The 57,671-nt window shown below is 64.3% G+C and carries 51 protein-coding genes (2 of these 51 cut by a window edge); 19 read left to right on the top strand and 32 right to left on the bottom strand.

Going from position 1 to position 57,671, the window contains the following annotated elements; translation table 11 throughout:
• Both RRF64_RS02555 and RRF64_RS02550 read left to right on the top strand, forming a co-directional pair.
• Nucleotides 1-856: the 3' portion of an ATP-dependent DNA helicase gene (locus tag RRF64_RS02555; RefSeq protein ID WP_323844255.1), read on the top strand. Its footprint begins 1,748 nt before the window's first position; only the last 856 of its 2,604 coding nucleotides appear in the window; its start codon lies beyond the left edge, outside the window; it ends in the stop codon at nt 854-856.
• A 10-nt stretch (nt 857-866) separates the two neighbouring features.
• The gene (locus RRF64_RS02550; RefSeq protein ID WP_323844254.1) at nt 867-1,679 is read left to right on the top strand and encodes a CLCA_X family protein; all 813 of its coding nucleotides are present in this window, start codon (nt 867-869) and stop codon (nt 1,677-1,679) included.
• 89 nt (nt 1,680-1,768) lie between these two features.
• Here the strand turns inward: RRF64_RS02550 and RRF64_RS02545 are convergent, their stop codons facing one another.
• Nucleotides 1,769-3,175 carry an aminotransferase-like domain-containing protein gene (locus RRF64_RS02545; RefSeq protein ID WP_323844253.1) on the bottom strand — a complete coding sequence of 469 codons (1,407 nt, stop codon included), beginning with the start codon at nt 3,173-3,175 and terminating at the stop codon, nt 1,769-1,771.
• Nucleotides 3,176-3,322: 147 nt separating this feature from the next.
• Between RRF64_RS02545 and ccoG the strand changes: the two genes are divergently transcribed.
• From ccoG to RRF64_RS02530, 3 genes are all read left to right on the top strand, one after another.
• The gene (gene ccoG / locus RRF64_RS02540; RefSeq protein WP_323844252.1) at nt 3,323-4,687 is read left to right on the top strand and encodes a cytochrome c oxidase accessory protein CcoG; all 1,365 of its coding nucleotides are present in this window, start codon (nt 3,323-3,325) and stop codon (nt 4,685-4,687) included.
• Between the two features lie 165 nt (nt 4,688-4,852).
• Nucleotides 4,853-5,677, top strand: coding sequence for an alpha/beta fold hydrolase (locus tag RRF64_RS02535; RefSeq protein ID WP_323844251.1), 825 nt, complete (start codon nt 4,853-4,855; stop codon nt 5,675-5,677).
• A gap of 220 nt (nt 5,678-5,897) precedes the next feature.
• A complete protein-coding gene (locus RRF64_RS02530; RefSeq protein WP_323844250.1) occupies nt 5,898-6,227 on the top strand; it encodes a hypothetical protein in 330 nt (109 codons plus the stop codon).
• A 52-nt stretch (nt 6,228-6,279) separates the two neighbouring features.
• Here the strand turns inward: RRF64_RS02530 and RRF64_RS02525 are convergent, their stop codons facing one another.
• Both RRF64_RS02525 and RRF64_RS02520 read right to left on the bottom strand, forming a co-directional pair.
• Complete coding sequence (locus RRF64_RS02525) at nt 6,280-6,771, bottom strand: AIR synthase-related protein (RefSeq protein WP_323844249.1); 492 nt, start codon at nt 6,769-6,771, stop codon at nt 6,280-6,282.
• 32 nt (nt 6,772-6,803) lie between these two features.
• Nucleotides 6,804-6,983, bottom strand: a complete 180-nt coding sequence (locus tag RRF64_RS02520; protein WP_323844248.1) for an AIR synthase related protein — start codon at nt 6,981-6,983, stop codon at nt 6,804-6,806.
• A 221-nt stretch (nt 6,984-7,204) separates the two neighbouring features.
• Here RRF64_RS02520 and RRF64_RS02515 point away from each other — a divergent pair, with 221 nt between their 5' ends.
• The gene (locus RRF64_RS02515) at nt 7,205-7,474 is read left to right on the top strand and encodes a 4Fe-4S dicluster domain-containing protein (RefSeq protein WP_323844247.1); all 270 of its coding nucleotides are present in this window, start codon (nt 7,205-7,207) and stop codon (nt 7,472-7,474) included.
• A gap of 102 nt (nt 7,475-7,576) precedes the next feature.
• A complete protein-coding gene (locus RRF64_RS02510) occupies nt 7,577-7,909 on the top strand; it encodes a hypothetical protein (RefSeq protein ID WP_323844246.1) in 333 nt (110 codons plus the stop codon).
• A 59-nt stretch (nt 7,910-7,968) separates the two neighbouring features.
• Here the strand turns inward: RRF64_RS02510 and RRF64_RS02505 are convergent, their stop codons facing one another.
• Nucleotides 7,969-8,877, bottom strand: a complete 909-nt coding sequence (locus RRF64_RS02505) for a LysR family transcriptional regulator (protein ID WP_323844245.1) — start codon at nt 8,875-8,877, stop codon at nt 7,969-7,971.
• A 123-nt stretch (nt 8,878-9,000) separates the two neighbouring features.
• Between RRF64_RS02505 and RRF64_RS02500 the strand changes: the two genes are divergently transcribed.
• Nucleotides 9,001-9,549, top strand: a complete 549-nt coding sequence (locus tag RRF64_RS02500; RefSeq protein WP_323844244.1) for a carboxymuconolactone decarboxylase family protein — start codon at nt 9,001-9,003, stop codon at nt 9,547-9,549.
• 60 nt (nt 9,550-9,609) lie between these two features.
• A complete protein-coding gene (locus RRF64_RS02495; protein ID WP_323844243.1) occupies nt 9,610-10,077 on the top strand; it encodes a nuclear transport factor 2 family protein in 468 nt (155 codons plus the stop codon).
• Between the two features lie 55 nt (nt 10,078-10,132).
• On the opposite strand, the gene hypE is transcribed toward RRF64_RS02495, so the two are convergent.
• The 11 genes from hypE to RRF64_RS02440 are packed head-to-tail and all read right to left on the bottom strand — an operon-like array spanning nt 10,133 to nt 20,142.
• Nucleotides 10,133-11,170 carry a hydrogenase expression/formation protein HypE gene (hypE, locus tag RRF64_RS02490; RefSeq protein WP_323844242.1) on the bottom strand — a complete coding sequence of 346 codons (1,038 nt, stop codon included), beginning with the start codon at nt 11,168-11,170 and terminating at the stop codon, nt 10,133-10,135.
• Nucleotides 11,160-12,275, bottom strand: coding sequence for a hydrogenase formation protein HypD (gene hypD / locus RRF64_RS02485; RefSeq protein WP_323844241.1), 1,116 nt, complete (start codon nt 12,273-12,275; stop codon nt 11,160-11,162). The genes hypE and hypD overlap by 11 nt, the downstream gene beginning before the upstream one ends.
• Before the next feature lie 9 nt (nt 12,276-12,284).
• On the bottom strand, nt 12,285-12,536 hold the full coding sequence (locus tag RRF64_RS02480) for a HypC/HybG/HupF family hydrogenase formation chaperone (protein WP_323844240.1): 252 nt from the start codon (nt 12,534-12,536) through the stop codon (nt 12,285-12,287).
• On the bottom strand, nt 12,527-14,842 hold the full coding sequence (hypF, locus tag RRF64_RS02475) for a carbamoyltransferase HypF (protein WP_323844238.1): 2,316 nt from the start codon (nt 14,840-14,842) through the stop codon (nt 12,527-12,529). The genes RRF64_RS02480 and hypF overlap by 10 nt, the downstream gene beginning before the upstream one ends.
• Entirely contained in the window at nt 14,832-15,104 is a 273-nt protein-coding gene (locus tag RRF64_RS02470; RefSeq protein WP_323844237.1) for a hydrogenase/urease maturation nickel metallochaperone HypA, read from the bottom strand. Before RRF64_RS02470 ends, hypF begins: the two co-directional genes overlap by 11 nt.
• Nucleotides 15,086-15,571: a hydrogenase maturation protease gene (locus RRF64_RS02465; protein ID WP_323844236.1), complete on the bottom strand. Its 486-nt coding sequence runs from the start codon at nt 15,569-15,571 to the stop codon at nt 15,086-15,088. Before RRF64_RS02465 ends, RRF64_RS02470 begins: the two co-directional genes overlap by 19 nt.
• Nucleotides 15,568-16,887, bottom strand: a complete 1,320-nt coding sequence (locus RRF64_RS02460; protein ID WP_323844235.1) for a Ni/Fe hydrogenase subunit alpha — start codon at nt 16,885-16,887, stop codon at nt 15,568-15,570. The genes RRF64_RS02465 and RRF64_RS02460 overlap by 4 nt, the downstream gene beginning before the upstream one ends.
• Nucleotides 16,880-17,674 (bottom strand): NADH-quinone oxidoreductase subunit B family protein, encoded by a 795-nt coding sequence (locus RRF64_RS02455; RefSeq protein ID WP_323844234.1) that lies wholly within the window; start codon nt 17,672-17,674, stop codon nt 16,880-16,882. The genes RRF64_RS02460 and RRF64_RS02455 overlap by 8 nt, the downstream gene beginning before the upstream one ends.
• Before the next feature lie 22 nt (nt 17,675-17,696).
• A complete protein-coding gene (locus tag RRF64_RS02450; protein ID WP_323844233.1) occupies nt 17,697-18,515 on the bottom strand; it encodes an FAD/NAD(P)-binding protein in 819 nt (272 codons plus the stop codon).
• Complete coding sequence (locus tag RRF64_RS02445) at nt 18,512-18,994, bottom strand: cyclic nucleotide-binding domain-containing protein (RefSeq protein WP_323844232.1); 483 nt, start codon at nt 18,992-18,994, stop codon at nt 18,512-18,514. Before RRF64_RS02445 ends, RRF64_RS02450 begins: the two co-directional genes overlap by 4 nt.
• A complete protein-coding gene (locus RRF64_RS02440; protein ID WP_323844231.1) occupies nt 18,991-20,142 on the bottom strand; it encodes a 4Fe-4S dicluster domain-containing protein in 1,152 nt (383 codons plus the stop codon). Before RRF64_RS02440 ends, RRF64_RS02445 begins: the two co-directional genes overlap by 4 nt.
• Before the next feature lie 132 nt (nt 20,143-20,274).
• Between RRF64_RS02440 and RRF64_RS02435 the strand changes: the two genes are divergently transcribed.
• A complete protein-coding gene (locus tag RRF64_RS02435; protein ID WP_323844230.1) occupies nt 20,275-20,823 on the top strand; it encodes a GNAT family N-acetyltransferase in 549 nt (182 codons plus the stop codon).
• A gap of 131 nt (nt 20,824-20,954) precedes the next feature.
• Nucleotides 20,955-21,503: a GNAT family N-acetyltransferase gene (locus RRF64_RS02430; protein ID WP_323844229.1), complete on the top strand. Its 549-nt coding sequence runs from the start codon at nt 20,955-20,957 to the stop codon at nt 21,501-21,503.
• Between the two features lie 42 nt (nt 21,504-21,545).
• Here the strand turns inward: RRF64_RS02430 and groL are convergent, their stop codons facing one another.
• From groL to RRF64_RS02410, 4 genes are all read right to left on the bottom strand, one after another.
• Nucleotides 21,546-23,168 (bottom strand): chaperonin GroEL, encoded by a 1,623-nt coding sequence (groL, locus tag RRF64_RS02425; RefSeq protein ID WP_323844228.1) that lies wholly within the window; start codon nt 23,166-23,168, stop codon nt 21,546-21,548.
• 93 nt (nt 23,169-23,261) lie between these two features.
• Complete coding sequence (locus RRF64_RS02420; RefSeq protein ID WP_323844227.1) at nt 23,262-23,708, bottom strand: Hsp20/alpha crystallin family protein; 447 nt, start codon at nt 23,706-23,708, stop codon at nt 23,262-23,264.
• 116 nt (nt 23,709-23,824) lie between these two features.
• Nucleotides 23,825-32,500: a GH36-type glycosyl hydrolase domain-containing protein gene (locus RRF64_RS02415; protein WP_323844226.1), complete on the bottom strand. Its 8,676-nt coding sequence runs from the start codon at nt 32,498-32,500 to the stop codon at nt 23,825-23,827.
• Between the two features lie 50 nt (nt 32,501-32,550).
• Nucleotides 32,551-33,540 (bottom strand): universal stress protein, encoded by a 990-nt coding sequence (locus tag RRF64_RS02410; RefSeq protein ID WP_323844225.1) that lies wholly within the window; start codon nt 33,538-33,540, stop codon nt 32,551-32,553.
• Nucleotides 33,541-33,760: 220 nt separating this feature from the next.
• Between RRF64_RS02410 and ppsA the strand changes: the two genes are divergently transcribed.
• Nucleotides 33,761-36,202, top strand: a complete 2,442-nt coding sequence (gene ppsA, locus RRF64_RS02405) for a phosphoenolpyruvate synthase (RefSeq protein ID WP_323844224.1) — start codon at nt 33,761-33,763, stop codon at nt 36,200-36,202.
• Between the two features lie 284 nt (nt 36,203-36,486).
• Here ppsA and RRF64_RS02400 read toward each other — a convergent pair whose 3' ends face one another.
• Together RRF64_RS02400 and RRF64_RS02395 are read right to left on the bottom strand one after the other, a co-directional pair.
• Nucleotides 36,487-37,035: a cytochrome b gene (locus tag RRF64_RS02400; protein ID WP_323844223.1), complete on the bottom strand. Its 549-nt coding sequence runs from the start codon at nt 37,033-37,035 to the stop codon at nt 36,487-36,489.
• Nucleotides 37,036-37,038: 3 nt separating this feature from the next.
• Complete coding sequence (locus RRF64_RS02395; RefSeq protein ID WP_323844222.1) at nt 37,039-39,747, bottom strand: cation-translocating P-type ATPase; 2,709 nt, start codon at nt 39,745-39,747, stop codon at nt 37,039-37,041.
• A gap of 73 nt (nt 39,748-39,820) precedes the next feature.
• On the opposite strand from RRF64_RS02395, the gene RRF64_RS02390 reads away from it, so the two are divergent.
• The 7 genes from RRF64_RS02390 to RRF64_RS02360 all read left to right on the top strand — a co-directional run bounded on the left by RRF64_RS02390 (nt 39,821) and on the right by RRF64_RS02360 (nt 47,048).
• Nucleotides 39,821-40,447 carry a Crp/Fnr family transcriptional regulator gene (locus RRF64_RS02390; protein ID WP_323844221.1) on the top strand — a complete coding sequence of 209 codons (627 nt, stop codon included), beginning with the start codon at nt 39,821-39,823 and terminating at the stop codon, nt 40,445-40,447.
• 49 nt (nt 40,448-40,496) lie between these two features.
• Complete coding sequence (acsA, locus tag RRF64_RS02385; RefSeq protein ID WP_323844220.1) at nt 40,497-42,266, top strand: acetate--CoA ligase; 1,770 nt, start codon at nt 40,497-40,499, stop codon at nt 42,264-42,266.
• Nucleotides 42,267-43,250 carry a pyruvate dehydrogenase (acetyl-transferring) E1 component subunit alpha gene (pdhA, locus tag RRF64_RS02380; RefSeq protein WP_323844219.1) on the top strand — a complete coding sequence of 328 codons (984 nt, stop codon included), beginning with the start codon at nt 42,267-42,269 and terminating at the stop codon, nt 43,248-43,250.
• A gap of 126 nt (nt 43,251-43,376) precedes the next feature.
• Nucleotides 43,377-44,357, top strand: a complete 981-nt coding sequence (locus tag RRF64_RS02375) for an alpha-ketoacid dehydrogenase subunit beta (RefSeq protein WP_323844218.1) — start codon at nt 43,377-43,379, stop codon at nt 44,355-44,357.
• A complete protein-coding gene (locus tag RRF64_RS02370) occupies nt 44,350-45,543 on the top strand; it encodes a dihydrolipoamide acetyltransferase family protein (RefSeq protein ID WP_323844217.1) in 1,194 nt (397 codons plus the stop codon). The genes RRF64_RS02375 and RRF64_RS02370 overlap by 8 nt, the downstream gene beginning before the upstream one ends.
• The gene (locus tag RRF64_RS02365) at nt 45,540-45,815 is read left to right on the top strand and encodes an acyl carrier protein (protein ID WP_323844216.1); all 276 of its coding nucleotides are present in this window, start codon (nt 45,540-45,542) and stop codon (nt 45,813-45,815) included. The genes RRF64_RS02370 and RRF64_RS02365 overlap by 4 nt, the downstream gene beginning before the upstream one ends.
• Nucleotides 45,816-45,929: 114 nt before the next feature.
• Entirely contained in the window at nt 45,930-47,048 is a 1,119-nt protein-coding gene (locus RRF64_RS02360; protein WP_323844215.1) for a glutaredoxin domain-containing protein, read from the top strand.
• A 30-nt stretch (nt 47,049-47,078) separates the two neighbouring features.
• Here the strand turns inward: RRF64_RS02360 and RRF64_RS02355 are convergent, their stop codons facing one another.
• The 11 genes from RRF64_RS02355 to gap all read right to left on the bottom strand — a co-directional run.
• On the bottom strand, nt 47,079-47,828 hold the full coding sequence (locus RRF64_RS02355; RefSeq protein ID WP_323844214.1) for a ZIP family metal transporter: 750 nt from the start codon (nt 47,826-47,828) through the stop codon (nt 47,079-47,081).
• A complete protein-coding gene (locus RRF64_RS02350; protein ID WP_323844213.1) occupies nt 47,825-48,712 on the bottom strand; it encodes a F0F1 ATP synthase subunit gamma in 888 nt (295 codons plus the stop codon). Before RRF64_RS02350 ends, RRF64_RS02355 begins: the two co-directional genes overlap by 4 nt.
• Nucleotides 48,713-48,722: 10 nt before the next feature.
• Entirely contained in the window at nt 48,723-50,210 is a 1,488-nt protein-coding gene (locus RRF64_RS02345) for a F0F1 ATP synthase subunit alpha (RefSeq protein ID WP_323844212.1), read from the bottom strand.
• Entirely contained in the window at nt 50,207-50,971 is a 765-nt protein-coding gene (locus tag RRF64_RS02340; protein ID WP_323844211.1) for a F0F1 ATP synthase subunit delta, read from the bottom strand. Before RRF64_RS02340 ends, RRF64_RS02345 begins: the two co-directional genes overlap by 4 nt.
• Nucleotides 50,972-50,984: 13 nt before the next feature.
• A complete protein-coding gene (locus RRF64_RS02335; protein WP_323844210.1) occupies nt 50,985-51,269 on the bottom strand; it encodes an ATP synthase subunit c family protein in 285 nt (94 codons plus the stop codon).
• 82 nt (nt 51,270-51,351) lie between these two features.
• Nucleotides 51,352-53,823, bottom strand: coding sequence for an arylsulfatase (locus tag RRF64_RS02330; protein ID WP_323844209.1), 2,472 nt, complete (start codon nt 53,821-53,823; stop codon nt 51,352-51,354).
• 230 nt (nt 53,824-54,053) lie between these two features.
• The gene (locus RRF64_RS02325) at nt 54,054-54,743 is read right to left on the bottom strand and encodes a F0F1 ATP synthase subunit A (RefSeq protein ID WP_323844208.1); all 690 of its coding nucleotides are present in this window, start codon (nt 54,741-54,743) and stop codon (nt 54,054-54,056) included.
• Nucleotides 54,744-54,746: 3 nt separating this feature from the next.
• Nucleotides 54,747-55,022: an AtpZ/AtpI family protein gene (locus tag RRF64_RS02320; protein WP_323844207.1), complete on the bottom strand. Its 276-nt coding sequence runs from the start codon at nt 55,020-55,022 to the stop codon at nt 54,747-54,749.
• A gap of 5 nt (nt 55,023-55,027) precedes the next feature.
• The gene (locus tag RRF64_RS02315) at nt 55,028-55,438 is read right to left on the bottom strand and encodes a F0F1 ATP synthase subunit delta/epsilon (protein ID WP_323844206.1); all 411 of its coding nucleotides are present in this window, start codon (nt 55,436-55,438) and stop codon (nt 55,028-55,030) included.
• 105 nt (nt 55,439-55,543) lie between these two features.
• Complete coding sequence (atpD, locus tag RRF64_RS02310; protein ID WP_479691293.1) at nt 55,544-56,917, bottom strand: F0F1 ATP synthase subunit beta; 1,374 nt, start codon at nt 56,915-56,917, stop codon at nt 55,544-55,546.
• Nucleotides 56,918-57,126: 209 nt separating this feature from the next.
• Nucleotides 57,127-57,671: the 3' portion of a type I glyceraldehyde-3-phosphate dehydrogenase gene (gene gap, locus RRF64_RS02305; protein WP_323844204.1), read on the bottom strand. It continues 454 nt past the right edge of the window; only the last 545 of its 999 coding nucleotides appear in the window; its start codon lies off the right edge, out of view; the stop codon is at nt 57,127-57,129.

Here is a 57,671-nt window from a genome sequence, read left to right as displayed (position 1 = left end):
GTTTTCCGCCACGCTGCGGCCCGCCGCCTACATCTATCGGCAGCTGGGACTGCGGGCAGAATCCCCCTACCTGGTGCTGCCCTCGCCCTTTCGGCCGGAACAGCTCGGCGTCTACCTCTGCCCCTATGTGGATACCCGCTACCAGGCCAGGCACCGGGCGACCGATGCACTGGTGGATATGGTGTCGCGCGTGTACCGCAGCCGCCCGGGCAATTATCTGGTGTTCTTCCCATCCTACCGCTTCCTGCAGCAGGTGGCCGGACGCTTTGCCGCGCGCTTTCCGGAAATTGCCCTGGTACAGCAGGCCCCCGGCGCGGGAGAACGCGAGCGCGCCGGCTTTCTCGAACATTTCGCCGCGGGCCGCCAGAGCCTGGGCTTCGCCATTATGGGCGGCGTGTTCGGCGAAGGGGTCGACTATGTCGGCGAGCGGCTGGTGGGCACTATCGTTGTTGGCGTCGGTCTGCCGCAGGTAAACGCGGAGCAGGAGCTGCTGCGCCGGGCCTGCGATACCAGCGATGCCCACACGGGCGGCAACGGCTTCGATACGGCCTATCGCTACCCGGGCCTGACCCGGGTGCTGCAGACCGCCGGGCGGGTGATCCGCACCGAGTCAGACCGGGGTGTGGTGATCCTGGCGGATTACCGTTTCGCCGATCCGTTTTACCGGGCGCTGTATCCGGAACACTGGCAGGTGCAGACCTGCGACAGCGGCGCGGCGCTGTCGAGCGGGCTCAGCCGTTTCTGGGGGTTGGAATTTTCTGTTCTTGCGCAGGGTGCGCCGTCCGCACCAGCGAGTTCCGATGCAGGATTCGCTGATATCGGTGCGCACGGCGAACCCTACAAAACCGATTTTTAGAGGTGCCCTTGTGTCATCCCGACAGTTTTTTCGCCGCGGACCCAATCACCGGGATCAGCAGCCGGTCACCTTTGCCGATGTCAGAAGAAAGTTTGGTTTCAGGTCCATCAGTATCGGTCGCTGGGTCACGCAGGCGGAGCGCGATCGTGCGGCCGCTCTTTTCTATGACGCGCTCGCCGACCTGATGTCGATACTGCAGGGGCCTGAACTGCTGATCTCCCTGCGGCAGACACTGTCCTTTCAATACGGCATCGGCGGGCGCCCCGGGATGCTGGCTTTCTATGAACCGGCGACCAGAACCTTCTCCCTGGCAAAGAATGCCGGTCCCGGCTCTATTGCCCATGAGTGGTTTCATGCACTGGACCACTACCTCGCCGACAAGGCCTTCAGCGATGCATCCGGGACCATGTACGCCTCGGAGGCCTGGCTGCGCGACGCCACCCCGGTACCGCACCCCCTCAATGATCGACTCTTTGCCTGCTTCAAGAGCATCATGCTCGACGAGATGGGTGAGAACCCCAGTGAGCTCTTCCGAATCTCCTGCCGGGCGGACGAGGCCAATGGCTGCGTCTATTACAGTGATCCCGCGGAACTGTGCGCACGCGCCTTCGAGGCGTTCGTCCAGGATGCCAGCATCAACAACAATTTTCTCGTCTCCGGCACCAAGGCCACTGACGAAGCGCGCATGGGGCTCTACCCTTGCGGGCGGCATCGCGAGCGCATAAATTCCGCATTCAGGGAGTACTTCAGTTGTCTGGGCAGGGCCCTGCAGCAGAGCGCGCAGCCTTCCGAACATAAAAGCGGAGCGCATTTAATATCCTAGATACTGTCTTGATGCGCCAACCGCTACGCATATGGCACGCGCCGTCCGGTGCACGGAAGTCCAGTTACGGCGCAACGCGCCGGTATTTTTCAGCGCTGCTGCAACAGTTCTGGCAGTAGCTTGAGCGCCGTCGCGCGCGCCTTGTCCCAGGGATGCGCGAAGCTGATACGCAGACAATTCTTGAACTGTCCGGATACGGAGAACAGCGGACCCGGCGTAATCACGACGCCCGCCTGCAGCGCCCGGGGGTAGACCGCCAGGCTGTCCACTGCTTCCGGCAATTCGACCCAGACTGCCAGCCCGCCTTGCGGCGCACTCACCCGGACATCGCCGGGCCAGGCGTGTAACAGACTTACCAGCTGGTCCCGCCGCTCCCGCAGCTCGTTGCGCAGGCGGCGCAGGTGAGAGGTGAAGCTGCCATCCGCCATAAACTCGGCGACGCCCTGTTGGAGAAAACGGCTGCTGGCCAGCTGGGTCACCAGTTTGAGGTGGAGAATGCGCGCATGCCAGCGCGCGCCGGATATCCAACCGAGTCTCAGGTCGCGGGACAGGCACTTGGAGAAGGAACTGCAGAGTATCACCCGATCATCTGTGTCGAGCGCCTTGAGCGGATCCGGTACCGGCCCGAAGGCGGTGTCCGCATAGATATCATCCTCGATGACGGCGAGGTCATGCTGGTCGGCCAGCGCCAGCAATCGCCGCTTGGCCGAATCCGGCATCAATGCGCCGCCCGGTGTGGCGAATGCCGGTGAAACGACACATGCCCTGACCTGCCAGCGCCGCAGCACCTCTTCCAGTGCATCGATATCCATGCCGGTTGCGCTGGAAGCCGGGACCTCGACCACCTGCAGGTCGAATTGCTCGATAAGCTGCAAGACCCCGTAAAATCCGGGTGACTCGACCGCAACCACGTCCCCCGGCTTGCAACACGCCATCAGTGCGAGAAAGAGCGCGTGCTGGCAGCCGGACGTGATGCACAACCGGTCCGGCCCAACCCGCCAGCCGCGCCGGGACAGGTGCAGTGCCAGCTGTTGCCGCAGTCCGCTGTCCCCCGCCGGGTCGTCGTAGTACTGATAGTCGTCACCTCTCTGCCTTCTGAGTGACCGACCGATGGAACGGTTCAAGGCGACAATGCCGGGCGGGAGATCGCCGGCTTGCCCGTCCGGCAGCAGATCGAAGGCGGCACTCCTGCGCATGATATCGAGCAGCAGGTCGCTGACCGTGACCGGCCTCGGCGCCTCGATGCGCGCCCGACTGAGTGGCTGTTGCACCGCGGGCGCTTGCAGCGATACGAAATGGCCCGCCTTGGGGCGGGCCTCCACCAGCCCCTTTGCCTCCAGTCTTTGCAGTGCGTGCTGTACGGTGGCTTTCGCCACAGCGTGTTCCCGGCACAGGCTCCGGATCGACGGCAATCGCTCCCCCGGGCGCCAGCGCCCTTCCTTTATGCCCTGTAACAGCCAGGCCTCCAGCTGCAGATAACGATACTCTCGCGTCACCGCTTTACCTCTCAAGCACCTCTCAAGCACCTCTCAAGCACCTCTCAAGCGCAATCTGTACCCATTATAGTTATTTTTTTTGGGCCTGACCCTATCGCCGCTGCCGGCGTAATCTGCCCGCCATCAGACTTAGCGCGGATTAGCCCCATGGAAATAATTCCCGTTGTACAGGATTTCACGCCCCCGCCCCCCCTCGCACACGACGGCAAGTTTCACGTGCGGCTGACCAGTGGTCGTTTCCAGAATCTGCGGCGCCTGACCAGCTGGCCGCTGATTGCCCTGTTCTTCGGCTTGGTGTGGGTGCAGTTTGATGGCCAGCCCTGGCTGCTGTTCTCCTTCGAGCAGCGCCGCATCATCCTGTTTGGCAGCGCCCTCTCCTGGCGTGACCTGCCATTGCTGGCGGGGCTGCTGATTGCCGCAGCCTGCCTGCTGTTCTTCCTCGCCGTCGCCTGGGGGCGGGTCTGGTGTGGCTTCGCCTGTCCGCAGAGCATCTGGACCTGGCTGTTCATCCGCATCGAAGACCTGGTCGAGGGCAGCGCAGTAAAAAGGGCCCGGCAGAGCGGCGAGCCGCTGGCGGGGCTGCGGCTGCTGCGCCGCGTCACCAAGCACCTGCTCTGGATGCTGCTCGCACTGGCAACTGCAGCCACCTTCACGGGCTACTTCGTCCCGATTCGGGAGATCCTGTCGGACAGTCTGCAGCTGCAACTATCGGCGGCCGTTGCCGGTTGGCTGGCGATTATGGCCGGGCTGACCTACATCAACGCTGGCCTTGTGCGGGAAAAGATCTGCCTGCACGCCTGCCCCTACGCGCGCTTCCAGAGCGTTATGTTCGACAACGATACGCAGACCGTCAGCTACGATGCCCGCCGCGGCGAACCACGCGCGAGTCTGCGCAGAGGTGCTTCGAACAGCGGCGATTGCGTCGATTGCGGGCTGTGCGTGCAGGTCTGCCCGGTCGGCATCGATATCCGCGACGGTTTGCAGGCCGCCTGTATCGACTGCGCGGCCTGCATCGATGCCTGCGACGGCGTGATGCTCAAACTCGAGCGGCCCAAAGGGCTGATCCGCTTCGCCTCCGAAGTCCAGCTGCGGGGCGACAAGGGCCGCTTTCTCCGCCCGCGGCTGGCCGGCTATGGCGCCGTCATGCTCTGCGCCTTCAGCGCAGTGCTCTACGGCTTCACCGGCACCACTGACCTGCTGGTGGAGATCAGGCGCGACCGCGGTGCCATGTTCAGGCAGCTGGATGCGCACACGGTATGCAACGTCTACCAGGTCAAGGTGGAGGGGTTCAGCGAGGCGCATCGCTTTATCGATGTGTCGATAGCCGGTGAGGGTCACTACGATCTGTACGGCCCCGGGCGAATCGACCTGGCCGAAGAAAGCGCCAGCTGGCTACCCTACCGGGTTTGCACCCGCGACCCGAAGCTGCCGAGGGCGGTGCTGACCTTCAACTTCGATGGCGGTTCTGTGCAGACCTCGAAGCAGACGACATTTCTGAGCAGATCCTTCTGAGTGAGCCAGACATGTCACGGGCTGTGTGTTTACGCGCACACCATTTACAGCTGCCAGCCGGCTCTCGCGGCAACCGATCGCCCGCGTCCCACCCCCGGGTTTGCGTCTAGGCTTTAGAAAACTGGCGATTCGCAAATTCAGTCTGAATTTACCGGGGAACATGTCATGGCCGTGATCAGCACTAAAGACGGAGCCGAGATCTTTTACAAGGACTGGGGCTCCGGCCAGCCCATTATGTTTCACCACGGTTGGCCACTCTGCAGTGACGACTGGGACGCACAGCTGCTCTACTTCGTCCGCAAGGGCTACCGTGTTATCGCACACGATCGCCGCGGCCACGGGCGCTCGAGCCAGATAAGCAGCGGTCACGATATGGATCACTATGCGAGGGACGCGGCAGCGGTGGCCGAACATCTCGACCTGGCCGATGCGATTCATGTGGGCCACTCAACCGGTGGGGGCGAAGCGGCGCGCTATGTCGCCCAGTACGGAAAACACCGCGTGGCGAAGCTCGTACTGATCGGTGCAGTTCCCCCGCTCATGCTGAAGACGCCGGAAAATCCGGGCGGCCTGCCAATCGAGGTTTTTGACGACTTCCGCCAGCAACTGGCCGCCAATCGCTCCCAGTTCTATCTCGATGTCGCCGGCGGACCATTCTATGGATACAACCGCTCCGGGGCTAAAGCGTCCCCGGGTATTGTCAACAATTGGTGGCGCCAGGGCATGATGGGCAGCGCCAAGGCGCATTACGAAGGCATCAAGGCCTTTTCTGAAACGGATTTCACCGCGGACCTGAAGAAAATTGAAGTGCCAACACTCGTCATGCACGGTGACGACGATCAGGTTGTCCCCATCGATGATTCGGCCCGCTTGTCGGTCAAGCTTCTGAAGCATGGCACCCTCAAAGTCTATGCGGGCTATCCGCACGGCATGGCCACCACACATGCGGATGTAATCAACGCAGACCTTCTCGAGTTTTTTGAAGGCTGAATTCGGCGGCAACTTCCCCGCGTGGCGGCGCCATAGAATTTATTGGCCGCTGAATCAGTGCGGCCAATAAATCTGTCAACTACCAAGGCGCAAATGCCGGCATAAATTTCCACGCGAAAAAATTGTCATCAGATTCATGCAGTTGTCTGGCAAAGCTATTTTTCCCAACTACGCGGTCCAGTAGTATGCCCCGCTCAATCTTCTCGGGGGAGAAACGACCATGACTACCGGACAGAAAATCTACCAGACCATTGAATTTTTCAGCACCGAAGAACCGCACTTCGACCGCTTCAAAACCGCCTTCCGCGACACGCTGATCGACATCGGCGCTCCGGCCGCGAACGCCGGCGAAATGGCGGCGATTGCCGCGGAGACACTGCGCGACCATAGCGACGGCGATTACCATCTCGGCATGGCCTCCATCATCACCTTCCACCCGGAATTCGAACGAGCGATCGGCGGCGATATCGCAGTGATTCAGGCCATGCACAAGTACATGTCCTACTACCTGGATTTCGCAGAAATGCAGCAGACAAGGGCGGCCAGTTGATGAGCCCCCGGGCGAGTGCGCAGCGCCGCGCCGTGCGCTCGCCGGGGTTTTCCTAACAGATCCTCGGCAGCTGCTCGCCGGGCAGCTGGTGCAGCAGGCGCTCGCAGCCGAGCGATGTCTGCATGATGACTTGCGCTGACGCGCTGCCCGCAACGCTGCCCCCAACGCTGCCGACAATGCGACTGCCGGCGGCGACCGGGTTGCGCGCCAGTGCCGCCAGTGCGCGGTCGGCGTCCGCCGCGGGGATAAAGGCGACGAAGCGCCCCTCGTTCGCCACATAGAGCGGATCCAGCCCCAATATCTCACAGGCGCCCTGCACCGCGTCGCAGACCGCAATGTCGTCCTCGCGCACGGTGAGGTTCTTACCGCTGTTCTCGGCCAGCTCTACCAGTGCCGTCGCCAGGCCCCCGCGGGTCAGGTCGCGCAGGCAGTGCAGTGCAATTCCAGCGTTCAACAGTGCCTGCACGGCCGAGTGTAACGGCGCGCAGTCGCTGTGCAGCGGGCTGTCGAATTCCAGTCCCTCGCGCCTGGCCATCACCGCCATGCCGTGGCGCCCGATATCACCGGACAGCAGGATCAGGTCGCCCGCCCCATGGAGGCCATGAGCCGGGACAGGGTCGCCATCGTCAGCCCCTCTTCCAGGAGCAGGCTGCAGCTCAGGTAGCGCGGTCTGGCGCCGCTCATGGCCAGATCGTTGACGGTACCGCAGACCGCCAGCCTGCCGATATCGCCGCCGCTGCCGTGGCCCAAGCGCACACTGTCATCGGCGGGGCTGGTCAGAATCTGCCCCCCATCAGACTTAGGGCGGATTCGCCCGATGGAAAAATTGCCGTTGTACAGGATTTCACGGCCCCGCCCCCTCGCGCACACGACGGCAAGTTTGACGTCAGGATGACCAGAGGCCGTTTCCAGGATCTGCGACGCCTGACCAGCTGGCTGTTGATTATGGCCGGCCTGACCTGTCCCAATACGGGCTGATGCGCGAAAAGATCTGCGTGCACACCTGTCCCTACTCGCGCCTCCAGAGCGTAATGTTCGACGCAGATACCCGCACCGTCAGCTACGATGCCCGCTGCGGCGAACCCCGCGCTAACCGGCGCAAAGGCAGTGCCAACAGCGGTGACCGCATCGACTGCGGTATCTGCGTACAGGTGTGCCCCGTCGGTATCGATATCCGCGATGGATTGCAGGCAGCCTGTATCGATTGCGGCGCCTGCATCAATGCCTGCGACAGCGTGATGAAATGAGTGGACAGGCTCACCGGGCTTATCCGCTTCGCCTCCGAAACCGAACTGCAGGGAAACAGGGTCCGCTTACTACGGCTGCGATTGGCCGGCTATGGTGCCGTTATGCTCGTCACCTTCAGCGCCCTGCTCTACGGCTTTACCGACACCACCAGATTGCTGGTCGAGATCCGACGCGACCGCGGCGCCCTGTTCACACGACTGGACGAACACACCGCGTGCAACAATTACCGGATCACGGTCGAGGGGTTAGTTGATGAGCAGCGCTTTGTCGACGTATTGATCGCCGGCGACGGCGACTTCCAGCTGTTCGGCCCCAACCGGATCGACCTGGCGGAAAACAACGCTAACTGGGTTCCCTATCGGGTCTGCGCCCGCGACCTGAAGCGGCCGAGCGCAGGACTGACATTCGACTTCAGCGCAGGCTCAGTGAAGTGATCCAGGGAGTCGACCTTTCTGGCCCGCTCCCTGTAAAGTCGCCAGGCAGGTGCAGCACACTAGTGCTTGCCGGCAGATGCGATGATCTCCAGGGCCTCAGCTAGGTCGCGTGTCAGGTCATCGACCAGAAGCCGCACCTTGGCCGCCGTGGTGCGGCCCTCGGTGTGGAGTACCTGGACGGGTATCGGATCCACTTCGTAGTCCTCGAGTACCACTTCCAGCTCCCCTGACACTTGCTCTGATCCGATCTGGTAGCCGAAGACCTGCGTGAATCCGCCACCCGCCCTGCACACAGCAATAGCGTCCGCGATATTGCTCGTGGTGCGGCGGGATTGGACTTCCACGGCCAGGCCCTGTGCGAATTTCCACTGCGGCGTCGGGGTAATCGGCCTGGCGCTGATGGTCTCCGCAGCGGCGAGCTCGGAAGGATGTTTCGGTATCCCGTGCCGCTTTAGATAGGCAGGGCTGGCACATACCACGCGCCGCACCGAGCCGACGCGGCGCGCGAGCAGGCTCGAGTCCTGCAAGTGGCCGATGCGCACACCGATGTCGAACCCTTCGTCCACCAGTTGCACCGGGCGATCGACATAGACGGTGTCGATTTCTACTTCCGGGTACTTCTCCATGAACCGGTTCAGTGTCGGCGAAACGTAGTAGCGGCCGAACAGCACCGGCGCGGTCAGCCTGACCTTACCGCGGGGAATGACTCGCGCACCCCTCGCCGTATCAAAGACCTCATCGCAGCTCTGCAGCACCTGTTCTGCCTGAAGCTGGAATTCCCGCCCTATTTCCGTGATATGGATCGCCCGCGTGGTGCGGTGCAGCAGTGTCACGCCCAGATCGCCTTCCAGCTCATTGACGATGCGGGTCACACTAGGCGGACTGATACCGAGTCGCCTGGCCGCCCCCGCGAAGCCGCCCGCTCTGCAAACCTCCACGTAAACCCGCATCGCCTTGAATTTGTCCACAGCATTATTCCGAAATATAAAATAATAAATTGCAAGATTATCTCATTGTTCAGACGTGTGCGCGCAATTACTGTAGCAGCCACCGGAGCAACCCTGCCCGGCCAACCCTTTCCGGAGGAAACCATGTCCCGTATCCCAACTCCCACCACTATCGACAATGCGCCGGCCGAGTCCCGCGAGCTGCTGAACGCGGTCAATGCCAAACTCGGCGTGGTACCGAATATGTTTCGCCTGATCGGCAACAGCCCGGCGGCGCTGGAAGCCTATCTGTCATTCGGCGGCGCGCTGGACAACAGCTCGATTGATCTGGCCACCCGCGAGCGCATTGCCCTCACTGTCGCCCAGGTAAACGGCTGCGATTACTGTCTCGCGGCGCATTCCTATATCGGTGCGAATATGGCAAAGCTGTCCGCCGAGGAAATTGACGCGAACCGCAGGGGCGACTCCACCGATGCGAAAGCAGCCGCGGCAGTCAGTTTTGCGCGCAAGGTTGCCAGCAACCGCGGTCAGGTAAGCGAGGGCGATATTGCGGCGGTGAAAAGCGCGGGTTATTCCGATGGCGCAGTGGTCGAAATCATTGCTCTGGTCGCCCTCAACCTGCTGACCAACTATATCAACACGGCGCTGGAGACCGAGGTGGACTTCCCCGAAGCGGTAGCACTGACTGCCTGATCCCGACAGGGGCGGCCCTCCGGGTCGCCCCGCCACTCACCGGACCAACGAGGTATCATCATGACTACACGACCGCCCCTGCCGCCTTTCACGGAAGAAACTGCAGCAACCAAGGTCCGCGCCGCCGAGGATGGATGGAATTCCCGCGATCCCGCCAGGGTTGCGCTCGCCTACACCGAGGACACTATCTGGCGCAATCGCAGCGAGTTTCCCAGGGGGCGCGCGCAAGTCGAGGCCTTTCTCACCCGCAAGTGGCAACGGGAAATGGACTATCGGCTGATCAAGGAACTGTGGGCGTATAGCGCAAACCGCATCGCCGTGCGCTTCGCCTATGAATATCGCGATGACGCCGGTCAGTGGTACCGCGCCTACGGTAACGAGAACTGGGAATTCCGTAAGGACGGACTGATGCACCGGCGCCATGCCAGCATCAACGATATGCGCATTGCCGCCGCTGATCGCCTGTTTCACTGGACGCTAGGCCCGAGACCGGAAGGGCACCCCAACCTGAGCGAGCTGGGCCTTTGAGTAGCAAACAATAGATTCCGCGAGGCTGTTCAGCCATCGACTGCCGGCCCCGGCACTAGCAGATTCGCGGTAGCTGCTCGCCGGGCAGCCGATCCAGCAGGCGCTCACAGCCAAGGGCGTTCTGCAGGATCACCTGGGGGCTGCTGCAGCTGGCGACGGTGCCTATGATGCGGCTGTCTGCCGAGACCGGGTTTCTGGCCAGGACCGCCAGTGCCAGCTCGGCCTGCTGCGACGGCACAAAGGCGACAAAGCGCCCCTCATTGGCGACATAGAACGGATCCATGCCCAGCACTTCGCAGGCGCCCTGTACCGGGTCGCAGATGGGGATTTCCGTTTCCCGCACAGTCATTTTCCGGCCGGCACTTTCTGCCAGCTCCACCAGTGCCGTGGCCAGGCCGCCGCGGGTCAAGTCGCGCAGGCAGTGCACGGCGATTCCCGCATTGAGTAAATCCTGCACCGGGCTGTGCAACGGTGCGCAGTCGCTTTGCAGTGGGCTGTCGAAATCCAGTCCCTCGCGCTTGGCCATCACCGCCATGCCGTGGCGGCCGATATCGCCGGACAGCAGTATCAGGTCGCCCGCCCGAATACTCTGCGGGCCGATGGCGAGACCGTGCTCCAGTATGCCGATGCCGGCGGTGTTGATATACAGGCCGTCGCCCTTGCCCCGCTCCACCACCTTGGTGTCGCCGGTGACTAAATGCACGCCGCATTCGGCCGCGGCCCGCCCCATGGAGGCCATGACCCGGGACAGTGTCGCCATCGGCAGCCCCTCTTCCAGGATCAGGCTGCAGCTCAGATACCGTGGCCTGGCGCCGCTCATGGCCAGATCGTTGACGGTACCGCAGACCGCGAGCCTGCCGATATCGCCGCCGGGAAAGAACAGCGGCGTAACGACGAAGGAATCCGTGGTAAACACCACGTGTTCGCTGTTCAGTGGCAGCGTCGCGCTGTCGTGGGCCTGGGCTATCCAGGGGTTGTCAAAATGCGGATAGATGAAATCCCGCAACAGTCGCTGACTCAGCTCGCCGCCGCTGCCGTGGCCGAGGCGCACACTGTCATCGGCGGTACTGGTCAGAGGGCATTCAGTGTTCATCGGCGGTTGTCCGGTCGCTGTATCGCTTGTCGTATCGATAGTAGGCCGCACAGGCGCCCTCGGACGAAACCATCGGCGCACCCAATGGTTGTTCGGGACGGCAGCGGTTGCCGAAATGCGGGCAGTCGCAGGGCTTTTTCTGCCCCCGCATTATCTGACCGCTGATACAGCCGCTGTCACCCGCGCGCGTATTGGTGGTCAGACGGAATTTGCGTGCCGCATCGAACTGGGCAAATGCCTCCTGCAATTGCAGGCCGCTGGCGGCGATGGTGCCGACCCCGCGCCACTTCTGCTCGGTTATTTCGAATACCCGATCGAGCATCGCCTGGGCTTCGCGGTTGCCGCGGCGGCGCACCGCTCGCACATATTGGTTCTCAACACCGCAGCGCCCGAGCTCCAGCTGGCGCACACACATCATGATTCCCTCGAGAATATCCAGCGGTTCGAATCCGGTTACCGCGATGGGTACGCGGAATTTCTCCGCTAGTGGCAGGTACTGCGCATAGCCCATGATCGCGCACACGTGGCCGGCGGCGAGAAAACCCTGAATGCGCGAATCGGGTGCAGAGCAGATAGCCTCGATCGCGGGCGGCACCAGGAAGTGGGAGACCAGAATGGAGAAATTGCTCAACTTCTTTTTCGCGGCGAGAAACACCGCCATAGCATTTGCCGGCGCAGTAGTCTCGAAGCCGATGCCGAAGAAGACCACCTCCCTGTGCGGATTCTGTTCCGCAAGCTTCAGTGCGTGCAGTGGGGAATAGACGGTGCGGACATCCCCCCCCGCCGCCTTTACCGCCAGCAGATCCCGCTCGCTGCCCGGCACTCGCAGCATGTCGCCAAAGGAACAGAAGATCACGTTTGGCTGCGCAGCAATCGCGATGGCCTGGTCGATCGTTTCGAGCGAGGTCACGCACACCGGGCAGCCCGGGCCGTGCACCAGTTCTATCTCCGGCGGCAGGAACTGCTGCAGGCCGAACTTGACGATCGCGTGCGTCTGGCCGCCGCAGACCTCCATAATGGTCCAGGGCCTGGTGGTGATTCCGGCAATTTTCGCCGCGATCTTAGTGATACTGTCGCGCTCGCGGTATTCGTGCAGATATTTCACAGGATTTCCCTATTCCGACTCACCCAGCTCGCCCAACTCGTCCATCTGTTCCAGATAGCGGAACACTCTGCCCGCTTCTCCCGCATCGATGCGGCTGATGGCGAAGCCGACGTGCACGATCACGAAGTCGCCCACGCGCGCCTCCGGTACATAGGCCAGGTTGATTTCCTTGCAGATGCCGCCGAAGCTCACCCGGCCACTGCGCTCCAGTGGTGACGCGTTCAGTATTTCCTCAATGCGACCCGGAATGCCTAGACACATAGCGCTCCGCCCTCGTCCATGCTGCTGCCGCAAGCGTCCATGCAGGCCGCGTAGCAGATCTGGCCCAGCGCTATGCCGCCGTCATTTGGCGGCACCTGCCGGTGGCAGTGCACACGGAAGCCGTTGTGACGCAGCAACCGCGCGGCGGTCTCCGTCAGGCGCCGGTTTTGGAAGACGCCGCCGGACAGAAACACATGTTCGTGACCGGCCTTTGCCGCAACCGCCAACATCATCCGGGCGAGGGTGTTGTGAAAGACCGCCGCCCGCTCCGCCGCGGACACGCCCCGCGCGCCATCGCCCAGCAGGGCGGCAATCATCGGCGCCCAGTCCAGCGTCCAGTGGTCGCCGCTCTCGCGCAACGCGAAGGGATAGTCGCGATCCGTGTGCGAGTCGCGCGCGGCGAATTCCAATCCCATGGCCGCCTGCCCCTCGAAGCTGACGGCCAGCTGTGGATCCAGCAGCGCGGCGACGCCATCAAACAGGCGACCGCCACTGGTGCACAGCGGCGTGTTGATCCGGCGTTCAAGCATCCTCGCCAGCACGGCTCGCTCTGTGGGACTGAAGTTTTCCGACATATATTCGGCAGCAAAGACGGCACTGCCGAAGGTCGTATACAGGAGTCCCGCGGCCTGGCGCCGCGGCGTGCGGATTGCGGCCTCGCCGCCCGGCAGCGGAAAGGCGCGCAGGTTGCCGACGTGCCGAACTCTGCCGTCGCCGTCCCAGGACAGGAATTCACCGCCGCGGATCACGCCGTCCGCACCGTAGCCGGTGCCGTCCCAGCAGATGCCCAGCGCCGGCCCCACGTAGTCGTGTTCCGCCATGCAGGAAAACAGATGGGCCACGTGGTGCTGTGTGCCGATCGCCCGGGCCCGCTGCCGGCGCGCCCAGCGGCTGGAGACATAACCGGGATGCAGGTCGCAGACCACCCTCTGCGGCGCACACTGGTAGAAAGCCTTCAGATCCGCGATGGCCTGCTCGAAGGCCACCAGTGCCGCGCAGTGCTCCAGGTCGCCGATATGCGGGCCCAGGTAGACGGTATTGTCGCGCGCGACGGCCGGGGCATTTTTCACGTCGCCCCCCACCGCCAGCATGTCACCGCCGCCCAGGGTCCGCGGCAATGCCAGCGGCCGCGGCGCAAAACCGCGCGCGCGGCGGAGGATCGTCTCGCGCCCGTCGATTACCCGCACCACCGAATCGTCCAGCGGGCGGGTGATGGGCCGGTTGTGCCAGAGGAACAGATCGGCGATTGCGCCGAGCCGCGCCGGCGCCTCCCTGTTATCGCGGCAGATCGGCTCGCCGGACAGGTTGCCGCTGGTCGCTACCAAGGGCCGCCCGAGCTCCGCCATCAACAGATAGTGGAGCGGTGAGCAGGGCAACATGATGCCGAGATCCGGATTGCGCGGCGCCACACCTCTGGCGATACGCAGCCGGGCCTGCGGGCGCGCGGACAGCAGTACGATCGGCCGCTCCGCCATAGAGAGCAGTGATTTCTCCAGCGCGGAGACATGGCAGTCCCGCTGCACGGATTCGATATCCGGGTACAGCAGCGCGAAGGGTTTATGCGGTCGCTGCTTCCGCTGGCGCAGCCGGGACACCGCAGCGGCATTGGCCGCATCCACCAGCAACTGGAAACCGCCGACACTCTTCAGCGCGACGATCCGGCCTGTATCGACCGCCTGCACCGCCTGCAGCAGCGCTGCGTCTCCCCGCGCCAGCGCTCTCCCCTGCGCATCGCTCAGTGTCAGCTCCGGCCCGCATGCCGGACAGGCATTGGGTTCGGCGTGAAAGCGGCGGTCCAGCGGATCCGCATATTCCCGCTGGCACGCAGCGCAGAGTGGGAAATCTTTCATCGACGTGTTGGCGCGGTCGTACGGCAGCCGTTCGACGATGCTGAAGCGGGGGCCGCAGTGGCTGCAGTTGGTAAACGGATAGCGATAGCGGCGATCGGCCGGATCGAACAATTCGCGCAAGCAGTCGTCACAGGGGGCGAGATCCGGCAACAGGGTGGCCGATGGCCGCGCCCCAGCCGCGCTCGGCCGGATCGAGAAATCCGACTCCTGTTGCAGCGGTATGATTTCCGAAAACAGGCTGCTGATACTGGCATGTGCGGGCTTGTCCGTTTGCAGTCTCTGCACAAACTCCAGGATGCTTCTGCGCTCACCCTGCACTTCCAGGCGCACGCCCCGGGTGTCATTCGACACCCAGCCGCAGAGACCGAAATCCCTGGCCAAGCGGTAGACGAAGGGACGAAAGCCGACGCCCTGCACCAGCCCCGCGATCTCGAGATGCCTGCGCTCAGTGGTCATGGTCTTCTGCAAACTCCAGGCTCTCCAGCACGATGTCCTGGGCCTGGACGTGGTGGATATCGGTTAATTCTTCGATCTCCAGCCGCAGGCCCTGCAGGCTGGTGCCGGCGGTCTCCCGCTCGAAGTGTTCGCGCAGGTGTTCCGCGGATATATGGGCCAGCGCGCCGAGCCTGAGTTTGGCCGCCACCAGCCGGCCTTTTTCATTACTTCGAAGGAGACGAATCTTCTCCGTTAAATCCTTGATCAGGGACTGTTCGTGCACGGCGGACCTCCTGTCTGTGCCATAAGGAAATTGACGATCTCCCGCTCGACGACTGCGGCCGCGGCCGCGACAGCGGGAGAGAGCGCGGCGCTGGTCGCGAAGTTTTCGCCACAGATCGCGTAGATATCCAGGCTGCGCGGCAGCGCGCCCACAGCGCGTCCCAGTTCGATCGCCTCGGCCAGGTTCAGGCCATGACTGGAAGTGCCGCACACGCTGTGTGCAATGGGTGCGGCCAGGCCGTCGAGACGGATCACGTCACCGACAGCACGCCCCTCGGCGAGCACCGCATCCACCAGGCAGACCCGGCGGTCCCGCCATTGCTCCAACAGCTGCGTCATATCGCCGCCGTTTTCTATACAGGGCACCATGTCACCGAGATGCTGCCGAATTCTGTGCAGGATATAGGGCCCGACGCTGTCATCGCCGCGAAAGCGGTTACCGAGGCTGATGATCGCCCGGTCCGTCACTCTGCGCTCCTGTCGCTGCGATCCAGGTGGAGCTTCAGAAAGTGGGTCGAGCAGGAGATACACGGGTCGTAATTGCGAATCGCCTGCTCGCACTGGTGCTGCAGCTTTTCCTCGGTTAAGTGGAGATACTGCGGAAGCATCAGCCGCAGATCGGTTTCGATGGTCTTCTGGTTCTGGGAAGTGGGCGCCACTATTTTGGCATCGGTGATCTTGCCCCGCTCGTCGATACTGTAGCGGTGGTAGAGCAGGCCCCGGGGCGCCTCGGTGGCCGCGCAACCGGTGGCTGCCCGCGGTTCCGATTTCAGGTAGGGCTGCTGCGGCTCGCGGTAGCTATCGATAATGCGCAGCGCCTCGTCAAACGCGTAGAGCACTTCCAGGCTGCGCACCACGATGCTCTGGAACGGGTTGGCACAGAATGGCGGGAAGCCGATATCATCGGCGACCTGTCGCACCAGCGGCGACAGGCGATCGCAATTCAGGTTGTAGCGCGCTATGGGACCGACGAAATATGCACCGCGTGCGTTGATCACGCTGTGCAGCGCGTTGGTGTAGTCGACCTGCTCCTCGCGGAAGTGGTGGTCGTAGTCGCGCACGGCAATGTCCAGGCCGCGGGTGGAGGCGATGCGGCCCTCATTCATCGGATATTCGCGCGGATTGGACAGGGCGACGAATTCGTATTGATTGTCTGCGGCGCGCTCGAACTTCGGAAACGGCAGCGACGCCGCCCAGCGCACGGTTTCCACCGCCATATCGCGGGCCTGTAACAGCTGCTCCCGCAGAGGATGCAGCTCAGTGGCCGCCGGCACGCGATAGAAGCCCCCCACGCGCACATTGATCGGGTGTATCTCCCGGCCGCCGAGCAAGTTCACGATCGCGTTGCCCGCCTTCTTGATCTGCAGGCCGTCCCGAACGATCTGCGGATGGTCCTTCGCCATCGCCACCGCGCTCGGATACCCGAGAAAATCCGGCGCGTGCAGCATATAGATATGCAGTGTGTGGCTCTCGATCCACTCACCGCAGTAGATCAGCCGGCGCAGCGCGCGGAGCTCCGGCGTCGGCGCCAGGCCCAGCGCATCCTCCATCGCGTGCAGCGCGCTCATCTGATAGGCGACCGGACAGATGCCGCAGATGCGCGCGGTGATGTCCGGCGCTTCCAGGTAATCGCGCCCGCGCATAAAGGCCTCGAAGAAACGCGGCGGCTCAAAGATTTTCAGCTTTACGTCGTGCACACCGCCGTCGTCGTAGCGGATATAGAGCGCGCCCTCGCCCTCCACCCGCGCCAGGTAATCGACCTTGATGGTTTTGCTCTCAGTCACTGCCCGACTCCTGGCGACGGCTCTCTTCGTCAAAGGCCGGTGCAGCGGCATTGAAATTGCGCAGGTTCTCGATAACGGCGGCCTCATCCGCGCCCAGCTCCTGTTTCCACCAGTGGCACAGGGATTGGGTATTGGGGTTCTCCTTGGGGCCGTAGCAGGCGTAGCAGCCGCGGTTGTAGCTCGGGCAAACCGCACCACAGCCGGCGTGCGTAACCGGGCCCATGCAGGGCGTGCCGTGCGCGACCCAGACGCACACATTGCCGCGCAGCTTGCACTCGATGCACACCGAGTGCGGCGGCACCTGCGGCGGGCGCCGGTGCAGGAAGGCGCTGATCACTTCGAGCAACTGTTTCTTGTTGATGGGGCAGCCCTGCAGTTCGAAATCCACCGGCACATGGGCGCTGATCGGTGTTGAGGTCTTCAGCGTGGCGATATATTCGGGGTGCGCGTAGACGACAGAGGTAAATTCCTTCACGTCGGCAAAGTTGCGCAGCGCCTGGATACCGCCGGCGGTGGCGCAGGCGCCGATGGTCACCAGCGCGCGGGACTGAGCGCGCACCTCACGGATGCGCCGCTCTTCTGCCGCGGTGGTGATGGAGCCCTCCACCAGCGACAGGTCGTAGGGGCCCTCGACCTGGCGGCTGGATGCCTCCATGAAATAGGCGATATTCATGGTGTCCGCCAGCTGCAGCAGTTCGTCCTCGCAGTCCAGCAGGCTCAACTGGCAGCCGTCGCAGGAGGCAAACTTCCACACCGCCAGCTTGGGTTTGCTTCGGTTATTACTCAACGCACAGCCCACTTGATTGTTATCACAGGGCGCGTATCCGCAACCATGAGTGGATATCCCTGTAGCAAAACACCGGCCCGTCCTTGCAGATAAAATTCGGGCCCCACTGGCAGTGGCCGCAGTGGCCGGTGGCGCATTTCATGTTGCGTTCCATCGACAGGTAGATGGCAGATTCCGGCAGTCCTTTTTTAATCAATGTCTGAATGCAGAAGCGCATCATGATCTCCGGCCCGCAGACGAAGGCGAGGGCCTTGCCTGTGTCTATCTGCGCCGCCGCCAGCGGGTCGGTGATCACGCCGATATGGCCCGGCCAGGCGCTGTCGGCGTGATCGACCGACTGCACCAGTTCCGTCGACTGCGCCCACTGCGTGAGCTCCCGCCGGTAGAGTCTTTCCTGCGGCCGGCGGGCGCCGTAGAAAAGGCGCACGCGGCGGGCGCCCTGCTCGTCCTGCAGCAGTTTGTAGACCACCGGGCGCAGCGGCGCCAGTCCGAGGCCGCCGGCAATGATCAGCAAATCCCTGCCTCTTATCCTTTCCAGTGGCCAGCCGCAGCCGAAGGGGCCGCGCACACCCAGCTGCTCGCCCTGCCCCAGGCGCTGCAGCGCCCGGGTCACCAGTCCCTGGGTGCGGATGGTGTGCACCAGCGCGCCGTCCGTCGATACCGGGCCGCTCACAGAGATGGGCACCTCACCGGCACCGAAGGCGTAGAGCATGTTGAACTGGCCTGGGCGCCCCGCCTCAGGATCGGCTACTGCACGCCCCTGCGCCATCGACAATTGCAGGGTAAAAGTGCCGGGATATTCCTCCTGCCGGTGCTCGATACGGTACAGCAGCGGTATCACTGCTCGTCGCCCAGGAGCGGCGGCCGCTGCCCATAGACATCCAGCAGCTGGATCCGCGCCGCCTGCAGCCGCTCGGTGGCCATGCGGGCGAAGCGTTTCATCAGTTGAAAGCCGAGCCTGGGCTCCGCCTCGCATTTTTCCCGCAGACACTTGCCATCCAGGCGTATCGCGTGCACCTCATCCAGTGCGCGCGCGTCGAAAGTCCAGATGTAGGGCGGAAACAGCCAGGACCAGCCGAACACATCGCCGTCGTGCAGGGTCTGCAGGCACAGTGGGCCGCGATCGGGCAGGAAGGTTTCCACCGCGACACGCCCGCTGCGGATCACAAAGAAGTGATCCGCCGCCTCGTTCTCCCGCGCGAGATAATCCCCGGCACTGTAGATAGTGTTTTCGCCGCAGCCGCCGATAAATTCCAGGTCCGCCGCAGCCAGGTCGCGGAAGAAGGGGTGCTCGCGCAGCAGATCGGCAATGGTTTTCATTGTTTTTCCGGAATTGTTTTATCAGGACCCGATTGTTCCAGGGCGCGGATGCGCCGCACTTCCTCGGTCAGATCGATACCCACCGGGCACCAGGCGATGCAGCGGCCGCAGCCGACACAGCCGGAAGTGCCAAACTGGTCGTACCAGGTCGCCAGCTTGTGGGTCATCCACTGGCGGTAGCGGGAGCGCGTGTCCGGGCGCACAGATCCGCCGCTGATATAGCTGAAGTCCGCAGTAAAGCAGGAGTCCCAGCGCTCCCAGCGCGCCGCCTGGTCGCCGGTCAGGTCGGTGGTGTCCTCCACCGTGGAACAGAAGCAGGTGGGGCAAGCCATGGTGCAGTTGGCACAGGACAGGCAGCGCTCCGCCACCTGATCCCACGACGGGCTCTCATAGTTGCGGTACAGCAGTTCCTTCAGATCCGAGCTGTCGAAGCTGCGCGGTCCCTGCTCCATCTGCTGGACCGCACGCCGGACGGCACTCTGCGCCATTTCCAGGTGCTGCCTGGCCGCGGGCTTCACCGGCAGCCGCTGCAATATCTGCCCGCCCCGATTGGAACCGCTGCCGATCAGGAAGTAGTGCTCACCGCCATGGCTGACTTCGGTCATCACCAGGTCGCTAGGCAGCGTCACCTCCGGCCCGGTATGCATCGAGGTGCAGAAACAGGTGGCCGCGGCAGAAGTGCAGCTGACCGCCACGGTAAACAGCTTCTCGCGCCGCTGCGCATAGCTGTCGTTGCGGTAGCGGTCGTCGATAAAGACGCGGTCCTGTGCGGCGATGGCGTGCAGTTCACAGCTGCGCACACCGATAAACGCCATCGATGGCGCCTCCTCGACAATCTCGGTGATCTCCAGCCCGCGATTATTTTTCTGCGCGCGCCACACCTGGCGCCGCGGCAACTGCAGGAATTTCTTCCACGAATGGGGGCTGGCTGCGTAGCCGAAATAGGCGCCGTCGTCCCGTCGAACAACCCGGTAGCGGCCCTTTTCCTGCTCGTCGGTCCAGCCCCTGGGCAGGTCGGCAGCGGAATTGATCTCATCGTAGACAATGGCCCCATCGCGGAGTCGCGGCCCGAACAACTGGTAGCCTTCCCCGCGAATGGCCTGGATCAGCAAATCCAGGTCGTCTGCCTGCAGTACGAACTCTTGCATTATTGGGCGCCCCGCCCGGCGTAATCCTGCGCGTAAATGAATGTGCCTGGTTGGCCGGTAGCAACTACACAGAACTATTATTGATGCAGATTGTAGAAACTGGCAGTTCGGCCTGAGAGGAGACAGGTGACAATGTCCGGAGAAAAGCACCAGGAGGCATTAACCAGAACGGTAACGGAGAAGCTGAGTGACGGTCAGGTGGTAAAGATCCGCCCGTTGAACCGCGACGATATCGAGCTGGAGCGCGAGTTCATTACCAACCTGTCGCCGGAATCCCGCCACTTCCGCTTTCTCGCCGGCGTCGGCAAACCGAGCCAGAAAATGCTGGAGGAGCTGACCGATATCGACCACGACCGGCGCGAGGCCTTTATCGCACTGATCCAGGAGGACGGCGGAGAAAAGGAAATCGGCGTATCGCGCTACGCGCTGGACCCGGACGGCAAGGCCGGCGAGTGCGCGGTGGTGGTGGCCGACGAATGGCAGAAGCACGGTCTCGGCACCCTGCTCATCAACCGCCTGATCGAGTCGGCCCGCGCGCGCGGCCTGGAACGGCTCTACTCGATCGATTCGGCGGAGAACTTCAAGCTGCGCCAGGTGGCACGGGAAATGGGCTGGGACAGCAATGCGGACCCCGACGACCACACACAGGTGATCTACACCCTCGACCTGGCGGCGACATAGGCTGCAGGCCTGAGCCCGGAGAGATTCCGGAATCAACGATTCCCCGCGGTTGACCGCCGACAACCGCCAACGACTATGCTTGACTCAGATTGCAGAAGCCGGCGGTTCCGCTGGAGAGGAGACAGGAGACCATGTCCGGAACACAGCACCTAGAGGCATTAACCAGGGCGGTAACGGAAAAGCTGAGCGGCGGGCAGGTGGTAAAGATCCGCCCGTTGGAGCGGGGCGATATCGAGCTGCAGCGGCAGTTCCTCAGCGCCTTGTCGCCAGATGCCCTGCACTTTCGCTTTCACGCCGGTATCGGCAAGCCGAGCCAGAAAATGCTGGAGCAGCTGACCGATATCGATCACGCCGAGCGAGAGGCGTTTATTGCGCTCATCGACGGGGAAGGAGGAGAAACGGCGATCGGTGAGTCCCGCTATGCCCTGGACCCGGATGGCGAGTCCGGCGAATGCGCGGTGGTAGTGACCGACGCCTGGCAGCGGCAGGGCCTCGGCACCCTGCTGCTGAACCGCCTGATCGAGTCGGCTCGCGCCCGCGGCATTGCACGCCTCTATTCGATGGACGCGGCGGATAACCTCGCGCTGAATGCGTTCGCGCAGAAACACGGCTGGGAATGCCACTATGACCCGGACGACCACACCCAGGTGATCTACAGCCTCGACCTGACAGCCGGTTAGACCGCGGGCTGCGCGCGAGGCAAGCTAAAGCTAAAGCTATAGCTAAAGCCCCCCTTCCATCGGCGGCAGTTTCTCCTGCGCCGCCGGCACAATTGCAATCATCGCCGCGGTGGTAATCATCAGGCCGGCGATGGAGGCGGCATTCTGCAGCGCCGAGCGGGCCACCTTGGTGGGGTCGATAATGCCCATCTCCATCATGTCGCCGTAGGATTCCGTCTGCGCGTTGTAGCCGTAATTGCCTTTGCGTTTCTTGATGTCGTTGATAATGACAGAGGCGTCTTCACCGGCATTGTTGACGATCTCCCGCAGCGGCCGTTCCAGGGCGCCGACGGCGATGCCGATGCCCACATCCTGGTCGTGGTTGGCCCCTTTCAGCTTGCTCTTTTTCAGCGCCTGCAACACGCGGATCAGCGCCACACCGCCGCCGGGCACCACGCCCTCCTCCACCGCGGCGCGCGTGGCATTCAGGGCATCGTCCACCCGGTCTTTCTTCTCCTTCATTTCAATCTCGGTGGCCGCACCGATCTTGATCAGCGCCACGCCACCGGACAGCTTGGCCAGGCGCTCGCGCAGCTTTTCCTTGTCGTAGTCCGACGTGCTGCGCTCCAGCTCTCCTTTGATTTTTTCCATCTGCGCGGCGATGTCCTCTTCGGAACCGGCGCCGCCGATGATGGTGGTGTCATCCTTGGTCACGATGATTTTGCGCGCGCGGCCCAGATCCTCCAGGGTCGCATTTTCCAGCGTCAGGCCCAGCTCTTCGGTAATCACCTTGCCGCCGGTCATCACGGCTATGTCTTCCAGCATCGCCTTGCGGCGATCGCCGAAGCCCGGCGACTTGACCGCGGCCGCGTGCATGGTGCCGCGGATCGCGTTGACCACCAGGGTCGCCAGCGCATCGCCCTCGATATCCTCGGCGACGAACAGCAGCGGTTTGCCGGTCTTGGCCACCTGGTCGAGCAGCGGCAGGCACTCGTGAATATTGCCGATCTTCCTGTCGTAGAGCAGCACGTAGGCATTTTCGAGCTCCACCCGCATGGCGCTGCGATCGGTAACGAAGTAGGCGGATAAATAGCCGCGATCGAACTGCATGCCCTCGACGATCTCCAGTTCGTTGACCAGGCCGGAGCCCTCCTCGATGGTAATGACACCGTCGCGGCCGACCGTGTCCATGGCCTGGGCGATGATATTGCCGATATCCTCGTCGCCATTGGCGGAGATGGTGCCGACCTGGGCGATTGCCTTGCTCGTGTCGCAGGGAATGGACAGCTGCTGCAGCTGCTCCACGGCGGCCGTGACGGCCCTGTCGATGCCGCGCTTGATATCCATCGGATTCATGCCGGCCACCACCGCCTTGAAGCCCTCCTGCATAATCGCCTGCGCCAGCACCGTGGCCGTGGTGGTGCCGTCGCCGGCCACTTCCGAGGTCTTGGCGGCCACCTCGCGCAGCATCTGCGCGCCCATATTCTGGAACTTGTCCTCGAGCACCACCTCCTTGGCCACGGATACGCCGTCCTTGGTCACCGCCGGCGGCCCGAAGCGCTTCTCGATAATGACATTGCGGCCCTTGGGCCCGAGCGTCGCCTTGACGGCGTCGGCGAGTATCGCCGCGCCGGCGATCAGCTGCGTGTGCGCGTCCGTGCCGAATTTGATTTCCTTGGTTTCCATAAGTGTCAGTCGCTGAAAAACCTGTTGCGTCGAAAGAGATAAGGGCCTGCACGGCCCTTATCGGAGGAAGATTTCACATACCGCGGCGCGCCGTTACTGAATGGAAATCCGCTTGGGTTTGGACACTTCGCGCTTGCCGATGGTCACCGTCAGCACGCCGTCCTTGCCCTTGGCGGAAATCTTTTCCGGATCCGCGGTTTCGGGCAGGTTGAAGCGGCGGTAGAACATGCCGTGGGAACACTCGGTGCGCATATAGCCCTCTTTCTTCTCCTCCTTTTCCCACTTGCGCTCGCCGCGGATGACCAGGTTGCCGCCGTCCAGGGTGACCTCGATATCCTTGGGGTCCACACCGGGGATATCCGCCTTGACCAGGAACTGGTTGTCCTCCTCGATCACATCGACGGATGGCATCCACTCGCGTGTCGCCATTTCGCCCTCCTCCTCGAACAGGGAGGGCCAGCGCTCGCCCATGGCCCGCGTGAGCTGGTCGAAATCCTCCTGGAAGCGGTGCCACAGGTCAGTGGGTCTTTTGGCTGGCATTTTCATAATTGCCTCGCTTGAATTTGCCGTGAAATTGCGCCCTCAGGCGGTGGGTATTGACGAAAAAATTATAGCCAGCGGATCGCCCGTGAACCGAGGTGGGCACCAAAGAAGGCCTATTGACCGGGCGTTGGCGCAGCCGGCTCGAAAACCACGCTCACCCGGTGCTCAGCGCCGTCGTCCGCGAGCGGGATGCGCTCGCCAGAGACCTGTTCACCGTCCAATGTCAGCTCCGCAATTTTTTCCGGACAGCCGCCGCAGTTTCGCACCTCGATATCGTAGCGGCTGGCGCCGAAACGCAGCGACAGGCGGTAGCTTTCCCAGGATTGCGGCAGGCAGGGTTTGATCTCGAGGCTGTCGCCGTCGAGAATCCGCGCGCCCAACAAGGCTTCCAGCGCGCCGCGGTACAGCCAGCCGGACGCGCCGGAATACCAGGTCCAGCCGCCGCGCCCCACGTGTGGCGGCACGCCGTAGACATCGCCGGCCAGCACATAGGGCTCGGTGCGGTAGCGCTGCACGCCCTCGGCGTCGGCGGTGTGGGTGATCGGGTTCAGCAGGTTGAACAGGTGCCAGGCGCGCTCGCTGTGGCCGAGGCCGGCGGCCGCCCACACCGCCCAGGTGGCGGCGTGGGTGTACTGGCCGCCGTTCTCGCGAATGCCCGGCGGATAGCCCTTGATATAGCCGGGGTCCTTCTTGGTGCGGTCGAAGGCCGGCTCCAGCAGCAGTATCTGTCGCGCGTCCTCGCGCACCAGATGGCGATAGGCCGACGCCATCGCCTCGCGGGCGCGGTCGGTCGGCGCTTCCTGCGACAGCACCGACCAGGTCTGCGCGATCAGGTCGATCTTGCACTCGTCGCTCTCTTTGGAACCGATCGGCGTGCCGTCGTCGTAGTAGGCGCGCCGGTACCAGGCGCCGTCCCAGCCGCTGTCTTCCACCTGCTGGCGGAAGTTTTCCCCCAGCGCGCGGTAGTGCTCCGCCAGTGCCGTGTCGCCGATGTGATCGCACAGCGGCGCCATATCCCGGCACACCCGCAGCAGGAACCAGCCCATCCACACGCTCTCGCCGCGTCCGGTGGTGCTGATGCGGTTGAAACCGTCGTTCCAGTCGCCGTTGCCGATCACCGGCAGGCCGTGGGGGCCCACGGCGCCGGCGCGCTCGATCGCGCGGCAGCAGTGCTCGTAGAGGGAGCCGGACTCGTCGCTGGTGTCGTACTCGGCGTAGCGCTCGTGTTCGTCCTTGGCCAGCGGCGGCCCCTGCAGGTAGGAAACCGGCTCGTCCAGGATCTCGTAGTCGCCGGTGGTGCGGATGTACTGGGCGGTGACGAAGGGCAGCCACAGCAGGTCGTCGGAACAGCGGGTGCGCACGCCGCGCAGGGGATTCTCGTGCCACCAGTGCAGCACGTCGCCGTCCTGGAACTGGCGCGAGGCGGCGCGCAGTATATGCTCGCGGGTCCACTCCGGGTGGGTCCACAGCAGCGCCTGCACATCCTGCAGCTGGTCGCGGAAACCGAAGGCGCCGCTGGACTGGTAGAAACCGCTGCGCCCCCACAGGCGGCAGGCCAGCGTCTGGTATGGCAGCCAGCGGTTGACCAGCAGCTCCGTGGCCCTGTCCGGCACTGCCACCTGAACAGTGCCCAGATAGTCTTCCCAGAACTGCGCGAATTCGACGCGGGCCGCCTCGGCCCTGTCCGGCTGCCGGAATTCCCCGGCCAGTGCCAGGGCCCGCGCCCTGTCGCTGCCCTCTCCCATGACGAAATAGATTTGCTGGGTTGCACCGGCGGCCAGGTCAATATGCAGCTGGTAGGCGGCGCAGGGATCGTCGCCGCACTGCACCCGCCCCGACAGGCCGATGCGGAACAGCGCCTCCGGCGCCGCCAGCCCGCCGGCGCTGCCGAGGAATTCGTGCCGGTCGGTGGTCAGGCCGTGGGGTGGCAGGCTCGCGGTCAGGAAGGCCACGCCGGGTTTCGCGTCGGGGACGAAGGCGTTGCGGGCCAGCAGCGCGTTGCTCTCCGAATCGAACTCGCTGATCAGGTGCGGCCAGCTGCCCGCGCGGGTCAGCCCCTGTACCCATTCCACATAATAGGTGGCGGTCAGGCGCCGCGGCCTGTCCCAGCAGTTCTTGAGGGTCAGCCGGCCAATCTTGACCGGCGCCTCGCGGTCTACGGTGACGTGCCAGGACTGCTCCAGGCCGTGGCTGTTATGCCGCCATTCTGTATAGCCGGCGCCGTGGCGCACCTGATAGGCGGCGTCCGCCGGCCGCGGCGCCGGGGTCGGCGTCCAGACCTCGGCGGTCTCCTCGTCGCGCAGGTAGAGTACCTCACCGCTGGGATCGCGCACCGGGTCGTTGTTCCAGGCGGTCAGCCGGTGCTCGCCGCTGTTGCCACTCCAGGTACAGCAGGAGCCGCCCTCGGACACCAGGCAGCCGAAATCCGGATTGGCGATGACGTTGACCCAGGGCGCCGGCGGCCGCTGGCCCGGATCGCCCGGCGTTCCGGGTTGAAGGTGCAGGATGTACTCGCGGCCGTCGGCGGAAAAGCCGCCGAAACCATTGTCGAACAGCAGGTCGTCCGGGCGCCGCAGTTCGGGCGTGGGCTGCGGCGCATCGTCGGCGGGACGCACCGGCACAAAGGGCGGCAGCGGCTGCAGCTGTGCCTGTAGCGCGGCGGCGCCGCTTTCCAGCTGCGCGGGCACCGGGCCGGCGGCGGAATCCAGGATCACGCGGGCCGCCGCCAGCAGCCGTATGCGCTCGGCGCCGGGCAGCTCCTGGCCCGGCACCATGACCACCGAGCCGGCGAGCTTGCGCAGGGTGCGCCCGCGGATATCGGCGATCATCTCCTGCAATCGGTCGCGGGTCTGCTGCGCGTAGCCGGCGGACTCCTCGTCGATGATCACCAGGTCAACACCCACACCGCGGCCGCACCAGTAGGTGTGCGCCTGCAGTATCGGCTCGGCAAAGTTGATCTCCAGTTCGCTGCGGATCTGCACCAGCAGTATCGGGTTGTCGCCGGAGATGCCGCGGCTCCAGAGGCCCGGCTGAATATGCCGGCTGCGGGCGAGCACCCGCGACGGCGCGCGCAGGCCGCCTACGGGGGCCAGCACTGCCGACAGCAGGTCCATCATCCAGTGCATGTCCCCGGCCGCGATATGCAGGTGGCGCACCTCGTGCTCCGACTGCATGCGCGCCAGATCGAATATCCAGTTCGCCTTGGGTCGGGAGCGATAGGAGCGCAGTACCTGTAACAGTTCCCGCCGGGATTTGCTCACCCCGGTCAGGTAGACCACCTGTATCTCCGATTGCGGCGGCACCACCAACTCCTGCGCCGAGGCGATCGCCGGGTCCAGCACCGGGCCGGTGGTACCGCTGAAGCCGGCCAGCCCGTCCTGCAGCGCCCGCGGGCGCGCCGGTGAGCCGCCGCGGCCGAGGAAGCGCATGCGGTCCGTCTCCCAGCCGAGGCGGTGGCGCACGCCGGCCTGCACCAGCACGCAGTGGGCCAGGTAGATCGGCTTTTCATTGCTGCCGCGCGGCCGGCGCCGATAGAGCATCACCTGATCGTCGGGCAGGTACTGGCTCTCCACAAACAGTTTGGCAAATGCCGGATGGCGCTGGTCCTCCCGTTCCGGCGCCAGTACCACCTCGGCGAAGTCGGCCAGCAGCAGGCGCCGCTCGCGGTCGCTCTCGTTCTTGATCAGCAGGCGCCGCGCCTGAATGTCGTGCTGAGAGCTGAGGGCTATGTGCAGGCGGCAGAAGAGTTCCGCCTGGCGCCGCTGCAACTCGACGCCCTGCGGCGAAAAGCTGGCGCTGCAGTTAGCGGGGTCGCCGCCACAGGGCGCCAGGCCCACGGAGAAGAGTTCGCCGCTGTCGAGGTCGCGGACATAGCTCCAGTGCCCCCACTGATGCCGGGTCGGGTCGGGCTGCCAGCGCGTCACCGCGATGTTGTGCCAGTAGCTGCCACCGCCGCCGTCGGCCGCCTGCACCAGGGTGTAGTGGCCGTTCGACAGCAGGTTGTACTGCGGGAAGGGCCGCTGCAACTGCGCCGGCCAGGTCTCCAGCGCCACTTCGGCGTGAAAAGTGCGCATGACCCCGGGCCGTTTCCACGGCTTGAGAGCCGGTGGCGCGGCGGGCAGTCGCTCGTGCAGCAGCGGCGTCAGGCCGGCGATGCGCGCGTCGCCGTGGAAGCGCCGCAGCATGATGTCGCCGTGAAAGAAATTGTTCAGCGCCAGCAGGATCATGCCCTGGTGGTGGCTCATATAGGAGCGCACCGTGCGCGCCCGTCGCGGCGCCGGTTTGGCCGTGCGGCCGAAATCGATCGCCTCGTAGAGGCCGAACTGGCCGTAGGCGCCGTGGGCGCGCAGCTGGCGCAGGTTATCCATCACCTGCGCCGCGTTGAACGGCAGGGCCATCATCGACGAATAAGGCGAAATCACAATGCGCTCGCCCAGGTCGCGGCGAAAACCGATGCCCGGCACACCAAAGGCGCGGTACTGGTAGTGCAGGTGGCTGTCGAGTTCGTAATAACCGGATTCGGCGATGCCCCAGGGCAGCCCGAAGCGGCCGGTGAATTCGCGGTGGATGTCGATCGCGGTGCGGCAGGCCCGCCCCATCAGGCTCGCGTCCGGGGTTTCCATCAGCAGGCGCGGCATCAGGTATTCAAACAGGGTGGCGCTCCAGGACATCAGCACCACCCGGCGGTGCAGCCGGCGGAAAGGGCGCTCCAGATGGCGCCAGTGGCGCGCCGGGACGTCGCCCTTGGCGATGGCCAGAAATCCGGTGAGCCGCGATTCTGAAGCCAGCAGATCGTAGTAGTTGGGGTCCAGTGCGGCGTCGGTGACGTTGTAGCCGATATGGAACAGGTGGCGATCCGGGTCGTACAGGAAGGCGAAGTCCATCTCCTCGACCCAGTCCCGCGCCCGCCGGGCCAGGCGCCGCAGGTCGCGACGGTAGCCGTCGGCATTGTTGCGCGCTGTCTGCAGCGCAGCGCGCAACTTCTGGTTCCAGACATCCGCTTCTTCGCGCTGCGCTGCTGCACCTGCGCCCAGGGCACTTTCGAGCGCGACGAGCTGTTGTACCGCGGCGTCGCAAGTTGCCGGCAGCGTTTCCAACGCAACCGGCGCCTCCAGGACTTCCGCCAGGGCGCGGAAGCTTGCCGTCAAACCGGCCTGCTCCCGGTATGCACGGGGCGGCGCCTCGATCAGGCGCTGCCAGGGCTCCAGGTTTTCCTGGTAGCGCCGCGCGGCCACCGCGTGGTGATGCAGTTCATCGAGCCAGTGACGCAGGCGCGCCAGCGCCTCTGCGCTGAAATTCTGCTCATCGCTCTCGATCGCGGCCAGCACGCGCTCCTGCAGCGCCGGTACCTCCCGCTCGTAAATTTCGTCGATGATCTGCCACCAGCGCTTCTCTTCGCTGCCTTTTGCCGCGCCTTTTGCCTCGCCTTCGTCGGCACCCTCGTCACGCCCCGCGTCAATGCCCGGGTCCAGTCGCTCGCGCAGCAGCGTTATCTGCCGGATGATCTCCTGGACCTCTGCCGGGATGGACGCCGTATCCGGGGGCTGCAGGGTTTCCGCCACCGCACCGAGCGTGTCGCCGATCCCCAGCACCAGCTGGCGGCCGCCCAATGGCTGGGTTTCGAGTTCCTCCAGGCCGCGGGCCAGGGTCAGCAGGCTGGCGGCCAGATTGCCGCTGTCCACCGTGGACACATAGCGTGGATTCAGTGGGTGCAGCTCGCGGGTCTCGTACCAGTTGAGGAAGTGCCCGCGGTAGCGCTCCAGCCCGCGCATGCGATCGAAGCTGTTGTTGAGCCGCGCCAGCAGCAGGTTCAGGTCCAGGTAGCCGAAGTCGTAGGCGCTCAGGATACTGAGCAGCCCGAGGCCGATATTGGTGGGCGAAGTGCGGCGCGCCAGCACCGCCAGGGGTTCCTCCTGGTAGTTGTCCGGCGGCAACCAGTGGTCATCCGGCCCCATAAAGTGCTCGAAGAAAAACCAGGTGCGCCGGCTCAACAGGCGCAGCTCGCGCCGCTCCGCGGCGGTGAGGATCGGCACCTCGACCCGGCGGGGCCGGTTGATGCGCTGGATCAGCGGTGGCGCGAGCAGCCAGGCCAGCAGCAGCGCCGCGGCCGGCAGCAGATTGGCCGGCGCCCGCGCGAGCAACCCCACGGCCGTGAGCGCGGCCAGCGCCGGCGAAACCCACAGTGCCCGCCAGGTACCGTTGGCGGTCAGCGCCGCGCGCACGGAGCGATTCACATGGGCGGCGGATGTCCACTCCAGCAGGTGGCGGCGGGATATGCCGAGCCGGTACAGGGTGCGCACCATCGCATCCACCGCATTGACCGCCTGGCTCGGCAGCAGTGCCAGCGACAGCAGCCAGTGCAGGGCCCGCTGCTGCAACAGGCCCGGGCCACCTCGCAGGTGACGGTGTGCCCTGCGCGGATCGGCGACACTGCGCCACAGCATCGACAGCAACTCCAGCCACACCGGTGCGGCGGAAAGCACCAGCAGCCCCAGGGTCCAGGCCCAGGCGCTGCCCGGCAGCCAGCCGCTCCACGCGAGCAGGAAGAGCGCCAGCAGGCATGGCGCCTCCAGGCTGCGGCGCAGGTTGTCGGCAATTTTCCAGCGGTGGATCGGCGGCAGCGGGTTTTCGACTTTCCTGCCATCCTCGACCGGTACACGCCGGCGCAGCCACGGCAGCAGCTGCCAGTCGCCCCTGATCCAGCGGTGGGAGCGGCGCAGGAAGGCAAAGATATTGGGCGGGTACTGCTCGTAGAAAACCGCATCCGACAGCAGCCCGGCACCGCCGATGGCGCCTTCGAGCAGGTCGTGACTGAGTATCGCGTTTTCCGGCAGTCGCCCGGCCAGAGTCTGCGAGAAAACCACTGGATCGTAGATGCCCTTGCCGGCAAAGATCGCCTCGCCGAACAGGTCCTGGTAGGCGTCGGATATCGCGTGGGTGTAGAGGTCGACGGTGCGATCGCCGGCAAAGACTTCCGTGAACAGCGTGTCGGCGGAACCGGCGGGATCGGTTTCCAGCCGCGGCTGCAAGAAGCCGTAGCCGGCCACCACTCGCTGGCTCTCCCGGTCCACCACCGCCCGGTTCAGCGGGTGGGCCATGGCACCGGCGAGGCGCCGCGCCGTGCCGGGCGGCATCTGGCTGTCGGCGTCCAGGGTGATGACGTAGCGGATGCCCTCCAACTGGCTCCGGTCGCCGATGCAGCTGGCAAAACTGTGGTCGTCGCGGCCCTTCAGCAGGCGGTTGAATTCGATCAGCTTGCCGCGCTTGCGCTCCCAGCCCATCCAGCAGCCCTCGGCCGGATTCCAGCGCCGCTCGCGGTGCAACAACAGGAACGGCGCCCTGCCCTCGCTGTCTGCATAGCGCGTGTTCAGCGCCTCCACGGACTCCCGTGCAGTCCGCAACAGCGTCTCGTCCTCGTCGACGCTCTCCGAGTCGGCATCGGCAAAATCACTGAGCACGGCGTAGACAAGATTGGCGTCGTCATTGTTGAGGAAGTTGATCTCCAGGCACTCGAGGATTTTCTGCACATCTTCCTCGTCGGCAAACAGCACCGGCATCACCACCGCGGTGCGGCAGGCCTGCGGCACACCGTCATCGAAATCCATCTTGGCCAGCTTGCTCGGCGGCAGGCTGTGCGTGATCAGCCCGTTGACCAGCGCCAGCGCCAGGCCCAGCAGCGGTACCGCGGCCAGCGCCAGCACCAGCAGCGTCAGACCAAAGCCGGCTCCGCCGGAGACCAGGTAGACGGCGAGCGCGATCAGAAGCGGGAGGGAGAAAATTGCCAGCGCGGAAAAATAGACGACTGTCGCCCGGCGAAACAGTGACCGGTACAGGCGCTGGGCGAAACCCGGGCGGTAGTCCAGCGCCGCTTCCAGCTGCGCCCGCCCGTCGCCCAGCAGGTAATAACCGATATGCTGCTGGCGACTGTCGGGCGCCTGCTCATCGCTCAACTCAACCAAATGCTGCGCGACCTGGTGCTCGGCGCGGCCGCTGCCGCGCGCCAGCTTTTCAATTGCCCCGCGGTAGGTGTCGCGGGTTTCGAAATCCATCTTGCCGTAGGCGGCCGCCGGATCCGACTGCAGAATGCGCTCGACGCGGCTGAGAGACTCGACAAAGTCGCGCCAGTCACAGCTGCGCAGTTCGCGCAGACTGATAACGGCGCTGGCGATGCCGACACTGTCCGCTTCGGCGGCCTCACCCGCCGCTTCCTGTGCCTGCGCGGCCAGTGCATCCTCGGCGAACCGCGACAGGTGTTGCAGCAGGCTCAGGCGCAGCAGTGCCGGCAACGCCCAGAGTTCCCCGGTGGTCAGCACCGTCTCATGCTGGTACTGCTCGAGCAGCTGCTGGATGGATTCGATATCCAGCGGCTGGGCGACGTCCGCCACCAGCGCCTCGGCGAGTGAGCGCGCGCGCAGGTCGGTGCGCCCGTCCGCGGAAATCTTCGGCAACTGGCGCAGGTAATTCGAAGGCAGGGATTCGCGCACCAGTTCCAGCGCTTCCTGGACCACGTGCCGGTTGTCCAGCAGCCACTCCTCGCTGCGCGTGCCCTTCTCGCCCGCCTCAACGCGCGCGGCCAGGCGCCGGTAAATGTCCTGGAAATGTCGTTCCAGTTCGCGCAGTTGCGGTTTCAGCCGGTAGGGGCGCCCGCTGTCGATGAGGTGCCGGTGGCGCTTGGCGAGCGCCGCTATATCCTCTATTCGCTTCTGCTCTTCATCCCGGCCCGTTTTGTCTGGTTCCGCCGCGGCCCCCTTTTTCGGTGCCGGCTCGACCTGTGGCGATTTGCGGCGCAAGAAAAACTTGCGCCCGCGCGTGGAGCTGTCTGTTTTCCCGCGTCGCAGTTTCATTGCTGAACAGAGCTATTTTCCGGCAGTGTCGGGTGGCGTATCTGGCAGACCTCACCGCCTGCGCGCAGTGCCTGCAGCTGGGCTTCGGGCAGGTCCTGGAAGACCAGTACCGGCAGGTCGCTTTGACACATCACGGTGTGACAAACGGTGCCGGTGACCTGCTGGGCTCCGCTCTGCCAGTCGTGGGCACTCATGGCGATCAGGTCCGCGCCCTCCGCAGCCGCGGTGGCGTAAATGCGCTCGGCGACATTCTGGGCTACCAGCAGCAGTGGGCGAACCTTGAGGCCGTTCTGCAGTTGCCGGGCGATTTCTTCCAGGTAGGCCTGGGCAGCGCGGCGGTTGCACTCGACAAACTTTTCCCGCGTGGCGTGTTCCTCGCGCGTGATCGGCATGCGCCGTGGCATTTCCGGCACCGCGATGACCTGCAGCAGAATCAGCTCCGCCTCCTGCCCGCGCATCATGGTCGCGACCTGGCAGGCCACCCACTCGGAACGGGGGGAGCCGTCCATGGACACCAGAATGCGTCGATAGCCTGTTTCGCGGTCCTCAGCCGGCCTCTCCCCCGGCCGCACAATCATGAAGGAGCGCCCGGAACCGCTGAAGACCTTTTGTGCGGTGCTGCCGAAGTCAAAACGGCTGAGCCCGCCTCTGCCGTAGGCGGTGAACACGATCAGATCGATTTTGTGGTCTTCACAGAACTCGACAATCTGCTCTGCCGGCCGCCCCTCCACGATGGAAAGCGTCACCGGTATATCTTGTTCGGAAATGCGTTCCGCCAGCTGGTTCAGGTAGCTGCGCAACTCCGCCCGGCGCAGCCGCCAGTCGACCGGATCGATACTCTGCTCATCGGTACGGGACTGGGACTTCTGCACATGCAGCAGGTGGATTTCAGCGGCGCTGTTGCGCGCGATCACCAGGGCGTGGGCGATGGCCTCCTCGGCCATGGAGGAGCCGTCGAGCGGCAATAGTATGTGTTTGAATGGCATGACTGTTTCCCCCTGCCCGCAATGGGCACAGCGCGGTCACGTGAAATTGATGGAAGTTGCAGATGCCGGCGGTGTTATTGGCGCGGGTATGGTCACCCTGTTGTTATTACCAACCCCTGCACTAGTGAAATCCGATATTTGCAAACGCATTCAGAGCTTAGCTCGGCTATGGTCAGAGGTGGAAAACCGCGGTTCATGTCGGGTTGAAAGAGCGGCCAAATTGGGAAATGCGATAGCCATGGCGGAGAGTCGCTATATTCGCTGGTTCGAACACACGGGTCTCACCGACATTGCCGAGGTGGGTGGCAAAGCCGCCTCCCTGGGCGAGATGTACCGGAACCTGGCGCCACAGGGAATCCGCGTACCGAATGGCTTTACCATTACCGCCGCCGCCTATCGCACCGTGCTCGACCACGCCGGGGCCGGGGAGCCGCTGCGCGAACTGTTGCACGACATCAGCAACGCTGACAGCGACCAGCTGGGCAAAGCCGCCGCGCAGGCCCGAAAACTCGTGTACGAGGCGGGGCTGCCGGACGACCTGGCGCGGGAGATTGCTAGCGCCTACGTAGAACTGTGCGAACAGTACGGCCCGCAACTGCGCGTCGCCGTGCGCAGTTCCGCCACGGCGGAGGATCTGCCGAACGCCAGCTTTGCCGGCCAGCACGACAGCTTCCTCAACATCGGTGACAAGGATGGCCTGCTCGACGCCTGCCGGCGCTGCTTCGCCTCGCTGTTTACCGAGCGCGCCATCAGCTACCGCGAGCGCAACGGTTTCGACCACTTCAAGGTCTACCTCGCCATCGCGGTGATGAAAATGGTGCGGGCGGACCTGGCCTCCAGCGGGGTCATGTTCACCCTGGATACTGACAGCGGCTTCCGCGACGTGGTGTTTATCAATTCCGCCTTCGGCCTCGGCGAGAATATCGTGCAGGGCACCGTGGATCCGGACGAGTTTTTCGTGCACAAGCCCACCTTCGAGCAAGGCCACCGCTGTGTGCTGCGCCGCCAGCTGGGCGCCAAACAGCAGACGCTGGTGTGCGACGAGGATCTGAACAGCCAGGAACTGCACAATATCGACACGCCCGACGCGCGCCGCCGGCACTACAGCCTCAGCGACGACGAGGTGCTGACGCTGGCGGATTACGCCATCAAGACCGAAAAGCACTACAGCGCGCAGCGCGGCGACGACTGCCCGATGGATATCGAGTGGGCCAAGGACGGCGACGACGAGCAGCTGTATTTGCTGCAGGCGCGCCCGGAAACCGTGGCGTCACAGAAGCCGCGCAACCAGTTGGAACGACACCGGTTCCGCGACAAGCCGGACAGGGAAGCGCTGCTCGCCGAGGGGCGCGCGATAGGCGCGGGTATCGCCAGCGGCAAACTGCGCCGGATCAACAGCGCCGACGAGCTGGTGAAGTTCAAGGACGGCGAGGTGCTGTTCGCCGAAAGTACCAGCCCGGACTGGGGCCCGGCGATGCGTCGCGCCGCGGCGCTGGTGACCGAGCGCGGCGGCCGCACCTGCCACGCGGCCATAGTGGCGCGGGAATTCGGTATTCCCGCCGTGGTTGGCATAGGTGCCCATGGCGGGCAACTGCGGGACGGGGTGGAGGTTACTCTGTCCTGTGCGGAGGGCGACGTCGGGCGGGTCTATGCCGGGGATATCCCCTTCGATGTCGAGACCATCGAGCTGGACGATGTGCCCAGGCCCGACACCAGAATCATGATCAACCTGGGCAGTCCCGAGCAGGCTTTCCGGCTCAGCGCCCTGCCCTGCGACGGCATCGGTCTCGCGCGCATGGAATTCATCGTATCCGAGCATATCAAGGCGCACCCGATGGCGCTGGCGTGCCCGGACCGGGTCGAGGATGAGACAGAGCGCCGGCGCATCGCCGCGCTGACGGAGCACTACGCCAGCGGTGCCGACTTTTTTATACAGAAGCTGTCCGAGGGTATAGGCACCATCGCCGCCGCCTTCTATCCGCGCCCGGTCATAGTGCGCACATCGGATTTCAAGACCAATGAATACGCCCGCCTGATCGGCGGCGCCTCCTTCGAACCGCGCGAGGAAAACCCGATGCTCGGTTTTCGCGGCGCATCGCGCTACGCGCACCCGGCCTACGCGGAGGGATTCGCGCTGGAGTGCGCGGCGCTCGCGCGCGCGCGCGAGGAGATGGGGCTCACGAATATCAAGGTGATGATTCCGTTCTGCCGCCGCATCCCCGAGGGAGAGAAAGTACTGCAGGCCATGACCGAGCACGGCCTGAGGCCCGGTGAAAACGGTCTGGAGATCTACGTGATGTGCGAGATCCCCAACAATGTGGTGCAGATAGACGCCTTCAGCCAGCTGTTCGACGGTATCTCTATCGGCTCCAACGACCTGACCCAGCTGGTGCTGGGTGTCGACCGGGATTCGGATATCGTCGCCTTCGATTTCGACGAGCGGGATCCCGGTGTGCTGGAGATGATCCGCCAGGCGGTCGAGGGCGCACAGCGCAACGGCATTCCCGCCGGCATCTGCGGCGAGGCGCCGTCAAATTATCCGGAGGTGGCGGAGTACCTGGTGAAGCTGGGTATCGATTCCATCAGCCTCAGTCCGGATGCGCTGTTGCGCACGATCGAGCGGGTCGTGGCCATAGAGCGAGCGATGGGAAAATCTCAGTAAGTGCGGATGGTGCGAGTCGGCAATATTTCGAATATTCCGGACATCGATCGCGGCCAAGGACCGCTCCTACAGAATAAAACGAAACCTCTGCTTCAATAAGCCACCTGTAGGAGCGGCCCTTGGCCGCGAACGATCTCACCGAAAACGCCAAACGCCGATCGCGGCCACGGACCACCCCTACAGGTGCAGGTGGCCGCACAATTTGTTGAATAGCAACAGCAGCTCCACCCCAACAAATGCCGCAAAGCCACCAGGCGCCACGCAATTGGTTTATTCACATCCCTTCAGTCGCCTTTTATCCAAGGCAACATATGCCGCAACGTATCGTCGCGCACGACAAAATGGTGCCAAAGTGCACCGGCGACATGGACCACCAGCAGCGCCAGCATTAGATTCCAGAGCAAATCCTTATGCATGAATGCCAGCCACTCGGCCATATCGGTATTCTTTCCCACCAGCGGCGGCAGGTCGAACAGCCAGAACAGAGGTGTTTCCTTGCCGGCGTACTGACGCATCGCGATGCCGGTCACTGGCATGGCCAACATCAGTAGATATAGAAGTCCCTGCACCAATAGCGAGAACTTGCGTTGCCAGCGGCCGCCGAAAAGTTTTGGTCGGGGGTGAGTGATGCGCCAATAGAAGCGCAGCAGAGCGAGCAGCAATATGCTAAAACCGATGGTGAAGTGCAGGTATTCCCACCATTCACGCATTGGATTGCCTTTCTGATAGAGCTCATGTAGTTCCACAGAAGCCCAGGCACACAGAATCAAAATGGCGATCAACCAGTGCAGCCCCTTGCTCAAGGGGTGCCAGCTTTCAACGTTGCTCTTCATTTTTCATCCTGAATCTGATTTTTTGAACCATTTAGCAATCAACAATAGTTCCATCGCCAGCAACTGCAGCAGCGCCACCGCCAGTAACAGCAGCCACTGTTCCGCGCTCACCGGGGATACGCCGAGTACCTGCTGCATCAGCGGTGAGTAGAGCGACAGGATGTGTAGCCCCTGCGCCGCCAGGGTGCCCAGCAGCAAAATCGGGTTGGAAAAAAACGGCTGGCGGAATATCGAACGGCTCTCGGAGCGGCTGTTGAATACCTGCACATTCTCGAACAGCACCATCAGCAGCAGTACGCTGTTGCGCGCGGCTTCCACCTCCCAGCCCTGTTGCAGCAGCAGGTAAAAGCAGCTGAAGGCGAGGCCGCCCATCACCAGTCCGGAGGTGATCACCCGGCGCAGCATCAGCGGATCGAACAGCGACTCTTTCGGCGGGCGCGGCGGCCGCTGCATCTCGTCGCCCTCCCCCGGCTCCAGTGCCAGGCCGATACTCTGCACGCTGTTGGTCACCAGGTTCAGCCACAGCAGCTGCACCGGCGTCAGTGGCAGTGGCAGGCCAAACGCGGTGGTCAGCACAAACAGCATGACTTCGGCGGCGCCGGTGGAGATCAGGAAGAAAATGACCTTGCGGATATTCCGGTAGGCGATGCGCCCCTCCTCGACACCGGCCACCACTGAGGCGAAGTTGTCGTCGGCCAGCAGCAGGTCGGCGGATTCCTTCGCCACTTCGGTGCCGCGCTCGCCCATGGCCACACCGACGTGGGCGCTGTTCAGCGCCGGCGCATCGTTGACGCCGTCGCCGGTCACGGCGACAAACTCTCCCTGGCGCTGCAGCGACTGCACTATGGTCAGCTTCTGCTCCGGCGATACACGCGCGTAGACGCGGGTGTCGGCAGTCAGCGCGTCCAATGCCTGCGATCCCGCCGCTTCGGCCCGCGCCAGCTCGGCACCGGTGACCGCCCTGTCCTGTTCATCCGCCAGTTGCAGTTCCCGCGCAATACTGAGCGCCGTGTGCGGATGGTCGCCGGTCAGCATGCAGACGTGGATGCCCGCCTCCCGGCACCTGGCCACGGCGCCGGCCGCCTCCGGGCGCAGTGGATCGAACATGCCCACCAGCCCCAGCAGGCAGAGATCCTGCAGCTGCTCGGGGGCAACGGTTTCCACATCGCGCAGACTGCCCTCCGCCAGCGCCAGCACCCGCGCGCCCCGCTCCGCCAGCCGCTGCATCTGCGCCAGGGCGCGCTCACTGTCCAGGGGCACATCGCCGTCGGCGGTGGCCATGCGGCTGCACATGGGCAGCAGTTTCTCCAGCGCGCCTTTTACGCAAACCAGCCGGCCGCCGGCCGGCCCGCCGTCGCCCGCTGAATCGCGGTGCATTGTCGCCGCATAGCCCAGCGCCGGTTCGTAGTGAATCTGTGCCTGCAGCGGATGGACGCGCAGCAGCCTGTGTCGCCCGTAGCCGGTCTTGTGCGCCAGCACCAGCAGCGCCTGGTCCACTGCGTCGCCACTGCTGTGCCACTGCCCGTTGTCGAGCGGGTGCAGTTCCGCCTCGTTGCACAGGGCCGCGACCCGCGCGACCCTCGCCACCAGCTCGTGATCTTCTATAGGTGGATCCTTTTCCGCCGGCAGGCTGCCACCGTCGACGGTAAAGGCGCCACCGTCACAGAAGGCCAGCTCGCGCGCGGTCAGTTGGTTCTCGGTCAGGGTGCCGGTCTTGTCGGCGGCGATCACGGTGCAGGAGCCGAGGCTCTCCACCGCCACCAGCTTGCGCACGATCACATGGCGCTTGACCATGCGCCGGGTGGCGATGGACAGCACTACCGTCAGCGCCATCGGCAGCCCCTCCGGAATCGCCGACACGGCCAGCGCCACCGCCGTCATAAAGATCACCAGCGGCGGTGTGTCCCGCGCCAGCTCGAGCAGCGCCAGAATCGCCACCGTGGCCAGCAGGGCAATGGTGAGTTTCTTGCTGAAACGTTCGATGCGCTGAAACAGCGGCGGCTTCACCGTCTCCGCGGATTCCAGGCTCAGGCTCAGCTTGCCCATTTCCGTGTGCAGGCCGGTGGCGGTCACCAGCCCGCGGGCGCGCCCGGCCGACACCAAACTGCCGGCGAAACACTGGTTGATCCGCTCCGCCACCGGTGTGTCGGCGTCGCACAGGGCCGCGCTGTCCTTGTACACCGGCAGGGACTCGCCGGTGAGCACCGATTCGTCCACCTCCAGCCCCGTGGATTCCAGCAGGCGCAGATCGGCGGGCACCCGGTCGCCGGAAGTCAGCAACACCAGGTCGCCGGGCACCAGTTCCTCCGCCGCAATCTCGCCGGTCTCCCCGTCGCGTATTACCCGCGCACGGCTGACCATCAGCTTGCGCAGTGCCTGGGCGCTGCGGTGCGCATGATATTCCTGCAGCGCGCCGATCAGCGCATTGAGCAGCAGTATCAGGCCGATAAAGGTGGCGTCAGCAAGCTTGCCGACACTGAGGGAAACCAGCATAGCCGCCAGCAGCACATAGATCAGCGGGCTGACGAACTGGCGCAGGAGCAGGCGCGGAAATCCCGGCAGCCGCGGCAGCGGCAGCGCGTTGCTGCCATAGCTGGCAAGGCGACGCTCCGCCTCCGCGCCGGACAGCCCCGCATCGCCACTGCCGAGCCGCGCGGCGACTTCCGTCGGCGGCAGGCATTGCCACTGGCGCTGGCTGTCGAGATTTGTCATAGAGGCGTTTGCGGCATCCGGCAGGAAAACTGTTTACAGCACAGATTCTGCAACATTAGTCGAAAAACATTTTATGGCCGCACCGCCGGACCGCATGCCGGTAAGTGTCCCGGCAGACTCCACTCCCCGGGCAACGCATAACCGCCACCACTGGCCCATACTTCAGGAATGGACTGCTGGCCTCAATGATCACGCGATTGAGAAGGCTGCCATGCGACAGCTTGATGGTGAGCTTTTACTGGACGAACTCGGCGTCGACTATCTGAAAGATGCCGCGGCATTCGGTGCCCTGCCTGACGACGCGATCGCTTATCTGCTTAAAAATGGGCGTATTCACGCGCTGCGCAAAGGCGAGACTTTAGTCGAAGCCGGCGATCCCTCGGGTTCCTTCTATATCGTCCTTAAAGGTGCACTTGCCTACTATCAAGGGTCGAAAAATCACGGCGAGCATATCTACGATTTCCATTGCGGCGAGGCGATAGGCTTCGTCAGCATGATCGCGCTAACGCCGTGGCCGGGAACAACGATAGCCGCCAGTGATAGCTACGTGTTGGAGGTAACGTCAAATCTGTTTTACACCCTGCACTGCGAAAGACCGCTGGACTTCGGCGTACTGCTGATCAATCTATCCCGCGAGTTGGCCCGGAGGATCCTGGAGCTCATCCAGATGGTCGCGGAACTGAAAAGCACCGGACGTTGAGTGTGTCTGCCACGCGGGCATGTTCACGGGGAAAACCGGCAAAAGAATAATGGCCCGACAAACGATGCGGAAAAACAGTGAAGACTGGGAGCTGATTCCCAATCTGCTGGATTACAAAGCGGCGCGGGAGAATTTTTCCTGGGAACACGAGCTGGACATGTTGGACGGCCTGCCCGGCGGCGGCCTCAATATCGCCCATGAAGCGGTGGATCGCCACGCCGCCGGCGAGCGCGCTGACCACCTGGCGCTGCGCTGGCTGGACAAAGACGGTGCGGCGACGGATTTCAGTTACGCCGATCTGAGCCGGCTGAGCAACCGCTTCGCCAATGTGCTGCGCGGTCTCGGCGTGCGCAAAGGCGAGCGTGTTTTCGCACTCTGTGATCGGGTACCACCACTCTATATCGCCGCCCTCGGCACGCTGAAGAACGGCAGTGTCTTCTGTCCGCTGTTCTCCGCCTTCGGGCCCGAGCCGCTGCAGGCGCGCCTCTCCATCGGCGAGGCGAAGGTGTTGGTGACCACCGAGGCCCTCTACCGGCGCAAAGTCGCAGCGCTGCGGGATTCGCTGCCACAGCTGCTGCATGTCCTGCTGGTCCGTGAAACACGGCAGGGCGAACTGCCCGACGACACACTCGATTTTGAGCAGCTGCTGGACGGCGCCGCGGCCAGTTTCACCATCGACAGTACGGATCCCGAGGATCCGGCACTGCTGCATTTCACCAGTGGCACCACCGGCAAACCCAAGGGGGCCATTCACGTGCACCGGGCGGTGGTCGCCCACCACGCCAGCGCGCGCCTGGCGCTGGATCTGCACCCGCAGGATATTTTCTGGTGCACGGCCGACCCCGGCTGGGTTACCGGCACCAGCTACGGCATTATCGCGCCGCTCACCATCGGCGCGACCATGATCGTCGACCGCGCGGAATTCGAACCAGAGCGCTGGTACGGAATCCTGCGCGATCAGCGCGTCAGTGTCTGGTACACCGCACCGACCGCGGTGCGCATGATGATGAAATACGGCGCCGAGCTGCCGCGGCAGTATGCACTGCCGAAACTGCGCTTTATGGCCAGCGTCGGCGAGCCGCTCAATCCAGAGGCGGTGCTCTGGGGGCAGGAGGCCTTCGGTCTGCCCTTCCACGACAACTGGTGGCAGACGGAGACCGGCGGCATCATGATCGCCAACTTTCTCAGCCAGCCCATCCGCCCCGGCTCCATGGGGCGGCCACTGCCGGGGATCGAGGCCGCCATAGTGCGCGCGCGGGCAGACGGCGCCGTGGAAGTCATCGACGCGCCCGATCGCGAGGGCGAACTGGCGCTGAAGCGCGGCTGGCCGTCGATGTTCCGCGGCTACCTGCACGAGGAGGCGCGTTACCAACAATGTTTTCGCGGCGACTGGTACCTGACCGGCGACCTCGCCCGCCGCGACCGAGATGGCTATTTCTGGTTCGTCGGCCGCGCCGACGACGTGATCAAATCCTCCGGGCACCTGATCGGTCCCTTCGAAGTGGAGAGTGCACTGATGGAGCATCCGGCGGTGGCCGAGGCGGCGGTCATCGGCGTGCCCGACGCGGTGGCCGGGGAAATCGTCAAAGCCTTCGTGTCACTGAAGCCCGACTTCGAAGCCAGTGAGGCACTGCAGCGGGAAATACTCGCGCTTGCCCGCAAGCGCCTGGGCCCGGCGGTGGCGCCGCGGGAAGTCGAAATTCGCGCGCAGCTGCCGCGCACCCGCTCCGGCAAGATCATGCGCCGGCTGCTGAAGGCGCGCGAGCTGGGTCTGCCCGAGGGCGACACCTCCACCCTGGAGCACCCTGGAGGTCGATAAATGAATGGAAGACCTTCGCAGGTGAGCCGCGAACAGGGACTGCGCTGGCTGAAAGACATGACCCGCGTCCGCCGCATGGAGGAGAAATGCGCGGAACTCTACGGCCAGGAAAAGATCCGCGGCTTCCTGCACCTGTATATCGGCGAGGAAGCCGTGGCCGCCGGCGCCATGGCGGAACTCGGCGAGGAGGATGCCGTGGTCGCCACCTACCGCGAGCACGGCCACGCCCTGCTGCGCGGCATTTCGATGAACGCGATCATGGCGGAGATGTACGGCAAGCGCGAGGGCTGCTCACGCGGTCGCGGCGGCTCCATGCACCTGTTCGACGCCGAAACACGTTTCTACGGCGGCAACGCCATCGTCTCCGGCGGCCTGCCGCTGGCCATAGGACTGGCGCTGGCGGACAAGATGCAGAAGCGCCCGCGCATCACCGCCTGCTTCTTCGGTGAGGGTGCGGTGGCCGAGGGCGAGTTTCACGAGTCCCTCAACCTGGCCGTCCTCTGGCAGCTGCCGGTGCTGTTCGTGTGTGAGAACAATCTCTACGCCATGGGCACCGCACTGGCGCGCTCGGAATCGGTCACCGACATTCACCAGAAGGCCGCGGCCTACGGCATCGATTCCGCCGCGGTGGACGGCATGGACGTAATTTCCGTCAACACCGCGGTGCGCGACGCGGTGAAAAAGATCCGCGCAGAAGAGGCCCCGGCCTTTCTGGAAATGCGCACCTACCGCTTCCGCGCCCACTCCATGTTCGACCCGGAGCTCTACCGCAGCAAGGAGGAGGTGGAACAGTGGAAGCAGTTGTGCCCCGTCGCCACCCTGACAGCGCAGCTGATGGCGCAGAAGGTGATCGACGGCGGGGATATCGCCGATATCGAGAATGCCGTGGCGGAGGAAATCCGCAAGGCTGTCGATTTCGCCGAAGCGGGAAACTGGGAGCCGGTAGAGGACCTGATGAAGGATGTGTATACCGATTCGAATTAATCGAAACCACCCTGTAGGAGCGGCCGTTGGCCGCGATCAGACCTTCCGAATACATCGAAGATCGATCGCGGCCACCGGCGGATGGCCGCCCCGCCGCTCCTACAGGAAATCATCACGGTTAATGGAATGAAAACCACCTACCGCGAAGCCATGCGCGCCGCGCTGCGCGAGGCGCTGCAGGGTGACGAGCGCGTCTTCCTGATGGGCGAGGACGTAGGCCGCTATGGCGGCTGCTACGCGGTCAGCCAGGGCCTGCTGCAGGAGTTCGGCGAGGCGCGCATCCGCGATACGCCGCTGTCGGAGTCCGCGTTTGTCGGTGCGGGTATCGGTGCCGCGCTCGGCGGCATGCGCCCGATCGTCGAGGTGATGACGGTGAACTTCAGCCTGCTGTGCCTGGACCAGATAGTGAACACCGCCGCCACCCTGCGCCATATGTCCGGCGGGCAGTTCAGTGTGCCCATCGTCCTGCGCATGACCACCGGTGCCGGCCGGCAGCTGGCCGCGCAGCACTCCCACAGCCTGGAGTGCTGGTACGCCCACGTACCCGGCCTGCGCGTCATAGCCCCGGCAACACTGGAGGATATGCGCGGCATGCTGCGGCTGGCACTGAAGGATCCGGACCCGGTGATCATTTTCGAGCATAACGCGCTCTACAATCGCGAGGGCGAACTGGCGGAAGATGTGCGCATTGAAGATATCCGCCGCGCCGCCGTGCGCCGCCCGGGCAGTGACGTCAGCCTGATCTGTTACGGCGGCAACCTCTTCAAGGCGCTCGAGGCGGCGGAACAGCTGGCACTGAACGGTATAGACGCCGAGGTGATCGATCTGCGCTCCCTGCGTCCGCTCGACGACGCGACCATTCTCGCCTCTGCGCGCAAGACCCGCCGCGCAGTCATGGTCGACGAGGGCTGGCGCAGTGGCAGTCTGGCGGCGGAGATCGGGATGCGCATCGCCGAACAGGCTTTCTACGATCTGGATGCGCCGCTCTCGCGGGTGTGCACTGCCGAAGTGCCCATCCCCTACCCCCGCCACCTGGAGCAGGCGGCTCTGCCGCAGGTGGAGAATATCGTCGACAAGGTTCGCGAGGTGATGGGGAAAAATGACTGAGTTCCGCCTGCCATCGCTCGGCGCGGACATGGAAGTCGCGACGCTGCGGGAGTGGTTCGTCAAGCCCGGCGACAAAATAAAAAAAGGCGATATCGTCGCCGCGGTGGAAACCGACAAGGGCATTATCGATATCGAGATCTTCGAGCCGGGCACCATCGAGAGAATCCTGGTACAGCCGGATGAGAAGGTGCCGGTGGGCACGGTGCTGGCGACCTTTTGCGGCGAAGCCGAAGAAAAAACTGAAAAGGCAAAAGCCGCAAAGCATAAAGTTGAACGAGATGAGCAAGCGGTGGCCACCGCCCGCGAAGTAGCCTCAGCGACGATGCCCGGCGCCGCAATACCCGCGACAAAGGTGCGCAAGCGTATCTCCCCCGCCGCGCGGCAGCGCGCGCGCGAACTGGGGCTGGATCCCGAAGCCATTCGCGGCACCGGTCCCGGCGGCGCCGTGACGCTGGAAGATGTTATGAGCAGTGCCGGCCCGGCGGCGCCGGCGGAAACGGCCACGCATCGAGTGGAGACCGCCGAAACCGGCATGCGCCGCGCCATCGCCGCGGCAATGGCGCGCTCGAAGCAGGAAATCCCCCACTACTACCTGTCCACCAGCATCGACTTTACCCGCGCCCAGAGCTGGCTGGAGGCGCGCAACGCCGCGCGGCCGCTGCCCGAGCGTATGGTCTACGCGGTACTGCTGCTGAAGGCGGTGGCACGCGCGCTGGCAAAAACCCCGGAGCTGAACGGATTCTTCGCCGATGGCGCAGCGCAGCTGCACGGCGACGTGCATATCGGCGTGGCCATCTCACTGCGCAGCGGCGGCCTGGTGGTGCCGGCCCTGCGCGATGTGCGGGACAAGACGCTGAACGAATTGATGCCGGCGTTCGCCGACCTGGTGAATCGCGCCCGGCTCGGCCACCTGCGCGGCTCGGAATTACAGGGCGCCACCATCACGGTGACCAGCCTGGGAGAACAGGGCGTGGAAACGGTATTCCCGATTATCTACCCGCCGCAACTGGCGATCGTCGGCTTCGGCGCGATCGTCGAGAGAATCCGCCCGGTGGACGGCCAGCCGGCGCTGCGGCGCATCATCAACGCCAGCCTCGCCGCCGACCACCGCGCCAGCGATGGCCACCGCGGCGGTATTTTCCTGGCGGAGATCGAGCGCCTGTTACAAGAGCCGGAAAAGCTATGAGCACCGCCATGACGAGAGAGGCAATAAGCGCCCTGACGCTGGAGAAGCTGCTGCAGGTGGCGCCGGATATCGACCCCGGACTGCTCGATCCGGCAGTGTCGATTCGCGACCAGTACGATTTCGATTCGATGGACTTCCTGAATTTCACCATCGCCCTGGGACACGAATTCGAGATGGATATTCCGGAGAAAGACTACGCGGAACTGCAGAGCCTGAATGGCGCCATTGAATATGTATCGAAGCACCTGGAATCCGGGGCGTCCGGAGAATAGCTCCGGACACTGAAATGCTCACGCGAGATCCACTTGCGGAACCGTCAGGCAGGAAATTCTATGCATCGAAATACTAGCGGGTCGGATGGAAAGAATCCCCCGTGGTGGCAGCTCGTGGCTGGCATACTCCGGCCCGCACTGTACATTCTCCTGATGCTGATCGCGCCGGTGGTCGCGACCGCGGCCGACGCACAGCCGGCAAGCCAGGTCCTCGAGGTGTTTGTCCGCGACGGCTGCCCCCACTGTGCCGAGGCCAAGAAATACCTGCCGCAATTCGCGCGGGCGAGACCGCAGCTGCGCATCGTCTACCGCTCGCTCGACGACGACCCGCGCGCGGCCGACGACCTGGCGCGGCACTCGCGCCGGGCCGGGGAGTGGCCACCGGGGGTGCCCACCTTCGTGATCGATGGGCGGGTGCTGGTGGGCTTTGTCAGTCCCGAGGTCACCGGACCGCAACTGGCCGCCCTGGTGGACGGAGGCACCAAACCGCCGGGAAAGACTGAAGCGGCAGGCTTTGGCGACCTGAGTGTCGCCGAACTCGGCCTGCCGCTGTTCACCATCGCCCTCGGACTGATCGACGGTTTCAATCCCTGCGCCATGTGGGTGCTGCTGTTTCTGCTGTCGATACTGGTGCGACTCGAGGACCGCCGCCGCATGGCACTGATCGCCGGCACCTTTGTACTGGTGAGCGGCGCTGTCTACTACGCCTTCATGGCCGCCTGGCTGAACCTGTTCCTGCTGGTGGGCTTGTCCGACCTGCTGCGCTGGCTGCTGGCTCTTATCGCGCTGGCCATCGGTGTATTCAATCTGCGCGACTTTTTCCGCACCGGTAGCGGCTATCTCCTGTCGATTCCCGAATCCGCCCGACCGGGTCTCTATGCACGGGTGCGCGAAATACTGCGGGCGGACACGCTGATGTCGTCGCTGCTGGGTGTCGCCGTTCTGGCCGTGCTGGTCAACTTCATCGAATTGCTGTGCACCGCCGGCCTGCCGGCCATCTACACGGCGGTGCTCGCCCAGCAGGACCTGAGCACGCCGGCCCACTACGGCTATCTGGCGCTCTATATCCTCGCCTATATCGCCGACGACGCGCTGATGGTGACACTCGCAGTCATCGCGCTCGGCGGCCGCAAATTGTCGGAGCCTGCCGGGCGCTGGCTGAAATTATTGAGCGGTCTGGTGATGCTGTTTCTGGGCGCGATTATGCTGCTGTTTCCGCAGCTGCTTATCTAGCTGCTGTAGGATTAGCAGACGCGTATACCGTTACTGAAGTATCAAGCAGCAGGCCAGTGCGTACATCAGCGCAAGCCCCAGGGCAAAGAATACGAAGTGCACCGCGACCGGTCCGAGGTGGGCCTGCTGCTTTATTTCCGGAATCAAATCCGATGCGGCGATATAGATGAAATTGCCCGCGCCGAACAGCATCAGCCAGGCGACATCGAAATGGCGGGACACCCCGTAGGCCAGCAGTGCGCCCAGCGGAAAAGTGAGCGCGGACAACACGTTCCACAGCAGCGCGCGGCGGCGCGACCAGCCGCCGTGCACCAGCACACCGAAGTCGCCCAGCTCCTGCGGCACTTCGTGCGCGACAGCGGCAATCCAGGCGGAGATTCCGGCGCGGGGATCGATCAGGAAGGTGCTGGCAACGGCGAGGCCGCCGATAAAGTTGTGGATGGCGTCACCGAGCAGAATCAAATAGATCACCGGCTGGTGCCGCGCTTCCCGTGCACTGTGGGAGTGGTGCCAGTGCAGCAGCTGCTCGAGCAGCAGAAAGGCGCTGAAGCCCGCCACCAGCCAGGCCGCCGCCGTGAGCGGATCCAGGGCTTGCAACCCCTCCGGCAGCATATGGAAGAAGGCGCCGCCGAGCAGCGTCGCGGCTGCCAGCGATACCAGCGGCAACAGTATGCGCTCGAGGGTGGCGGGCTTCATCAGCACTGTGACGCCACCCACCATGGCGACGGCGCTCATCAACAGACCACCGGCGAGAATCCAGCCGAGGCCGTCTGCGCTCACGGCTCGCCCTCGCGCGGTTTGTTCTGCGGCGGCAGTTTGGCGCTGTCCGCGTTCAGCAGTATCACTTCGATCTCCTCGGTAATCTCCTCCTGGCGCAGCTGGTTGCCCCGGCGGCGCAGCGCCTCGAGTTTTTCGTCCAGATGGCGCTGCGCGCCATCCAGGTGCTGCATGCGCTGCTGGTTCTCCGCCATCAGCGAGACATAGAGTATTTCGTGCAGCGCAGCGAACAGGTACTGCTCCACCAGTTCCAGCAGAAAAGCACGCGGTGCCAGATTGAGCTGCGGCGCAAAGGGAAACTGTTGCGGCGCATGACGCAGCGTGGCAAACGGCGGCAACAGTTCGCGCACGATCACGTCCCGCCGCTCGGCGTCGTGGTAGATCACCGCAAGCGCCAGGGCACTTCCGGCTTGCAGGTCGGCCAGTCGCCGCACCAGTGGCAACAGTCGACCGCCCACCTCATCCAGCACCGCGGCGCCCTCCACGGACGCCAACAGCTGCGGGTGGCCCTCCAACTGGGCGCCCAGCTTCTGCCCCCAGCCAATAAGGCCGAAACTGTCGCGCGCGGCTTCCCCTCGCTGGCCGGCGACGCATTGCTGCAAACGCTGGAGCAGACTTTCGTTGAAGTTGCCGCAGAAGCCGCGCTCGGAGCCGACCAGCAGGTAGACGCGGCGCAGTTGCCGCGGCTGCGGCGGCAGTGCCTGCGGATAGAAGCTGAGAAAGTCCGCCGCGACAGCGCGCAGGGTGTCCACCACGCGCCGCTGGCTGTCGAGGAAGCGCCCCAGGCGACGCACCTCGATAAAGGCCATGGCCTTCATGGCGCTGACAATCTCGCGCGTCTCACCGAGCTGCTGCCCGTGGCGCAGCAGCTCGTGCCGGCGGCTCACCGCCCGCCCCTCACTTTTGCGCTCCCGCGTCGCCGTGCAGCCACGCCCGCAGCCAATCCCTGACCTGGGCCGCCCACTGCCGCCGCGGGTCGTCCAGCTGCAGGCCGCTGGCCTCCACCCCGCTCTGCAGCTGTGCCATCAGCGCCTGCACCTGTTGCGGCGCCACAGTGTCCAGCAGACCGTCGTTGAAGGCCAGCATCCACGCCAGCTGAAATTCGATCGGCAGCGGCGCCAGCCGCTCCTGCTTGAGGATTTCCCGCAGCACGCGCCCGCGGCGGATGGATTTTTCCATGCCCGACTCCAGCCTGGCGCCGAAGCGGGTAAACATTTCCAGTTCCAGAAACTGCAGATAGTCGAGCTTCATACGCGCGGCCTCGCGCTTGATAGCGGGGTGCTGGGCCCGTCCGCCGATGCGCGATACCGACAGGCCGATATCGATGGCGGGCCGGAAGCCGGCCGTGAACAGCTCGCGGTCGAGATAAATCTGGCCGTCGGTGATGGAAATCAGGTTGGTGGGAATATAGTCCGCTATCTCGCCCTGCCTGGTCTCCGCGATCGGCAGTGCCGTCATGCTGCCGCCGCCCTGGGCGGCATTGAGGCAGGTGGCGCGCTCGAGCAGGCGCGCGTGCACGGAAAAACTGTCGCCGGGATAGGCCTCGCGCCCCGGCGGGCGGCGCAACAGCAGCGAGAGTTCGCGGTAGGTCTTGGCGTGCGTGGAGAGGTCGTCGTAGACCACCAGTGTGTGCCGGCCGCGGCGCATCCAGTATTCGGCAATGGTGCAGCCGGCGAAGGGCGCCAGATGCTGGAGGCCGGGCAGCGCACCTGCCTCCGCCACCACCACGGTGGTGCAGTCCATGGCACCGTAGTCGCGCAGCAGGTCGATGGTGTCCACCACCGCGGAGCGCTTCTGGCCGATCAGCACATAGACGCAGTAGACGCCCCGGTTGCGCTGGTTGATCACCGTATCCACGGCCAGTGCGCTGCGCCCCAGGCCCTCGTCGCCGATCAGCAGCTGGCGCTGGCCGCAGCCGATGGGGATCAGTGTGTCCAGCACCTTGCAGCCGGTGTAGAGAGGCCGGTGTACGAAATCCCGCTGGGTGATCGGCGGTGACGCCAGCTCCAGCCGCCGCCAGCCGGGACAGTCCGGCGCGTCCGCGCCGTCGAGCGGGTTACCGAGCGGATCCAGCACCCGCCCCAACAGCGCATCGCCGACCGGGACACCCAGCGGCCGCGGGTGCAGGCGCGCCCGGGTGCCGGCGGTGAGTCCTTCGGTTTCAGTCAGCAGCACCGCCCCCAGTACGCCAACGGCGAGGTCGAACACCAGTCCGCGGCTGCCATCGGCAAATTCCAGCAGATCGTCGATGGCGGCGGTGGGCAGGCCGGCGACCCAGGCGATGCCGTCGCCGACCGACACCACCCGGCCCTGCTCGCTAATGCGCAGCTGCGGCCGGTAGTCCGTCAGCCACCGCGCGCGCTGCTGCAGCAGATCGCTGTTCACTCTGCGGCCCCGGCCAGCCGCGCAAAGGCCTGCAGCTCATCGCGCACACTGGCCCCGAGCTGCCAGGGGCCCACGGCGATGCGCAGGCCGGCGAGGAGCTCGGGGTCCTCGACGAAATGGCATGTCAGGTCTCTGTGCAAAATTTCCCGCACCGTGTGCTGCAACTGCCGGCGCTGCGGCTGTGTGAGCGGGAAGGCGCTGGTGATCTCGGCCACCTTGCCTGCTTCCGCCATGCCCGCTTCCGCGATGGACTGCCGCAATGCCTGCAGCCGTTCCTCCGACAGCGCACTCATCGAGTGCAGCAGCAGTTCCAGCAGGCGCTGCTGCAATTCCGGCCCGCTGCCCTGCTGTAGCAGGCGCGCGGCAAACTGGCCGCCCTGCTCCAGCGCCTGCCGCTCCAGTTGCCGTTGCAATTCCGACTGGCGGCGCCGCTCCACGGTCTCCGCCTTCTGGCGCTGCTGCTGCAGTGTCTCCTGCAGGTCCTTTTCCCCGCGCGCGCGCTCGGCGCGCAATTCCCGCTGCAAATCCTCATGCGCGCTGCGGCGTTCGCGCTGCCACTCGTCCAGGCGCGCCTCATACTGCTGCTGCAATTCCACCGCCTGCTGTCGGGTCTGCGCCGCTTCCGCCAGCTGCGTCTCTACATTTTGCTGCCGGCGGGCGATGACCGACTGCAGCGGCTTGTAGAAAAATCGCTTGAGGATCCACACCAGCACCAGAAAATTGACGATCTCCAGCAGAAAGGTAGACCAGCTGAGTTCCACGATTTGTCTCCGCTCACCCCGCCTTGGCAGCGGAGTCGAGCAGGTATTCCAGCAGCGGGTTGCGGAACAGGATGATCAGCGCAATCACCAGCACGTAAATGGCCAGGGATTCGATCATCGCCAGGCCGATAAACAGCGTGCGCATGATGGAACGCTCCGCCTCCGGCTGGCGCGCCAGCGCATCCAGCGCGCTGCTGATGGCGCGCCCCATGGCCAGCGCCGGCAGCAATACGCCGATGGCGATGCCGAGCATGGCGGCGATGGTCGAAAGCAGCGCAAACCAGGACATCTCATTCATCGATCTTTCCTTGCCTGGGTGTTGTGATTGCGGGCTTCCGATGCCCTGCACCACATTAGTCGAGCATGGCGCGTCGCGGAGCCTATTGCCTGCTGCGGTAGGTGCCGTAGATCATCTCGCGCTCTTGGGGCGTCAGCTGTTCCGGGCCCAGCTTGACGGTCAGCTTGTCGATCTTGCCGGTGAAGCGGAAAGGCACCTTGTAGTCGCGGTCATCCACCGCCGTGCCGGTGTCGACGCCGACGTTGAAGGTTTCCACCCAGCCGATGCCCACCGGCAGGCTCTTGGGCATATCGCGGCTGTCCAGGACCTTGCCGTCCACCTTCAGGGTGCCGGTGCCGCCCTGGCCCAGGCCTGGGCCGTCGTACTTCCAGTCGAACTCCAACGTGTGCTTGCCCGGCGATAGCGCCTCCTTGCCCTGCCATTTCACCCGATCCAGCTGCAGCAGATTCCAGGTGAACACCGGCACGCCCTTCAGCAGGTAGAAGCCGTAGCCGTTGAAGCGGCCGCCGTCGGTGACCAGCACCCCCTCGGCACCGCCCTGGGGAACCTCGATCTCGGCGGTGATGGTGTAGGACTTGTTCAGCAGGTTCGGCGCGCCGGCAACCCCCGGGAAGGGCACGTTGCTCAGTTCGCCCCTGTAGGTGAACTCGGTGCGGTCCTGGGTGTAGCTGGGCTTGATTCCCAAGTAGCGCGGCAGCGTGCGGTCATCGAGGGGGAAGACCTGGTATTTCTCCCCCTCCTTGATGAACAGCTTCTCCATTTCCTTCACTTTGTCAGGCATCTTCGCGGCGAGGTTGTCGGCCTGGGTCCAGTCCTTGCCGAGATCGTACAGTTCCCATTTGAAGTCTTGCCAGACATCGGTGGGCGGCGGTTTGAGCGACAGCGCCCAGGGCGCAACCACGGGCGGTGCCGAGGCGATCCAGCCGTCGTTGTAGATGGCGCGCGAACCGAACATCTCGAAGTACTGGGTCTTGCGTTGGCCGGGCGCATCGGCCCCGCCCTGCCCCCACGTATACGCCATGCTCACGCCCTCGATCGGCTTCTGCTTGATGCCGTTGACGGTTTCCGGCTGCGGCAGTCCGGCCGCTTCGAGGATGGTGGGCACTATGTCGATCACGTGGTGGAACTGGTGGCGGATGCCGCCCTTGTCCTTGATCCGCGCGGGCCAGGCGATGGCCATGCCGTTGCGGGTGCCGCCGAAATGGGAGGCCACCTCCTTGGTCCACTGATAGGGCGTGTCCCAGGACCAGGCCCAGGGCACCGCGTAGTGCGGGTAGGTCTGGTCCGTGCCCCAGGCGTCGTAGAACTTCATGTTCTGTTCCACCGTGGGGTGCACGCCGTTCAACACCGCGAACTCGCTGTAGAGGCCGTGCAGGGTGCCTTCCGGGCTGGCGCCGTTGTCGCCGCTGATATAGATGATCAGGGTGTTGTCCAGCTTGCCGGAGTCCTCGACTGCCTGAATCACGCGGCCGATCTCGTGGTCCGTGTACGCCAGGTAGGCCGCGTAGACATCGGCCTGGCGGATGTAGAGCTTCTTCGCCTCGGGGGTGAGCGAATCCCACTGCGGCAGGTCTTTCGGCCAGGCGGTGAGCTTCGCATTCTGCGGGACCACGCCGAGCTTCTTCTGGTTGGCGAAGATCCGCTCGCGCTGCCTGTTCCAGCCCTCGTCGAACAGGCGCATCTTGCTGATCCTATCCACCCACTCCCTGGTCGGATGGTGCGGGGCGTGGGTACCGCCGGGTGCGTAATAGATCATGAAGGGCCTGTCCGGCTGCACCTCGTTCAGCATGCGGATGCGCGCAATCGCCTCGTCGGCCATGGCGGTGATCAGGTTCCAGCCGGGGTTGCCCAGATAGGGCTCGATGGGCGTGGTATTGCGGAACAGGTTGTTCGGCTGCCACTGGCTGGTGTCGTCGCCGATGAAACCGAAATAGTAATCGAATCCCTTGACGGGGCCGGTCGGCCAGTCGGTGAAAGGCCCGGCCTGGCTCGCCACCCACTGGGGCACATTGTGGTCCTTGCCAAACCAGGAGGTGTCGTAGCCCTGCTGGCGCAGTATCTCGCCGATGGCGGCCGCATCGCGCTTGATGACGCTGTCGTAGCCGGGATAGCCGGTGGCCTGGTCGACCACCACACCGGTGGACACCGAGTGGTGGTTGCGGCCGGTGAGCAGCGCCGCGCGCGTGGGCGAGCACAGGGAAGTGGTGTGGAAGCGGGTATAGCGCAATCCCATCTCCGCGATCCGGTCCAGGGCCGGCGTCGGAATCACGCCGCCGAAGGTGGACGGCGCCGAGAACCCCACGTCGTCGGTCATAATCAACAGAATATTCGGCGCGCCCTTGGGCGGCACCACCAGCTCTGGCCACCAGGGAGTGGATTGCGCGGCGTTGCGCTCCATCTTGCCCTTGAAGGGCTGCGGCGGCGGGGGCAGGTGTTTGCCGTCGACGGTGGTGGTGGCGCCGGGCTCACCTGGCTTGATCGTCGCCTGCTGCGCCGTCGCCACGACTGGAATCGCGAGTAGGACAGCGGCGGCCATCCATGGCATGACGTTCATATCATCCCTCAGGGCTTATTAATCCCACAGTCTCAATAACCGGGGCGGGAAGAACCGGGGCGTTTAAGCACCTTCAGAAAGATTAGTAAACGGATGTCGCTTTTCCACGGGGGGGCACCAGTGCCGGCACCACGCTATTTGCAGTCGGGCAGTCGGTAGAACATCGTGAAATAGGTATCCATCGCCGGGTTGAACGACAAGCTTACGAATGTCCGCGCGAGCAGGCCGTGTTACTCGTCGCGCTCACCTTGCCTGAGCTGTTGTGATTGCAGGCCGCCGGCGATATAGATCAGAGCCAGCATGCCGAAGATGTACGCCTGCACCAGGGCCTCGATAACGTGCAGCATCAGTATAGGAACGGGAGCCAGAAAGCCGGCCACCAGCAGGATCAACAGCGCCGCCATCTCCAGGCTCATGATGTTGCCGAACAGGCGCACCGCCAGCGCGACGGTGCGGGTGACCTCGCTGATCAGATGAAACGGCAACAATAGAGGGCTGGGGGTCAGGTAGTGGCGCAGATAGGATTTCAGTCCCTGGCTGCGAATGCCGAACCAGTGCACCGACAGGAATACCAGCATCGCCAGCGCCGCCGTGGCGGACAGATCCCGGGTCGGCGCGTGCACACCGGGAATCAGCCCGCACAAGTTGGCCACCACCAGGAAAATCCACAATGTGGCGATAAACGGCAGCAGCAGTTTCACGTGATCCGGCGCCACCGCGCGAATCGCGTCCTCCGCGGCACCCAGTATGCCCTCGGCCAGGGTCTGTACCGGTCCCGGCTGTATCTGCAGGCGGCGCGACAGCAGCCAGGCCACCAGCCCGAGGGCGGCGATGAGCGCCCAGGTGGTAACGACCGTGCCGGTGACCTGCAGCGGGCCCAGACTGAAGACCACAGTGGGAAAAAGTTCGCCGTCGCGCACGTCCTACTCCCGGATCAACAGGTAGACGTTACAAGCGCCCACGGCCAAACCGACAAAAATGAGGCTCAGGGTCCAGCGGGTCGAGTAGCCCTCGGCCAGACCGTCCAGCCACTGGCCCAGATAGGCGCCGCCCACCACCGGCAGCACGAACACCAGGCCCAGGGTGCCGATATAGATGGTCTGTGCGAATAGTGTCGGGCGCTCGCGCTCGGCCCTTTTCATGCGCCGTGCCTGGCGCTCGACTTTTTCACGCAGTTTTTTATCGCGATCTTCCTCCATGGAAATTATTCCCGCAAAGGTCCGCGGCGCCCCGCTTGCCACAGACGGCGCATCAGGGACTCCTCCATGCGCCGCAGGCTTTCCTTCATCGCCTGCAGACTCTGCTCCTCGACCAGTAACTGCCGTTGCAGCATTTGTGCAATGCGTTCGTAGTCGCTGTCGATCAAGAAGTGGCGTGTACAGATCTGCAGCCGGTTATCGAGAAAATAGAGCAGCCCGCCAGGCAGCGCCAGGTACTGCCAGTTTTCCTCGCCGCGGCGAAAGCGGGCGAGGCCGAAAACCAGTGCGGTCATGCTGCGCCTGTGGCCGGCGAGTATGCCGAAGCTGCCCGACGCGTCCTCGCCGACGAAGGAGGTGACGCCGTCGATCTGTTGCTGCTCCGTGGCGGAGAGCAGTAGCAGGCTGAAGGTTTTCATTCACTGGCGTCCCCATAGCGGTTTGCAGTAGCCGGCCCGGCCGACGATTCTTCCGCTGAAGCTGCACACGGCAGCGCCAGCGGGGCTGGCTCCCACCATTGCCATTCAGCCCGCACCTTTCTTTTCCTCCCGCATGCTGCCGCGCATATAACAGTCCTCCTCCGCCAGTTCATCATAGTCGCCGCGCAGAAAGGACTCACAGTCGTCCAGTGTCACCGACAAGGGCACGGAAACCCCGGCGATCCCGGTATGTGATGCGGTGGCGTTGAACGGCTGCGTCAGATAGCGCTGCAATTTGCGCGCGCGCAACACGGTACGCCGATCCTGCGGCGACAGCTCTTCGATACCGAGCATGGCGATAATGTCCTCCAGCTCGCGGTAGCGCGCCAGGTGTTCGCGCACCCCCTCCGCTACCGCGTAATGGCGGTCGCCGAGGGTGTGACGGTCCATGGCGCGACTGGCGGACAGCAGGGGTTCCACCGCCGGGTAGATCCCCTTGCCCGCCTGCGCCCGCGACAGCACCACTGAGGAATCCAGGTGCCCCAGGATCGCGTCCACCGCCGGGTCAGTCATATCATCCGCCGGCACATAGACCGCCTGTACCGAAGTGATGGCGCCCTGCCGGGTGGAGAGGATGCGCTCCTGCATCTCCGCCACCTCGCTGATCAGGGTCGGCTGGTAACCGACGGTGGCCGGCATGCGCCCGAGCAGGCTGGAGATCTCGCTGCCGGCCTGCACGAAGCGGAAAATATTGTCCATCACGAACAGCACTTCCTTGTGCAGCGTGTCGCGCAGGTATTCCGCATAGGTCAGCGCGGACAGCCCGACGCGAAAGCGCACCCCGGGAGATTCGTCCATCTGCCCGAAGGTCATCAGCGTCTGCGCCATGACCCCCGCCTCGCGCATCTCGTGCCACAGCTCGTGACCCTCGCGGATGCGCTCGCCGACACCCGCGAACACTGACACACCGCTGTGCAGCGACGCCACCGCATGCATGAATTCCATCACCAGCACCGTCTTGCCCACTCCGGCGCCGCCGAACAGTCCGGTCTTGCCACCGCGCACGAAGGGGCACAGCAGGTCGATCACCTTGATGCCCGTCGGCAAAATGTCGCCGGTGCCCACCGTTTCCCACAGGGCCGCCGGCGGCGCGTGAATATTGCGGTACTCCCGCGGTTCGAGGGGGACACCGCCGTCCATGGGTTCACCGAAGATATTCAACAGTCGCCCGAGACAGTCCGGTGTTACCGGCACATGCAGGGGAGCGCCGGTATCGAAGACCGGCATGCCGCGACACAATCCCGCGGTGCGGTGCAGGGTGATGGCGCGCACATGGCGCTGGTCCAGGTGCTGGTGCACTTCAAACAGGTAACTTTCGCGATTGAGCGTTGCCTTCAACGCCTGGCGCAACGGCGGCAACACCTCGCAGCGGATGACCACCACCGGCCCGTGCACCTCGGCGATGAAGCCAATCTGCACCTGGGCACTGTCGGCTGCTATTTCCGCATCGGCCATCTGCCGCCTCGTTTTCCCGCTTGTAGATACTCTGTGCCGAATAGAGCTGTAGTCTGGTCGTCATATCGGCGCAGGCCGGAATGACGAAAAAAATACTGTAGGCGCGGCCGGCGGCCGCGATCAGGCTGAGGGCGCGGCACCGACCGCTCCGGGCATTCACGGCGCCTTCCGCCCTACAGCAACACCTTTTCCAGCAGGTCCAGGCAGCGGCAGGCGTAGCCGTATTCGTTGTCATACCAGACCTGGATCTTGGCGAGTTCGCCCTGGCTGCGGGTGGAAAGGCCGTGCACGATGCAGGAGTGGGAATCGCCGACGATGTCGCAGGAAACCAGTTCCTCTTCGCTGTAGGCCAGGATGCCGCGCAGCGCGCCCTGGGCCACAGCTTTCAGTGCCGCATTGATTTCCCGGGCGCTGGCGGCGTGCTTTAACTGCGCGCAGATATCGGTGAGGGAGCCGTCCACCACCGGTACCCGCACCGCCAGTGCGCTCAGGCGGTCCTTCAGCTGCGGCAGCACGGCGATGGTGGCGGCATCGGCACCGGTACCGGTTGGAATGATATTGACCGCCGCGGCGCGACCGCGGATTTTCTTGCTCGCCGCCTGGTCCACCAGGCTCTGGCTGGCGGTGTAGGCGTGAATGGTGGTCACATGGGCCTGTTCGATGCCGAAACTGTCATCCAGCACCTTTAGCGCCGGCGCCAGGGAATTGGTGGTACAGG

Origin of the sequence: Microbulbifer magnicolonia (assembly GCF_035117725.1) — a bacterium.
GTDB lineage: Bacteria > Pseudomonadota > Gammaproteobacteria > Pseudomonadales > Cellvibrionaceae > Microbulbifer > Microbulbifer magnicolonia.
The sequence above is the reverse complement of the archived record's forward strand: the minus strand, read 5'-3'. Positions and strand labels throughout refer to the sequence as shown.

Excerpts from the sequence above, each read along its gene's own strand:
- RRF64_RS02495 (WP_323844243.1), top strand. The coding sequence starts at position 9,610 with ATGACTACACGACCGCCCCTGCCGCCTTTCACGGAAGAAACTGCAGCA.
- RRF64_RS02365 (WP_323844216.1), top strand. The coding sequence starts at position 45,540 with ATGAGCACCGCCATGACGAGAGAGGCAATAAGCGCCCTGACGCTGGAG.
- acsA (WP_323844220.1), top strand. The coding sequence starts at position 40,497 with ATGGCCCGACAAACGATGCGGAAAAACAGTGAAGACTGGGAGCTGATT.
- hypE (WP_323844242.1), bottom strand. The coding sequence starts at position 11,170 with ATGAACACTGAATGCCCTCTGACCAGTACCGCCGATGACAGTGTGCGC.
- RRF64_RS02430 (WP_323844229.1), top strand. The coding sequence starts at position 20,955 with ATGTCCGGAACACAGCACCTAGAGGCATTAACCAGGGCGGTAACGGAA.
- RRF64_RS02400 (WP_323844223.1), bottom strand. The coding sequence starts at position 37,035 with ATGAAGAGCAACGTTGAAAGCTGGCACCCCTTGAGCAAGGGGCTGCAC.
- RRF64_RS02320 (WP_323844207.1), bottom strand. The coding sequence starts at position 55,022 with ATGGAGGAAGATCGCGATAAAAAACTGCGTGAAAAAGTCGAGCGCCAG.
- hypF (WP_323844238.1), bottom strand. The coding sequence starts at position 14,842 with ATGACCACTGAGCGCAGGCATCTCGAGATCGCGGGGCTGGTGCAGGGC.
- RRF64_RS02335 (WP_323844210.1), bottom strand. The coding sequence starts at position 51,269 with ATGAATGAGATGTCCTGGTTTGCGCTGCTTTCGACCATCGCCGCCATG.
- RRF64_RS02410 (WP_323844225.1), bottom strand. The coding sequence starts at position 33,540 with ATGCCATTCAAACACATACTATTGCCGCTCGACGGCTCCTCCATGGCC.
- ccoG (WP_323844252.1), top strand. The coding sequence starts at position 3,323 with ATGGAAATAATTCCCGTTGTACAGGATTTCACGCCCCCGCCCCCCCTC.
- RRF64_RS02435 (WP_323844230.1), top strand. The coding sequence starts at position 20,275 with ATGTCCGGAGAAAAGCACCAGGAGGCATTAACCAGAACGGTAACGGAG.
- RRF64_RS02395 (WP_323844222.1), bottom strand. The coding sequence starts at position 39,747 with ATGACAAATCTCGACAGCCAGCGCCAGTGGCAATGCCTGCCGCCGACG.
- pdhA (WP_323844219.1), top strand. The coding sequence starts at position 42,267 with ATGAATGGAAGACCTTCGCAGGTGAGCCGCGAACAGGGACTGCGCTGG.
- RRF64_RS02535 (WP_323844251.1), top strand. The coding sequence starts at position 4,853 with ATGGCCGTGATCAGCACTAAAGACGGAGCCGAGATCTTTTACAAGGAC.
- RRF64_RS02330 (WP_323844209.1), bottom strand. The coding sequence starts at position 53,823 with ATGAACGTCATGCCATGGATGGCCGCCGCTGTCCTACTCGCGATTCCA.
- RRF64_RS02510 (WP_323844246.1), top strand. The coding sequence starts at position 7,577 with ATGCTCGTCACCTTCAGCGCCCTGCTCTACGGCTTTACCGACACCACC.
- RRF64_RS02440 (WP_323844231.1), bottom strand. The coding sequence starts at position 20,142 with ATGCAAGAGTTCGTACTGCAGGCAGACGACCTGGATTTGCTGATCCAG.
- RRF64_RS02390 (WP_323844221.1), top strand. The coding sequence starts at position 39,821 with ATGGCCGCACCGCCGGACCGCATGCCGGTAAGTGTCCCGGCAGACTCC.
- RRF64_RS02515 (WP_323844247.1), top strand. The coding sequence starts at position 7,205 with ATGCGCGAAAAGATCTGCGTGCACACCTGTCCCTACTCGCGCCTCCAG.
- RRF64_RS02315 (WP_323844206.1), bottom strand. The coding sequence starts at position 55,438 with ATGAAAACCTTCAGCCTGCTACTGCTCTCCGCCACGGAGCAGCAACAG.
- RRF64_RS02500 (WP_323844244.1), top strand. The coding sequence starts at position 9,001 with ATGTCCCGTATCCCAACTCCCACCACTATCGACAATGCGCCGGCCGAG.
- RRF64_RS02525 (WP_323844249.1), bottom strand. The coding sequence starts at position 6,771 with ATGGCGGTGATGGCCAGGCGCGAGGGACTGGAATTCGACAGCCCGCTG.
- RRF64_RS02420 (WP_323844227.1), bottom strand. The coding sequence starts at position 23,708 with ATGCCAGCCAAAAGACCCACTGACCTGTGGCACCGCTTCCAGGAGGAT.
- RRF64_RS02370 (WP_323844217.1), top strand. The coding sequence starts at position 44,350 with ATGACTGAGTTCCGCCTGCCATCGCTCGGCGCGGACATGGAAGTCGCG.
- RRF64_RS02530 (WP_323844250.1), top strand. The coding sequence starts at position 5,898 with ATGACTACCGGACAGAAAATCTACCAGACCATTGAATTTTTCAGCACC.
- RRF64_RS02480 (WP_323844240.1), bottom strand. The coding sequence starts at position 12,536 with ATGTGTCTAGGCATTCCGGGTCGCATTGAGGAAATACTGAACGCGTCA.
- groL (WP_323844228.1), bottom strand. The coding sequence starts at position 23,168 with ATGGAAACCAAGGAAATCAAATTCGGCACGGACGCGCACACGCAGCTG.
- RRF64_RS02375 (WP_323844218.1), top strand. The coding sequence starts at position 43,377 with ATGAAAACCACCTACCGCGAAGCCATGCGCGCCGCGCTGCGCGAGGCG.
- RRF64_RS02445 (WP_323844232.1), bottom strand. The coding sequence starts at position 18,994 with ATGAAAACCATTGCCGATCTGCTGCGCGAGCACCCCTTCTTCCGCGAC.